Origin of the sequence: Clostridium senegalense, assembly GCF_018916625.1 — a bacterium.
In the GTDB taxonomy this organism is placed as follows: Bacteria; Bacillota; Clostridia; order Clostridiales; family Clostridiaceae; genus Clostridium_J; species Clostridium_J senegalense.
This window is the reverse complement of record NZ_JAHLNC010000006.1, coordinates 115,344-173,014: the sequence shown is the minus strand read 5'-3', so window position 1 is coordinate 173,014 and position 57,671 is coordinate 115,344. Positions and strand designations below refer to the sequence as shown.

The following is a 57,671-nucleotide window of genomic DNA, read 5'->3' as shown; positions in this document are numbered from 1 at the left end:
CATTTTAGGAAATTTATCTCTTACTAATAATTTCATATAAACTTGAGTTTATAAATAAACTCATCCCCCTTTTCTCTAAATTTTCTGATTTTATTATATCACACATATACTTTTTTCAAAAATGTTCAATTATAGTTATATTTTTCTTTATATCTGCACCTTATCTGTTTATAAATTTTGTTGAAATATGAAAAATATCTCAAGATAAATTCTATCTTGAGATATAGGCTCGTATTACCTGTGTTTATAGTATTTGCTTATATATGGTGATGTCATAGCTTGAAGTAAACATCCATACTTAACATCAAAATCCACTATGTCCCCAACCCTATAATCTTTCATATTTTCAGTCAAATCTAATATCAAATGATCACTGCTTGCTCCTAAAATCTTTATTTTTTCATCCCTAGGACTCATAGCATCTACCTTTATATCTTGTCTTCCTATAGCTAATATTGCTCTTTTCATAATACCTACATCTTCAAAATGCGGTTCTTCACCAAAAGCATTTAATCCTATAGTCCCCTTAGGAACAGAAGGCTTATTTTTTATTTCTACTATCTCTCCTTTTAATGTAAACACATCTTGGAAAGTATTATCAATCTTATTTGCAAAAGATGATTCTGTCCCTAATATAATTCCTTCGCCTATTCTAAGTTGATTTATTCCCTTAGGTATTTGTCCATTTATAACCATATATAAGCTACTAGAATTTCCACCTGATATTATTGGAAGTTTTATATCTAATATTTTCTCTAGCTTGTCCCTTAACTCAACTAACTTTCCAAGATTATTTTCATCTGGCAATACACCACCATAGCAAGTTAAATTAGTTCCAACACCTATTAGTTTTATATTAGGAAGCTTTAATATTTCTTTAACTGTATCTAATAAATCTAGTTCTAATACCCCTTCTCTTAAATCTCCTAAATCTATCATAAGTATAATATTGTGTGTTTTTTTTGCTCTTTTTGCTGCTTTTGATAATTTCTCTATAACTTTTAACTCAGAATTTAAACTTACATCAGAATATTTAACAACATTGGATGCATCACTTTCCATGGGTATTCTTACTAAATACTTTTCACAATTTAGTTCAGCTACGCCCCTCAAGTTCTGAATTCTTGCATCTCCTATTGTTTTAATTCCAGCTTCAACCATAGCATTAACTATAGGCTTTTTAGCACAAAACCCTTTTGTTATAGCAACTACTTCTATTCCTTGATCATTGCATAATTTCAAAATTGTCTTGCAATTATGTGCTAACTTATTCAAATCTACTTCTATACAAGGATAACTTCTTCGCATATTCCCACAACCCCCTATTTAAAGCCCTGTTAAAACATATTATGTATTTTAATAATATGTCTTACGTATAACTATATAATTTTTTTAGATAATTTAAATTCTTTTATTATTTTAATCAAAATATTTAGAATTTATAATTTATTATTAGTATAATAATACCATTAAATCACATTATTTCATAGCTGCTACACTATCATTCTACATATTTTTTGAAGGATATCTTGCCAATAACATAATTCCATTCACATATACATTAAAGAAAAATTTAAATATTACATGTAATTAATAGATAGTGAAGAGTTTTTTTAGGCTTAGGTTACAACCATAAAGTTATAATATAATTTCAAATAAAATATTTGTTCAATTTTATTATCCTCTCCACTATCTACTTTTTAATTATGCTATTTTATTATTATTTTCATCTTTTTCATTATATTTCAAATCAACATCTTCTAATTTTACTACTTTAGTCTTATTTTTAATTTTATATCCACCATATAAAATTATAAATAATGGTAATCCAATATAAGATGCTATCAATCCTTGCCAATCTATTGTATCCCCACTTAAATAACTATATCCTTGTCCTATTATTATTATTACACACATTACCAATGCAATAATTGGTCCTAATGGGTATAACTTAGCTTTATATTTTAAATCAGATAATTTTTTATTTTGTGCTATATAAGCTCTTCTAAATCTATAGTGACAAAGTGCAATACCTACCCAAGCTATAAATCCTGCTAATCCTGATGCCGCTACTAACCACACATAAACTGTATTTTCTGCAAAAATTCCTGTTAAAAAACATATTGATGCAATACAAGTAGTTAATATTATAGCATTAACAGGAACTCCTTTTGAATTGGTTTTTGCAAAAGTTTTTGGTGCCATTCCTTCTTTAGCCATAGCATGTAACATTCTACTTGATGCATACATTCCAGAATTTCCTGCTGATAATATAGATGTTAAAATTACAGCATTCATTATTGATGCAGCCATAGATATTCCTGCCCTTTCAAAAACAACCGTAAAGGCACTCTGTTCTACTCCTAACTCTGTATAAGGTATTATAGCCCCAATAATAACAATCGTTCCTAAATAGAATATTAATATTCTCCAAAATATAGTACTTACTGCTTTAGGTATAGTTTTCTCTGGATTTTCACTTTCAGCTGCTGCAACACCAACAAGTTCTGTTCCCTGAAAAGCAAATCCAGCTAATAAAAAAATCATAAATATTGAATTCTTCCCTCCAACAAAAGGTCCTCCATTTGCAGTAAAGTTTTTAAATCCTATTTTTTCTCCGCCTATTATTCCTAAAATAGTTAAAACTCCAATTAATAAAAATATTATTACTGTTATAATTTTTATACTAGCAAACCAATATTCTGATTCACCAAAAGCTTTAGAAGATAATAAATTCAACCCTACTATTATAGTTAAAAATACAATACTCCAGATAACCGGCTTTACATCTGGAAACCAATATTTCATTATCAAACCACCAGCTACCATCTCTGCAGCTATTGTTATTGCCCAGTTATACCAGTAATTCCAACCAAGTGCAAATCCCAATGATGGATCTATAAATTTTGTTGCATAAGCACTAAAAGAACCAGATATAGGCATATATGTAGCCATTTCACCTAAACTAGTAATTAAAAAATATACCATAACACCAATTAACCCATATGCTATTAGTGCGCCTCCTGGCCCTGCCTTATGTATGGTATCCCCCATTGCAAGAAATATGCCTGTCCCTATTGCACCTCCCATTGCAATCATGTTTAGGTGTCGTGATTTTAAACCTCTTTGTAACTCTTCATTGTTTTTCATTACGCTTCCTCCTTATGGGCATTTTATTAGGTAATCCATAATAACTGCTCAATTATTAATTCCCATAAGTAATTAACCAAGATACATACACATTGAATAAACTGAATAATTATTCACATTTTAAAAAAGAAAAAGCCATAAGCATATACTTATGGCTTCGAATTCCTTTTAAAAATAATCTTCAAAGTTTATAAAGTAATAGCCCTCCACAAAATATTTTGTGACAGTTTTATATATATTCTATATAAAACCAGCCAATAGCCTTAAAGCATACACTATTAACTTCGGCAAAATTCCCTTTCTTATTACTTCATCGTGCTTATCTCCATAATAATACTCTTTAATTTTGCTCCTCTATCTTAATTATTTACTTTTAATATATGTATTATTATGCATCCTTTAAACTTTTAAGTCAATAGATATTATCTTTTTCAGAATTAAATATATATTCTTTTTTTTCATTCATTAAACATTATTGATAAAGTGGCAAAGTTATTATAAACTCACTTCCTTTACCTAATTCACTTTTCAACTCAATAGTTCCTTTATGAAGTTTTATCAATTGCATTGTAAGTGTTAATCCAAGCCCACTTCCTCCATGCTCTTCTGACGATTTATCATAAGCTTGTGAAAATCTATTAAATATACTTTCATGATTCTGTTTGTCTATACCAACACCAGTGTCTCTTACAGATATTGAAACAGTATCACCGTTATCAAATATCTTTATTTCTATAAGTCCACCTCTATTAGTAAATTTAACTGAATTTCCTATTAAATTAATAATACATCTTTCAATATCACTTGGATCACACTCTATAATCTTTTCCTCAATCTCAGGATCAATTATAAGCTCTATGCCTTTATCCTCTATAAATTCTTTCATAGATAACGCTAATTCCTCAACTAAATAAACTATATCTACCTTTTGTATATGAATTTTATAGCTTCCTGAATCAATCTTAGATGTATCAATTATATTATTTATAAGCCTTAGCAATCTATTAGAATTCTTTGTCATGACATCTAAATAGTATATCATTTTTTCATTTTGTATTGCTATTCTATCTATAGTAAACCTATTTAAAAGTTGAAGTGTAGACATAACAACATTTAATGGAGTTCTTAATTCGTGCGATAAATTAATAAAATAGTTATTTTTATATCTCTCTGTCTCTATTAATTTGTCATATAATTTTTTATTTTCCTTTAATTTTGTATTAAGTTCCAAAGTTCTTTGATGAACCATCTTTTCTAATATATTTACATAATTCCATATTATATATATAAGTAAAGTTAATATTAAAATATAAATAAAATATGCAATAGGAGTTTTCCAAGGCGGATTCATTATATTTATCGATAACTTAGTTTCCTCACTCCAAACCCCTGCAGTATTTCTTGCTTTAACTGTAAATACATATTTTCCTGGTGGTATATTAGTGTAATTACCGTAATTTCTATTTTTACAATATACCCATTCTTTATCAAATCCATTTAATTTATAGCAATATTCAGTTTTAGATGTATTATTGTATTCTGGAAGAAAAAATTCTACATTAAAGTGATTTTCATTATATTTAAGTGTAATGTTTTTATTATACTTTAGTATATTTCCATTAAATAAAACCTCTTTAATAACTACCTTTGGAATATAATTATCTTGATTCAGATTTTTAGGATAAAATGTATTAAATCCATTAATTCCACCAAAAAACATTTCTCCTGATTTACTTTTAAACATAGAATAAGAATTAAATTCATTACTTTGCAATCCATCTGTTACATTAAATTTTAAAAATTTATTTTGTTTTATATCTAACTTTGACATACCATTGTTAGTACTCATCCATGGATTTTGTTCTTCATCTATAAGAAGACCATAAACAAAATTATTAGATAATCCTTCACTTTCTGTATATACTGTAAACTCCTCTGTTTTAGGATTAAATTTATTTAATCCATAATTAGTGGCTATCCATAAATTTCCTACATCATCTCCCCTTATACATTTAACACTATTCATACTTAAACAATTATCATCCACTATATGACTTGTATAATTTTTCACTGTTCCTTTTTCTCTATTATATTTTATAATTCCACCATTTAAGGCAGCTCCAATCCATAAATTTCCTTTATCATCTTCATATATAGATGTTATGAATTCATCTGTCAATCCACCCTTTTTAAAAATTTCTTTTTCTTCTTTAAATACTCCATTCTTATCCCTGCAAGTTAGTCCATTTCTTGACCCAATCCACATATTATCTTTACTATCAAAATAAATATATCTGGTCTCGTTAGATGATAATCCATCTTCTATGTAATATCTTGTGAACGTTTCCGTTCTTTTATCAAATTTATTTAATCCATCGGATGTTGATATCCATATCTCATCATTATTATTTGCATTAACATGCCAAATTTCATTACTACTTATACTATTCTCATTATTAGGATTATGTTTATAAATTTTAACCTCTCCAGTTTTTCTATTTAAACAATTTAATCCACCACTTATAGTTCCAAACCAAACTAAACCATCATCATCTTCATATATACCCATTATGGATTTATCGCTAAAGGTTTTTTCAATAGTTGGATTAAATTTGTAACTGGTAAAGAAAGTATTAGGATTAAACATATTTATACCATCATATGTACCTATCCAAATAATACCTGACTTATCTTTAAATATACTTAGAATATTATTATTTATTATACTTTGATTATCATAAATATTATGATTAAAAGTTATAAATTCATTGGTTTTATGATTATATCTACAAAGACCTTTATCCGTACCAATTAATATTTCATTATCACTCATAGATTTTATGCATCTAACGTAATTACTTGGTATTTGCCTTTTATTATCTTCATTTCCATCATTAACATAGTACTCTATCTGTTCTTTTTTTAAGTCTAATTTATTCAAACCACCAAATTTTGTTGCAATCCAAATAATATTATTTTTATCACAGTATATGTTAAATATATAATCATCACTTAATGGCATAATTTCACTATTTTTTGAATACCTTGTGATTTTTTTATCACTTACATTTAAACTATTTAATCCTTTTTTAGTCCCTATCCAAATCAAACCATTTTCATCTTCATCTAATGACAAGATAAAATTATCAGATAAGCTATTTTCATTTTCTTTATTGTTACAAAATTTTATAAATATATCCTTTTGTTCATCATATAAGTTTAAACCGTTTTCAGTGCCTATCCATAGGTTACCCTTACTATCTATAAGTAAATTCCATATATTATAATGAGATATTCCTGATAAATTATTTTCATCATAAAAATAATTTTTTATTACTTGATTTTTTTTATCTATTTTACTTAATCCCTTACTAGTTGCTATCCATATGTTTCCTTTTAAATCTTCTGCTATATCTGCAATATAACTTCCAGCTATGCCATTTTTACTTCTTTTATCAAATTTATAACTTTCAAAACTATACCCATCATACTTATTTAAACCATCTGCTGTACCAAACCACATATATCCTTCACTATCTTGAAATATAGCAGAAACGGAATTTTGTGATAATCCATTTTCTATGGTTATACTTTTAAAATTTATATTTTTTTCTTTTGCTTCTACATTAAATATAAATAATATAGAAAATATTATAACACTTAATATAAATAAACTGCTTTTTTTTCTCATACTTCCCCTCATCTTAGATTAGTATATAACTTTATTTTTTAATAAATTTCTTCAAATTAAATTATATCAATTATTTTACAAAATTTCTATTATTATTTATTAACTTATATTTTATACATAATATCCAATTTATTTTACACATAAACTTAAATGTTAGTTGAACTCTTATATATGCTTTAAGTTAACTTTTAAATTACTCATTCTAAAATTTGAATACTTAAAATAGTAAAATGTATTACTACATTTTAAGTATCTAAATCTTAAAGGAATTAGCTTTAAATTTAATTAATTCCTAATATAAAATAAAGTTAATTTAAAAATTTATTTTAAATTAACTTTATTTTAGTTTACTTCCCTAATTTTTTAAATTTTAAATCAAAAATTCTAATATATCTTCTATTATTTCTCTCTCTTCTAACTTATTATAATATTTTATTAGATTTAAAATGATTGTGTGATTTTTATCTATTTTTCCTTTAGAAACCAATTCCATTATTAAATTTTTTATGTTATTTACTTCTTCATAATTTCCCTCATTAATATACATATCTAATAAAATTAAAATACTCTTTTCTAAAATTATTTTTTCATTTAATTCTATAGCAATTTCTTTTGCTTTTTTTAAATATACTACTGATTCTTCTTTCAAATTTAAGGCTTTAGTTGCTATAGCTATATTGATATATACTTTAGATTTTAATTCTTCTGGAATTTGAAATTCTCTATCTAACTTTATTAATTTATTAGAATATTTTTGTAAATTCCTTCTGTCTTTTAATGAGTTATATATTTCAAGTATATTGGTATTGCATTCAAATTGTCGTTGTAAATCATTAATAGATATTATTTTTAATATATTTTTTTCTATATCTAATGATTCTAAAAATGAATTTTTTTCTCTTAAACAAGATGATTTTAATTTTAACAAGTTTATATACTCATCTGGATAATTTTTTAAATATTTTTCAAAAGTTTTTTCTAATTTTTTTATGCATTCCAATGAATAATCTATCTTCTTAATTTCTCTATAACAAATAATTTCTTTTATTATTATATTATATTTTTGTGAATCTTTTAGCTCTTTAAACTCATGCAATGTAAAATTTATTAAACTTAATGCTTGATCATACTTTTCAGTGATTATACAACAAGAAACTAGTTTATATATTAAATTAAAAAATTCTTCTTTATCATCATTTAACATATAATTTTCATATGCTTTATTATAAAAATAATACGCTTTGTGGTATTTTTCGATGATTTTAAACTTATCTCCTATTTTTGAAAATATAATTATTTTCTTTTCTCTACAATTATATTTTTTTAAAAACACTTCAACCTCATCAAAAGAGTATTCTATTGTATCCATTTTACTTATATCAGTCTTTTCTATAAATTCAATATAATTATCACAAATTTTATTTACTTGTGAAGTAACATTTTCTAAAAGATAATCTGCAGTTATATAGAAATCTATTGAATTTCTATTACAATAAATATTTATATTATCCGCTAATATTTTAGCCACATTCTCTGTTAAATTTGCCTTATTATTTTCTATTATGCTAATAAGATTACGTGTAATTTCACCACCAGTTATATCTTGTTGTTTAATTTTAAACCTTTTTCTAATATTTTTTATTTTTTCCCCCGGACTTAAAACTTCTATTGATTTCATAAACCCCACCTCACATTTTTAAATTTATAAGAGGATATACCCTAGACCTAATTTTTTAAATATTTACACATTTGATTCGATTTTATATTTTAATATTGATACTGCATTTTATCATTTACATGTAAGCTCCTCAAAAAATTCTTTTAATTTATATATCTTTTACTATTAATTTAAATTATAATTAAGAAATAGTAAACCTATTTTATTATAATTTAAAAAATTAACATGAAATAGTACAAAAAATTAACTATTATTTAATATATTATACATTAAATAAGTCATTATAATAATGTTTTTAATAAAAAAATTAATATTAATTATTTAATACAAAAAAGCATGAATGAAATAACAATCATACTTTTTTATTATATTACAAAATATTTTAAATTTTTTATTCACTTAAAAGCACCGCTCCACCAATTACAATTTTTTCATTTTTTTTATTTTTAGGTGTTGTAAATCCTCTTACTTTTATTATATCTCCAATTTTGAGGTTTGAAATATTTACCCCTTTTTGAAATCCTATAGCTATATCCTCTTCTCCCTCACTTGATATAATTATCCTCTTATTTTTTGTACTTTTAACTTTTAATTTAACTTCAATAACCTTTTTATAAAACTTTTTATTGTTTTTAATTGACATTTCTTCACTTAATTCTTTTGGTGTTATACATACTATATCACTACTCTTAGCTTCTTTCACTTTTTCATTAGCATACTCTATAATTTTATTTATTCCAAATATCCCTCCTATAATTATAACTAATATAATAAAACTTGATATTATCACAGTTCGTTTCATATTTTATACCTCCACAAATACCTAAAATTCAATTTTAATTCATATATTTATTCTAATAATTCTCTATAACATATATTGTAATTAACATTATATTGTATAAACCTTTACTATATCTTTAATAAACCTTAAAATAACATTAATTTTTAATAAATATTAGTTTAAAACATGTCTTTTTTCATTACATTTTTAATCTTTTTACCTTAACACTATTTTCATTCTTTTATGTTATAATGTATAAATAAGTACTTAGAATGTTATAAACTTTAAGTCGATTTTTAATTGAATAAACTCTAACATGTATCAAAATATAATTTTGTTTATTTAATTTAATGTTTTATAAGTAGGTGACAATATGAACGGCGATAAATATATAAATTTTCTATACAATATAGGTGCAAGTAAGCCTAATAACATAAATAAATCGAATATATCTTGCCCTTTTTGTGATAAATCTAAATTAAGCAATATATTAGATGAGGATGAAGATATTATTCTTTTAAAGAATAAATACCCTACCCTTGAAAACTCATTACAATTAGTAATAATTGAAAGTGATAAATGTGATTTAAATATGTCCTTTTATTCTAAAGAACATATAAGAAAGTTGTTTGATTTTGCAATTAAGCATTGGTTTAAATTAAGAGAAAGTAACAAATTTAAATCTGTAATTTTATATAAAAATCATGGACCTTTATCTGGTGGAAGCTTAAAACACCCTCATATGCAAATAATAGGTCTTAATGATATAGATTATGAAGATACTTTAAAAGACATATATTTTCGTGGAGATATAATCCATAAAGATAAACATTGTGAAATTAATTTATCAGATAAGCCATTAACTTGCTTTACTGAATTTAATGTTATTATAAAAGATATTGAAGATATAGATTACCTTGCAGATAACGTACAAAAGGTTGTTCACTATATTTTAAATAATTATAGATCGAACTGTGATAGTTTTAATCTATTCTTTTACTGTTGGCATGAGGAAATAATTTGTAAAATTACACCACGTTTTGTTACATCTCCTCTGTTACTAGGATACTCATTAAAACAAGTTCCAAATAATAATGATGAAACCATTGATTCTATAAAAAAATTATACTTTTAGTATAATTTCCTTATATTTGCAAACACTAGTTATTGAATTTAATTTTAAAGGAGAGCGTTAAAATGACAATGTATAATGGTGTTATTAAATGGTTTGATAATTCAAAAGGATATGGATTTATTTCTGCAAATAATGGAAATGATATATTTGTTCATCATTCACAAGTAAAAGAAAAAGGAAACGATAAAGATTTACATGAAGGTGAACAGGTTGAATTTGATATAACAGAAGGTTCTAAAGGGCCTATGGCAATTAATGTTCAAAAACTTTAATTTTATTATTTAAAATTAAAATAAAAGACCAAAATTAATTAATTTTGGTCTTTTATCGTTAATAAATTTAATTTATCTCCACAGTATATTTTCCGTTGTCCTTTGAAAAATTATATACATATAAATAATATTTACCCTTAGTTGCTTTATATGAATTTTTATAAATATTATTGTCTATTTGAGCAAATGAAACATAGTTATCTAAATCTTCTTCCTTATAAAGTAACCAATTTAAGCCTATATTGTTCATATTATTTAAAACTATATTTATATCTTTATCCTCATCTAATTGAAATTTAAAAATATCTACATTATCATCATCACTTAGATTTCCATTTATAATTTTATTTAATTCCACTATATTGGCTTTTTGAAAATCATTATTAGGTTCACTTTCCATAATTATATTTTTACTAAATTCACTAGATATTTTAAACTCATACTTGCCATCTTCATAATCATACTTATAAATATTTATATAATACATTCCTGGCTTAGTTACTTCATATTCTCCATTTAACTTATCATCCATTGGATAAGCTACAAATTCATTTAGATTTTCTTCATTAAATAATGTCCAATTCATACCTATATTATCTAAATTATTAACTTCAATTTTTAATTTATCTGGATTTTCAACTTTAAAGCAATATACATCAACATTATCATCACCTAATAAGGACCCTTTATAACTTTTATTTAAGTTTGGTACCAAATTTGCTTCTTCAAAATTATTATTAGGTTCTAAATCGATATTATCCTCTTCATCTATATTTTTTTTCTCAACTTTTATTGTTAGAACTTTTTCTCCTAATGCACCTTTATCATCTTTAACTTTTAAAACTATATTAAATGTGCCTTCTTTTTTATATACATGGGTTGGATTTACTTCATTAGATGTATTTCCATCTCCAAAATCCCAAAGGTATTCTACTATTTTTCCATCACTATCTGTAGAATTTTTTGAAGAAAGTGTAATAGTCTCCCCTACTTTACAAACATTAGGACCATCTATATTAGCTGTTGGTGGATTGTTACTAATGTTTCCATCTCCTAATATGCCGGTAAATATAACATCATATTCATATTGACCTTGGCTATTAACTCTATGATTTACAAAATAACAATTTATAGTTTTATAACCTGACCATTCTAAACTACCTAATTTTTTCACAAAATCATTAGACTTTTCATTCATTTTTTTCCAATCTTCAAGTTCACCATAAGATTTCTCACCTATATAAGTTCCTCTTAAAGTAAAAGTATTGAAAAATTGTCCTTTTTCTTCATTAACTGTAGTATTTTTAATATTAGAGATTTTTTCTATATTAGAATATATTAATTTTGAATTTATAGAACTATGATTTTTTAGATAATCGTCTGAAACTAAAGGTGTTGTAAGATTCTCATAATTTTTCACTAAATTCTCCATATGCGACTGATATTGATTATTTATATCATTATCTAAACTTAAAGTTGCTATATAATCATCATAACCCTTTACATCATTTGATTTAATAGTTTTTATAAACTTATTAAAAACATCCATTCTATTGTTATACATATAATCTGAAAATGCAAACCCATAATAATAGAACTCCCAAGACCCATACTTAGAATTAAATAGTTTTTCTGCAGTGAATCTATTTGATGGATTACTATCTAAACCTGAAACTTGAGATTTTCTAGCAAGTATATTATTTTCTCTAGTTGAACCTGCAAAGAATTCCGCTGTTCCTTCTTCAAACCATGTTAGTCTTGAATCTTTTTCTTTGTAAAAATCTCCTGTGCCCCATAATCCAGGAACTAAATATCTACCTTGAAGATAATGTGTATACTCATGACGGAAAAGTTCTTCTAAACTAAATATACTATCATCAACAGTTCTTTCATATGTGAAAAATGTTCCTATTCCTTCTATATAAATCCCACCATTATCAGTACTATATCCATATAAAGATGAATTCATCTTATACTCTTTAGGGCTATTATAAATAACCATAGTTAATATATCATCAGCATTACCTTGTTCAAGTTCTTTATCATTTCCAACTACTCTATGAAATTGAGATCTAACTTCTTTAGACGCCCAATAAAGCCTTTCAACCTTTTCTTTTGTTACTTTATCTCCTGTCTTTATTATCATTTTACCATCTTCAAATGTATAGGTATCAGGAAGATAATATTTCTTTCCATCTTCTTTTATTTTTTCTAAATCAATTGTTTTGCCTGTACTTAAAATTCCATTAAAATCATATTGAATTGATTCTATAGCTTTAAAGTACTGTTCTCCTAAATATGGATAAACATTTAAAACATTTTCTACTTCCTTTTGTTTTTCTATTGGATTACTGTAAAATTTAGCAAGTTTTCCCGTTAAATATATTCCACAATTAATTAACCAACTATTTTCTTCTGTTACATTTTCATCCTTTATAAATTTTGATACTTCATCTATGAATTTATCTATTCTATTTTTCCAAGGAGCATTACTTAAGTCCCCATTATTATTATACAAATATGAAGATAATTCATATTCTACTCCTTTTACCACTTCAAATACTGCATTTGATTTTGAAATATCTTTTATATATACATTTCTATTTTCATTATATTGCTTAATTATCTTAGTAAAATTATTTACAATTTCTTCATTACAAGTGGTATTTCCTATTAACATTCCAAGTGATTTAATTGTTTCATTTTGACCACTTTCTCCTAGTTTAAAATTGCTATTTTTTTGTATTTCTAACATTGAAGGAATACATTTTTGTCTATAACTTAATTCATAAAGTTCATTTAAAGGCTTATTATAATAACCTAAATAAAACCCTGATCTTAAAACTTCTACTATTGTAGGTATACCTTTGTCATCTGTTGCAGTGTATATCTTTCCTTTTTCGCCTAATGCATTTATTAATGCTTCCATACGATTTTTATCTTTATAAAACTCATAAGAATCATCAGTAAATTGAAATAATCCTTCTATTTCATACCAATTACAATTTGATATTGTTTCTACTAGCCTTTTATAGTCTAGTGTATTTAAATATTTCATTGTATAATTGCTGTTGGCTTTTAAATTATATTTTTTTAAATTTTCATTTTCATCATAAGTTGAATCTAATTTTCCTTTTATTTGATCTTTATAATCACTTTCTGCTTCCGCTGTATTTTTAAAATGTTCGAATCCATAACACTCATTACTATCCATGTTTTTTTCTGATACAGCCTCGTTTTGTATTTGCGGTTCTTTGTACTTTTGTTCATTATTTTCTTTTGCTAAAACTATAAAATTTGAATTTACGGTAATTACTGCTGTAACTACTATGAAACAAATACTTTTTAAATGTTTTCCTTTCATTTAAGCCCCTCCATCTTTATCTAGAGTTTCTTAACATTTATCCATTAAGATGTTTAATTTAAATAAATTATTATGGAAACTCATATTAAACTAAAAAATAAATTCTAACCTCCCATTTTGAAAATTTCGATAATTTTGATTTTATATTATCATTTTAACTATCGATTCCTAATATAAAAATATTAGCTTTAATTTTTCTTTATTAAGAATTTTCCTTTTATATTATGCTAAATATTTTTTATTTGTTAAAATAAAAAGCTGTTTTAAAATAAGTTTCAACCCTATTTTAAAACAGCTAATATTTACTTATCTTCTATTAATTCATTTATTTCTACAACCATAAAATTTTCTACATTTTTATTTTTAAACTTTAAAGCATTCTCTCTACTTCATCCCTTATATCTCTATTTTCTAATGCATTATCAATTTCTCTTATTAATTGCTCCCTATCTTTTGGTAAATCCCCTCTTAATAGTAAGTAATTTGATGCATGGTTACATCTAAATACAATTTTCTTTTTTGAGTTTATGTTTTCAAGAATATTTCTGATTTCTTTTAATACCTCTATATCAGATAAGACTAAAAACTTCCCACATTTAATATCTTTATATAGTTCTGTGTTCTCCTCTATCATAAGACTAAGAACACCTAAGAAATCAGGACTAATATCACTAATAAGCTTTCCTGTATTTATACTATGTTCTATTGTTCTACCTTTGCCTCCAATACCTGCAATCACAGTTACAGATAAAAGTATTCCACTTTCTTTTACTTTTAACCCCGCATTTAATAACTCACTAGAAGCAACACCTTTATTTATATAGTTTAGTACCAAATCATCTCCACTTTCAATTCCCATATAAATCATAGATAATCCTAATTCTTTTAATTCTTTAAGTTCATCTATAGTTTTATATAATATAGATTTAGGAGAACCATATAACGTAATTCTCTTACATTCTGGAAAAACCTTTTTTATATATTTAAGTATTTCCTTTAAAGTATCTATAGGAATTATTAGTGCATCTCCATCTGCTAAAAATATTTTTTCAGCCTTTCCATATATATTTCTAAATGTATCTATTTCTTTTTTTATTTCCTCCAAGGATTTTATAGTAAATTTTTTAGATTTATACATACTACAAAAATTACACTTGTTATGAGAACAGCCTAAAGTCACCTGAATAATTAAGCTATATGCTTCACTTGGCGGTCTATATAATGGCATATCATACATCATAAATTATTTCCTCCCTAGTTTTCACATTGTTATAATCTATCCATGTAATAATACAATATTTCACACTAAAATTCAAAACATTTGAAATTTTTTCTATCTTCTATGTTATAATACTTTTAATTGTAAATATTTTGAATGTACTTAGAGGTGATATAATGAAACTTAAAAAAATTTTTATTACTTTCTTCTTTATTTTTTCTATAACACTTCTTTATGGATGTGAAAATAAAAATTTCAACTTTGAAAATGCCTTTGACTTTAAAGATGATGTAGCTCGTGTAGAAACAAATAAAAAGTTTGGTTACATAAATAAAGAAGGTAACTTTATAATTAATCCCAAATATGAGGATGCTCTTGATTTTTCAAATAAATTTGCTTGGGTTAAAAAAGATAATTTATGGGGATGCATAGATAAAAATGATAATACTATACTAAATTTTGAGTATGAAGATGTAATACCAACATATGAAGATAATTCACTTATTGTAAAACAAGATAATAAGTTGGGCTTATTTTATGATGGTGAAATTGCAATTTTTCCCATGTTTGATGAAATAACTCCTAATATAAATCCAGATGTATTAATTGTTAATGATGGAAGTAAATTAGGCTTGTTTACTTATGCTGGAAATACCATATTAGATCCAATCTATTCTGACATTTCATTCAAATCTAATTTAGTATGTTTTATGGTTGATAATAAATATGGAATTTTAAATTTAAATACTAAGGAAAAACTAGAATCACTTTCTGACACACCACTAACTTTTATTGATAATATATCTACTTTTTCATCTAATGGTAAATATGGGTATATTAATGCAGATGGCAATGTTTTAATAGAACCTAAGTTTGAAAATGCTCTTTATTTTAATTCCTGTAATTTAGCTAGTGTTAAACTCAATAATAAATGGGGAGTTATCAATAAGAGTGGAGATTTTATAGTAGAACCTAAATATGAAGAAATTGTTTATAATGAATCTTCTGATTATGATTTTAAAGATAAATCTAATTCTTCTACATTTCTGATTAAGCTCAATAATAAATGGGGATTACTAGACTCCTATGGAAAAGAACTTTTAGAACCAACTTTTAATTATGCTACTCCCTTAAATAATGAAACTTTTGCTATAAGTGAAAATTCTTCTATGTGGGCATTAGCTGATACTAAAGGAACTATTCTTAGTGATTTTAAATATAATAGTTTACATTCTATATCAGATAAATTTACATGTGCACAAATAAAAGAAAAAAATACAATAGTTAATTTAAATGGTTTAGAAGTGCTAAAACCTGAATATAATAGTGTATATTTTTTTAATAACAATTTTATTATAGAAAAAGATGGTAAGACAGGCTATATTTCAAATGATGGTAAAGAAATTCTTCCAATCAAATATGATGAATTAAATTCTTCTCCTGAATTTTTATTACCTGAAAATTATGATACAACTATAGAAGAATTTTACTCTTCTTATATAGAACTTTATAATCAACAGCTTAATAATTATATATATATTAAACTAGATAATAAATTTGGTGTCTGTAATAAGGACGGAAAAATAATAATAGAGCCTAAATATTCTAGAATTAAATATTTAAACAAAAATTATTTAGCAGTATTAGAAGATAACCTATGGGGCATCCTTGACATAAATGGAAATGTTATAATTACTCCTAAATTTAATGACATAGGGAAATTTAACGCAGATTTAGTTCCTGTTAAAGTAGATAACCATTGGAGATATGTGGATTTAAAGGACAACTTTGTTATATAAATTTAATTTCTTATAAAATAAATAAAGTATTAACTGAATTTTAAATTTAGTTAATACTTTATTTTTATTTTATCTGTTTTCAGTTTTAAATTTTTTCAACTTAACATTTAAATCTTCCGTCAATTCAAACAAATTACTAGCTGAATTGGCTATTTCTTCACTGGAACTGTTAAACTCCTCTGTTGATGCTGATATTTCCTCTGTAGTTGCCGATATCTCTTGTGATATTGAAGTTGAATTTTCTATTTTTATAATTATATCATCTTTATCCTTTTTTATATTATTAGAATTATTATAAGTATCTTTTATAATAGGGTTTATTTCTCCTAAAGATTTAGATATTTCCTCAAAAGAAAAAATTGCCTTCTCAATAGCTTGTTTTTGTAACTGAACTTCATTATCTAAAATATTAGTTTCACTTATAATGTTTTTACTTTCATCCAAAACACCATCTATAACATTACTTATTTCAACTGCAGAATCTTTACTTTGCTCTGCAAGTTTTCTTATCTCATCAGCCACTACAGAAAAGCCTTTACCTGCCTCTCCTGCTCTAGCTGCTTCTATAGCTGCATTTAATGCTAGTAAGTTAGTTTGTTCTGCTATACTATTTATAACATATGTTATTTTATTTACCGAATCTATTTTACTATTCATACCTTCAATAGTAACTAAAAATTTCTTAAATATATCATCAAAATCATTTATAGAGTCAAATAAATTTTTCATGTCTTTATTACTAATATTAGCTTTATTTACAACTTCTGTAGAAACTGTATTTATATTTTTTATATTTTCAATCATTATATTTATTTTATCACTAAAATTATTCATTATATTATCTATATAGTTCAACCCTGAACATTGATTATCATTACCTTTTACCGATTCTTGTATCGCACTAGCTATATTTTCTGATGACAATACCATCTCCTCTGATACTGCTGATAATTCTTTTGAATGTTCTGTTATTATATTGGAACTATCTTTTATAGAAATTAAAATTTCACCTACAGACTCTTTAGTTTTATTTATAGCTTTATATATATCTCCAATTTCATCCCCTTGATTAATATCCTTTTCATCTATAGTTAAAGTAAAGTCTCCTTGTGATAAAAGTGATAATTTATTTTTTGCCTTAACTAATTTCTTAGAAAACTTATTTGAAATTCCCAAACTTAATATTATAGATAATAATAAACTTATTAATACACTTATTGCTAGGGCAAGTTTTAATTTATTTAAACTTTTTAAAACTATAGATTCTTCTACTAAAATACCAACTGACCATCCATTTGTATTTTCAATAGGTGCATAAGCTAAATATTTATCAATGCCATATTTATATTTAGATATACCTGTTTCTCCTTTTATCATCTTTTTATGTATCTCTGCTACATTTTTTGAAAGTTCATCTTTTTCTGAATTTTTTATTTCATTATGCTTATTTATTACATCATCAAAATTGGCACTGGCAACTGAATTTCCTTCCTTGTCCAATATAAATGCTGTTCCTTCCCCCTTTAATGTTACCTTTGCAATATTATTTGACATATCCTTGGCGTTTACATTAAACAATAGACAGCCAACAATTTTTTCTTTGCATTTGATTGGAACTGAATATATTACCACATATTCATTTACTTCTTTTATAAACCTTGGTTCTACTAAAGTTTCTTCTCCCTTTAATGCATTTTTAAAAAATTCTTCATTACTTATATCAGAATTTCGTTGACCATCTGTTGATTGATAAATACCATTTAAATCTGCAATTCCTATTGTTAATGCTTTTGTTTTTTCTGTAAAATCATTTAAAGTTTCAAGTTTTTTTTCAAAAGGAATATTCATGTCATTGATTAAATTATTATTACTTAATAATTTTGCTGTTTGAAAATTTTCATTAACATCCCTAGAAACAAGTCCAGCATTCTGTATTATTATATTGCTCATATTGTCTAAATCGCTCTTTAATATTATTTTATTTGACATATAATTTACCATAAATAAAATAAACATAAGTATTAAAAAGAATGCCATAGATATAACAAATGTCATTTGAAATTTTATGTTTGCGTTTTTCAGTTTAATGTTTTTTAATCCCATATTACTTCTCCCCTTTTTTTAATTAAATTTACCATAATATAAAAATACCCCTTTAACCTAAAAACTTAACACTTAAATAAATTGAAAATTCAACTTTATTCTACCATATAACTTACATATATTTAAATATTTATTTAATTTTATATTTTTTTACATTAAATCCTATATTTATACTTGTTTTGAATGTAAAAAAGAAGTTGAAAATAACTTATTCAACTTCTCTTTTATCATCATATTTTATATAGTCTAACTAAAAAAATTATATAATAGTTCTTTATTTAGCTTTTTACCTATAATACAAATAACTCCCTCTTCCTTAAATTTATATGGTATCACATTAAAATTTTTTAATACATAGTCAAATTTTAATTGTTTACAATTATTACTTTTAACAATTCCTTTTGCTCTTATTATATTTCCAAATTCATTTTCTTTTAATTTTTTCATAATATCTTCTAATTGCTTTTCTGTAAAAAATTTATTAGTTTTAAAAGATATGTTCTCAAATTTTTCTTCTACATTCACCCTATACTGTTTTTTTATTTTTATTGGTGTATTATTTTTAGGTTTTTTTATGTGTTTTATAGTTGAAAAATCATTTTTATCTTCTCCCCAAAATATGATTTCTTCTCCTTTTACACTATCTGAATTACATATTATATTAGCATTTGAATTTATATTTTTTAAATCATCTTTAATCTTTCTTATCTTATCCTCAGATATATTTTCGCACTTAGTTATAATAATAGATTTGCAATTAATAATTTGATTTTTATAAAATGCTCCAAAATTTTCAACATATTCATTAAAATTTTCTCCATCAATTACAGTAATAATCATATTTACATTAACTATGCTTTTTATTTTTTCATCATTAAATATTTTTAATATATCTGATAACTGAGCAACTCCTGAAGGTTCAATAATTATTCTATCCGGTGTAAATGATTTTACTGCATTTACTATACAATCTTTAAAATTTTCTGTTAAAGTACAGCATATACATCCATCAGTTATTTCTTTTATATCTATTTTATCTTTTTTTAAAAATTCACCGTCTATATTTACTTCACCAAATTCATTTTCTATAATTACTATTTTTTCATTTAGAAAATTATTTTTAATAATCTTTTTTATAAGGTTAGTCTTACCAGCACCTAAAAATCCTGAAATTATATCTAACTTAACACCCATAATTTCTCACTCCCATCTTAACAAAATTTCATATTATTTACTAATAAGTTACAATTTATAATATATCAAGTTTTAATCATTTAATGAAGCTAAATTTAAAATAATATATATTTTTAAAATTATTATTTAAATTAATATTATATTATTACTTTACTTTTAATTATAAAAAACTACTTTAATAATAATTTTTATTATTAAAGTAGTTTTATTTTAATCTTGAAAAATAATTTTAAATTTTACATAATTATTTTCACTTGTTAAAAAATATTGTATTTTTCTATGCATATCAAAAATTGTTTTTACAATATATAAACCTAATCCACTTCCACCAGTTTTTCTGTTTCTAGACTTTTCTATCCTATAAAATGCTTTAAAAACCTGTTCTATTTCTTCTATTTCAATATGTGCTCCTGTATTCTTAATTATCAATTCTACACAATTTGAATTTCTTTTTAAATTTAATATTAATTTTTCTTTTGGTTTAGAATACTTAATTCCATTATTAATAATGTTAGTTAAGGCTTTTTCTATAAGTTTTTTATCTCCATATACAAATATTTCATTTTCTAAATTTATTATAGTAGAAATATCTTTTTCATCTATAAAAAATTTTTGATTTTTAACTATATCTTTTATAAGTAAAGTTAAGTTTATTCTTTCAATATTTAACTTAAAATCATAATTTTCATATTTGCTTAAAAGTAAAATTTCACCTACTAATTCTTTTAATTGATCTAATGTACTTAAACATTGTTTTAGATATTTATCTCTATCTTTAAACGGTCCAATATTATATATCATTCCTTCAACTTGCCCTCTTATAATAGTTATAGGCGATTTTAATTCATGTGATATTGTAGTTAAAAATTCTCTTCTTCTTTTCTCTAATTGTCTTTCTTTTTCTATATCGTTTTTTAATTGAATATTAGTATTTGCTAACTCTTCAATAGATTTTTGCAAATTATAGCTCATTTCATTTATGCTAGTAGATAATTGTGCAATTTCATCATTTCCTTTATAATCTAATTTATCAGTAAAATCTAATTTAGCTATTTTTTTTGAAATATTATTTATTCGTATAAGGGGAGAAGCCATTATTTTTGAATAAATTACAGAAGCTAAAATTCCTATAATTAATGTTATTATTACCATAAATGGTAAGAATAACAGAATCATTTTAGACATTTCTCGAACACTTGTCATTGGCGAGTAAATTATTATTAATACACATTCCATATTTAACTTTTTTAAATTAAAGTTTTTTTCCACTTGTAACATAGAATGTGATTTTTTTTTCGGTCTCTCTTCTCTTTTATCTAGTTTATCACTTTCTTCACTTATCTCATCTTCAAATTCTGATATTTCATGCATAGGTTCCTTTTTGCTTAAACCTTTATTAGATGAATAAATTATCTCACCATCAATAGTCTTTAGTAAAACCATAGCATTGTTTTTATATGTAAAATTATCCAATAAATTATCAATGTCTATATCTTTATTATTTTCTAAAGTTTTTACAGTATTTAAAATTTCACTGTTTACTTTATAAGTTCTATATATATTGTAAAACTGCGGTAATAGAAAGTATAATAATATATATGCCAATAATGATGTTATTGTAATTATAGCTATTGTTATAAAGAACACCTTTTTCTTTATATTCACATTGTTCCATTTATTTTTCCAATACATATCCAATTCCCTTTATAGTTTTTATATACTTTGCATCTATTTTTTTTCTAATATTTTTTATATGAGCGTCTATTACCCTCATATCCCCATAATAATCATATCCCCATACTTTATCCATTAATAGTTCTCTTGTTACTACTCTAGGATAATATTCTATAAGCATTTTTAAAATATTGAATTCTTTAAGTGTTAACTCTATCTCCTTTTCTTTAAAATAGCCTTTATAACTATCACATTCTAATTTTAAATTTTCAAAAGTAATATTATTTTCTATGTGTAACTTATTATATCTCTTTAACACAGCTTCAACTCTTCTTATTAGTATATTAAAAGAAAATGGCTTAGTTATAAAATCATCACACTGAAAATCAAATGCTTTTATTTCATCGAACTCACTTTCAAGGGCAGTAAGAAATATTATTGGAATGTTTGAAAACTCTCTTATCATTTTACACAAAGTATACCCATCCATGTTAGGCATCATCACATCCAGTATAATCAGATTATAACTGCTATTTTTCACTTTTTTATATGCTTCTAATCCATCATTAGCAGCATCTACTATATAGCCTTCGCTTTTTAAAAATTCTATGATTAATTCTTGTATCTGCAGATCATCTTCTACAACTAAAATATACTTTTCCACACTGTCCTCCATAGTTAAATTTATTAAACCTAATTATATTTTATATTAAATATAATTAGGTTATTTTTAAATCATTTTATTTATTCTAATTTTTATTAATTCAATTTTAGTTAATTTAAAAATTATTCATAACTTAAAGCTTTACTTCCAATACTTTGCCAACTATTAATAAATACTTGTTTATCTACAGCTCTATTTTTTTCATTAGTTAATGGATCGTTATAATATATATAATCTTTATCATATCCTGTTAACAATACTGTATGTTGATTAAAACTACAAGTTATTTCTTCTCCATCAACAATCCAACTAGCATCTAATGTAGGATTTCCAAAATCCGATGTTATCCAAACTACCACTGATTTTCCATCACTTAAATATTTTTCTAACTTAAAATATGGTTCATCAGTTAAATCAACTGGATTTATATATTTTTCTAAAGATCCTATCATTGCAGTAGGATAAATGGCGAATCCTGCTTCTTCACCTGTAACATCTCCTACAAATCCTACATTTGGATTTCCCCATGCTACTATTGTCCCATCAACATCTCTAACAATTTCTGTAGTGTCTATTTTCATTTCATTTGCTAATGTTAGTTTATCTACGTTAATCCCATTATAGTTAAGCATCATAGTTGTAGAAGTTATTTCGCAACCATAAAGCAACTCTGGTAATTGACTCACTAATGGCACATCAAGTTTAACACTTTGTTTTGATGAAACCTTATATTGGTTCAAAGCATTTTCTACTGAAAATATAGGATTTTCAGATAATTTTTTTTCTGCAGCTAAATATGTACTATTTATAACAATAAATTTAAATAATATTATTAGCGATGAAGTTAATAATATTATGAAATTTATTTTTCCTTTTAACTTATATGAACGCATTTTAAACCTTCACCAAATTTTTATTAAAAAGCTTATAAGTAATATCCGATTTACGCGCTATTTCATTATTATGTGTAACCATAATAAGACATTTCTTTTCTTTTTTAACTATTTCTATAAACAAATTTACTATTTCATTAGATGTAACTTCATCTAAATTTCCTGTTGGCTCATCTGCTATAATTAAATCTGTTTTTGAAACTAATGCTCTTGCTATTGCTACTCTTTGTTGTTGACCTCCACTTAAGGTTAAAACTTTTTGATTTGCTTCTTTTTCACTTATCCCCACTTTTTCTAACATTGAAAGGCATTCTTGCCTTTTATTTTTCAACTTTAATCCTCTTATAGACATTGCCATTTCTACATTTTGTAATGCCGTCATATAATTGAGCAAATTATATCCTTGGAAAACTATAGATACATATTTATTTCTAAAATTATCCAAACCTATTTTTCTTGTATCACTTTCTTTATAAAAAATTTTTCCTTCATCCTGTTTATCTAATCCTGAAACTAAGGATAAAAATGTTGTTTTTCCCGATCCTGAAGGTCCTATTATAGTATAAAATTTTCCTTTTTCAAAAGAAATATTTAAATTTTTTATAATTTCCTTTTCTTTATCATAATTATAACTAACCTTTTCAAGTCTTAATAATGCTTCCATGTAGTTTCCTCCTAAGTTTATAGTTATCTACTGATGTTTACTTAATATATTTTTAGGGTTAAGTCTCATAATAGATATAGACGGTAATAAGATAGATACTATCGCTATTAAGATTGTAACTACTGACATTTTCCCAAAATCTATTATAGTAATTTTAATATCCATACTATCAATAGTTTTTACACTACTCTCTTCCCTCATCATACCAGCTTTATCTCTCATCTCACTATCCATTCCTGTTATACTCTTATTTGTACTACTACTTGTCTCAATTTGATTAGATAAAAGGTTTTTTGCCATTACATTACTTATTTTATTACCTACAATTCCTGAAATTCCTATTGCTAATACTAGTATAATTAATATTTCACTAATAAATTGACTTATTATTTTAAATTTTTTCTCACCTAAAGACATTAATATACCAATTTCCATAATTCTTTCTTTTATAGAAAGCATTATTATAAGTGTTAATATCACAGCACCTGAAATAACTCCAATACATAATGTTATTCTAGCAAATGATGCAACCGATTCTATAGAACTCACCATTTTATCATAAGTCTTACTATTAGCATCTAAAGTATATGTTTCAAAGTCTATATCTAATTGATTTCCTTCATTTACAAAACTCTCAACATTTAATGGATCATCTATTTGAAATTCTGCTTTATCTGCTTTTCCAGTATATTCTTCACCTTTAAATATATTTACGAATGTATATGGAACATATATTTTATTATATGGACTCATTGATGGACTCATAAATCCTTCTGTTGTGACTTCTTCATTAGATTTAAATACTCCAATAATCTCCAACTCATTGGTAATAGTTGAATCATTACTTTTAGAAACCGTTATTTTATCACCAACTTTAAGGTTATTTTCACTAGCTAAAGTTTCCTCTATCATAGCAACCTTAGTATCTATATCTGTAGTTGTAATCATTCTACCATCAACTAAAGTAATTTCATTATTTTCATATTCTTCTACAAGTGAGGCATCAGATACACCTTGTAAATTTATATCTCCAAAACTCATCCCTTTTCCTTGACTATGACCTTCATTAAATTTAATATCATTATTATTAGTTTCATTGTTAGTATTTTCATTTTCACTTTCTTCACTAACTATCGGTTCAAAACTATTTGCATTTACATAAGTTGTACTTATTAAATTATATGACTTAACATGCTGAAGCTGAGCCAATTGTTCTACATCTGATATATTTATTGGTGTACTTTTCATTCTTACTTTTTTATCTTCATTACTACTTTCATTTGACATTTTGTTTCTCATATTTTCTGAATCAACTTTTAATGATACTGTAGCGCCTAAACTCTCCCTTGCTAATTTTTGTGAAACTTTTGCTGCACTTTGTATAGCTATACCTGATAATACAACTACACAAACTGTTAATGTAATAATAAATAAAATTAAAGATTTTACTTTCTTTTCTTTTAAATTTAAAAATGCTCTAAACAAAAAATTCATTTCTTCGCTCCTTTTTATTTTGTCCCATATTTGCTTACAAATACATATTAGAAAGTCTATCTATAAGTGAAATGAATTCAATGTGAATTTAATATGAATTTTAAAATTTAAAAATTCAACTAAAAATAGGTCATCTTATTAAGACAACCTATTTTTATATTAGTTTTCTTTTTCATTCATAATTTCTTTTAATGCATCATATGCATATTCTATTATTTCATCACATGATACACCTTTTCTTTTAAGTTCTACACAATCAAAAGTTCCATATTCTTCTTTTATTTTATTCATTAAAAGTCTTCCGTATTTTCTAGCTTCATTAGGATCCTTAGCATTTTCTCTTCCTTTAGTTGCCCCTAAAACCATCATTGCGCCAGTAATTGCACCACAAGTTGTTCCAACTGACATACCACCACCAAAAGGAGTTGCTATTGATACTGGAATATCTAAATTATTTTCTTCATTTATTGCTTTGATTATAGATTCAGAACAGTTATATCCTTCTTTATGAAAATCTAATACTTTTTTCATTATTACATACCTCTTCTCAAATATATCGTTTTATTTTAATATATAGTTTTAATATTTCAAGTTAATTTTAAATCATTGTGAAAAATTTTTCAAGTGAAATTTTTTATTTATTAATGCTATTTTTATAAACAAAACACATTTAGATATTTTTATAACTCTAAATGTGTTTTCACTATTAATCTATTTTAATTCCATTTTTAAAAGTGCACTGTTTTACATTACCATTTATATCTATTATAGTAAAATCACCGTCAACCTGATCATTAGACCATTTACCTATGTATTTTTCTCCCTCTACTGTTTCTAATATTCCTTCTCCATGTTGCTTATCATTTTTCCAAGCTCCTGTATATTTATCTCCATTTTCCCATAAATATATTCCACTACCATCTTTATCATCATTGTTCCATTGACCTATATAACTTTCACCATCAGACCAATAATATATACCGTACCCATCTTTTAAATCTTCCTTCCAACTCCCTATATATTTTTCTCCATTATTCCAAATCATAGTGCCTTCTCCGTGCATTTTACTTTCATGCCAATAACCAATATATTTTGTCCCATTTGCATATGTAAAAATACCAAACCCATGTCTTCTTCCATTTTTTCTTTCCCCTTGATAAACTCCACTTGTGCTATGATCATGACTATGATTTATTTCAATATTTTCATTTTCATTAACTTTCGAATTTTTTTCCATTTTGTTTCTCCTCAATACATCTATTTTTTATATTTTACAATGGATTTACACCATAAATAAAAGTTTTGTTATATTTTTTTATAAAAATTGTATATTATTAATATCCAGATTATATGTTACATCCTTACGTTCAACTATAACCTTTATTTTTTCTCTAACTTCATCGTTTTCCATAACTTTTGCTAAAAGTTCTTTTGTTGGATTTATTGCATAAGGAATACCTACTGATTTAAACATAGTAAAATCCCCTGATGTATCTCCATATGCAAAGCTTTTATCAAGCTCTATATTATATTTTTCTGTTAGTTCTTTTATAGCATTTTGTTTACTTTCCGAATCCCACATCGGTATTATTTCTCCAGTATAATTGTCATCATCATCCCTTAAGTATATAGACCCTTTATAATCATCCATATTATATTTATTTGACATTTCTTTTACAAGTTCAATTGGTGAACCTGATATTGCAATTACTTTATGTCCTTGCTCCTTATGCCACTTTATTCTCTCTCTAGTAAAAGTATAAACCCTATCACCTTTTTGTTCTATAACTTTTTTAGCTATATATTCTATATGATGCCTGTCCACACCTTTTATTGCTTCTATATATATATCAACCATTTTTATAAGGTATTCATCATAATCGCCTTGTCTTTTATCCCATTTAATAAATGCCGGACGAACTTCTCTATACCATTTTTTCTCATCTACAAGCTCATACTTAATTATTTTTTTAAAAACTTCTGTTATTAGTCCTTCTCTATAAATAGTTCCATCTATATCAAAAAATGCTGCTATGTTTCCCATATAATCATCTCCTCCACTCAATTTTTGTATTTAATAGATTTTATCATATTTAAAATAAATTGCAATTATTTTAATAATTTTTTATAACAATATTCCTATTACTAATCTACTCAAGATTATGTGAATACTTTAGGTAAACTATTACATTTAAATTAACTAAAAAGTTTTTTCATATACAAAGATATATTTTTCAACTTATTATACCATTAAAACTAATATAAAATATACCTCTTAATGTTGTGTTTTTTTACAATTTTCAACTTTTTAGCCAATGATTTTTACATATATTAATGGTAATATAAATATATGGTATAAAATTTTAATTAATATCTAAAGTAAATTAATAATTGCTTGATAATTAACTAAGAAGGATTTATTTTAAAATCTTTTATTTTTATTGAAATCATTATCACATGTTAATTTATTTTAATTATTTTTATTAAATGCTTCCCTACTCTTTGGGAAGATTAAAGCTTTATAATAAATATTTTTAATGTTACTTAATACATTATTTATTATTATGTTATGGCTTTACAAAAGATAAATCTAGCTCATTGAGCATAGTTGATTTTTTAAATATAATAATTTGAAAGTAAGGGGTTATTTATGGGGAAAAATTTCAAAAAAGAAAAAATGTATAACAAAAAAATTAGTTTAATATCAGCTATATTAATATTAATGATTTTTACTTCTATTATTCCTATAGTAATACTAGGATTTAGTAATTTAAAAAATAATTATAATAACATATCTAATGTTTATTTAGCTAAAAGCTCTAACAGTATTAATTCTATTTCTAATAATATTTCTACACTTGTAAACATAAATATTAATTTAATAAATTCACTTTCTAATGATGAATATGTTTTAGAAAATATAAACAGTAAGAGTTATGATAAATTGCTCAAATATTTCAAAAATATAAAAGATAATAATGAGACAGTATCCTTTGTATATTTCAGTGACACAGAAGGTAGATTTACCTCCTATCCTTTAGAAGATACTTCAAATTTTAAACCTTTAGAGACAACTTGGTATAAAAATGCTATGGACTCTGATACATTGGTAATATCTCCTCCATATATTGACGGCGTAAATGGATTAAAAAACATTACTATTTCAAAAAAAATCAAAAATAAAAAAGGTGATATTTTAGGATGCTTAGGTATAGATATTTTATTAGATAAAGTTTGTGAAAATATATCCGAAACACCAATAGGAACCGATGGATTTTCTTTAGTTACATATAAAGATTCATCTGTACTTGGTAGTAGTAATAAAAATTTAATGGAAGTAAATTTGCCGGAAACTGATTGGGGTAAAAAACTGCCTAACATAAAAGATAGCTCAATTTTAACTATAGAAAATAAAAGATATGTAGTAGAAAAACATGTAGATCAATCTTTAGGTTATACAACTTATGGTTTTATATCAAAAGAGGAGATAAATAGTGTAGTTTTCAAATCAATATTAAATGTTATTATAACAGTATGTTTAACATTGATATGCTCTATTATAATAATAATTTTAACCTCCATAGTATTTAAAAAATCTATATCTAATTTAACATCAATTGTATTAAAATGTAAAGATGGAGATTTCACTGAAAAAATTGATACAGACAATATTAAAATCAATGACTTCTTTCATATTGGTCACTCTATAAATTTAATGATAGATGATATTACTGTAGTTTTAAAAGAAACTCATAAAATATCTAATTATCTTCTTAATGCATCATTAAATTTTAAAGACATTATAAGTGAAGTAAATTCTTCTAATAATGATATTGCTAGTGCTATTGGCCAAATAACTGAAGGTGCTACTTGTCAAAGTTCTATGTTAGAAAATAGCGTAAATGCCTCTGAAAATTTTGGATGTGAAATTGATAATATATCAAGCTATGCAAAAGATATATCTTTAAAATGTAATGAAGCAGAAGATGCAATACTAAATGGAAAAACCATTATGAATGAATTAAAGGATATGTATGGTAAAAATACTATTTCAATAAATACTGTAGTTGATAAAGCATCTTTACTTGAAGAAAACTCTAAAAAAATCAATATAATTTTAGATACTATAAAAGATATAACAAATAAAACAAACCTTTTATCTTTAAATGCCAGTATAGAAGCTGCTAGAGCTGGGGAGGCAGGAAAAGGTTTTGCAGTTGTTGCTAATGAAGTAAGACTTTTAGCAGAACAATCTAGTAATTCTGCTAAAGAAATTGAAGAAGTTATTATAGAAAACTTAAGCAACATAAAATCTGTAAATAATGAAATTTCATCTTCTCAAAAGATAATTGAACTTAGCTCTGGAAAAACTTTAGATACCGTTAAGAGTTTTGAAAAAATCACAAATTCTATAGATGCTTTAAAAGAAAAAATTAATTTCACATCAGAAGCTATACTAAAAGTTAACGATTCTAAAGAAGTTTTTATACAAAATCTTCAAGATATATCTGCTGTTTCACAAGAAGCTGCCGCTTCAACTGAAGAAGTTAATGCATCTAGTGAAGAACAACAGGGTAAATTTAAAGAAGTAACAATACAAGCAGAAGATTTAAATACTATCTCTAACACTTTAAATGATTTAATATCAAATTTTAAAATTAATGAATAAATATTAGGAGGGCTTAATAAGCCCTTTTAAATTTATTCCAAATTCTTAATTTTAGCCTATATTTTTATTAATATATACTTTTTAGTTTAATCAAAACACATATTAATAAATAATTGTGCTATTATAATATATTTTTTAAACCATTTAATAAACTTTCATACACAATACAGTTACCTTTATAACTTAGATGTACTCCATCTGTATATAATTCTTCATCACAATCATTGAATTTTTTTGTCAAATTTACAAATTCTATAGAGTTTTCCTTACAAATACTTTTTAATTTTTTTTCATAATCATCAATAAGATAATTTATATCTTTATAATTGCAATAACAATCCCATCTTTCAATTGCCATATTTTCTGACATTTTAGGTGGAGAAAGTACTATTGGTATTATTCCTTTTTCTAAAGATTCTTTAATAATTATTTTTATATTATCTAAAGTATCACTAATTTTTCTATTACATAAAAAATCATTGCTTCCACCTAATATAATAATGATATTAGGATTATGTAAATTTATTTCTGATGTTAATCTATTCATCATTCCCACCGTTGTATCTCCATTAATTCCGGAATTTATAAATTTACATTCTTTACATTTATTTTTTATTAAATAAAACCAACTTTCTTTAAAATTTACTCCATATCCATATGTTATGCTATCGCCTATGCATAATATAGTCTTCAAATCTTTCACCCCTTAAATCTAATTAATACTTACTATTTTAACCTATATTTATATTATTTTAAATTTTAAAGTATAAATTTAAAATATATTAATATTAACCAATATATGATTTAAAATTTTATATATTTTTTATTTTTTAAATCAAATAAATATTTTGTATAGTTGAATAATTCATAAAATATTATTATAATCTTAATTAGTATCATTTGTAAATTTTTAATAAATTTAACATTAATATTTTATTAAGAAATCTCATTTTATTCAATAAATACTAAATTTATGGAGGTCATTATGTTATTTAAAAAAAATAAAAAATCTAATAGTGAGGACTGTAATATTATTACTATTGATAATGAAAAATTTGATTTTTCCTCCTATAATCAAAATATTTCTTTAATGAAGTTAAATAAAAGAGTAGATGAAACCTATTATTCAATAGATAATCTTATTAAATCTATTTCTGAAATAAATTATGCTGTTAACAAACAATCATCATCAATTCTTAAAGTTATTGATGAATTTGAAAATTATGCATCATTGGCAGAAGAAGTATCTGCTAGTATAAATTCTTCAAGTGAACAATCAAAAGTAACAATTGAAACTGTAGAAAATGGCATGTCTTCTATATCTAAAACTATAACCTCTATGTTTGAAATAATAAAATCTGTTGATTCAATAAAATCAGAGGTAAGTAACTTAAACGTGAAAATTACTAATATAAATGATATTCTTATTCAAATGAAACAAATTTCTCATCAAATAAATTTACTTTCATTAAATGCCTCAATAGAAGCTGCTAGAGCAGGTGAACATGGTCGAAGTTTTAGTGTAGTTGCAACTGAAGTAAAAAAATTAGCAAATAAAAGCAAAGATTTTGTTGAAATAATTGAAAATATAATATTAGATATAAATTCTAGTGTATCTAATACTATGAAAACTATAAAAAATAGCGATAATTCAATTAATATTGGTATAGAATTAGCACAAAAAACAACATCATCATTTAATAATATTTCTACCGCAACTAATAATACTGAATCTATAATTAAAGAAATAAATAATGCTATTGAAGAACAGTTAAAATCAATAGATTACATATCATCTTGTACAAATGATATGAGAGAAGTTTCTGATAAGACTTTTTCTCTTGTGGAAAATGCCATAGTAAATTCTCAATTTGCTAAAACTTCAGTAGATGGATTTATAAACTTATGTGAAAACATAGAAAATAAAGATATTTGTATATTAAATAAGCCTAAAACCTCTATTAAAACTATACTTAATTTTAATGATGAACCTTTAGATGCAGCTAAAGCTTATAGTGTAGATCAAGCTACTCTTGGATTTAATATTTGTTCTCAATTATTAGTTCAAAGACAACATTGTGACATTACCGCAGGTATAGCTAAAACATGGTATTTAAATGAAGATAACCTAACTTGGACTTTTAAACTTAGAGATAATGTTAAATTTCATGATGGCAACATTTTAACATCAGAAGATGTTAAATTTTCATTAGAACGTTTATATAATTCAAAAACTAACTCATCTAATTATTGGTTACTTAGTCCAATAGAAGGTGCAGATGACTTTAGAAATGGTAAAGCACAGGATATCAGTGGAATTAAAATTTTAGATAAATATACCATTATGATAACATTGCACAATCCATACTCTGGGTTTCTTAAAAATTTAACTCAGCCTTCTTGTTCTATCTATGAGAAAAAACCATATATAGCTAATAAAACTTTAGTAAGTTGTGGACCTTTTAAAATCACTGAAAAAACTTCAAATATGATTATTCTTGAAGCTTTTAATGATTATTATAATGGTAGAGCTTATGTAGATGAAATTATAGTGACTAATGAAAAAGAGCCTTTATCATTGCTAAAAACTGAAGGTAATTTAGATTTTTATAAAATTTCTTCTGTATCTAAAGAGGTTTTATCCCTTTGTGATAATTATAAATATAATAATTTAATATTGTACCCATCTTTGTTAACTAATATGTATTTTTTTAATTTTAATAAAAATAGTATTTTTTCAAAAAATAATCTTGCTCGTCAAGCTCTTAATTATGCAGTAAATAAAGAAGAACTTATTAAACTTTTAGCTTGTAATAATGCAGAAGCTTTTAAATCTATTTTTCCTAGAGCAATATTAGATTTTAATAATGATGATATTTTTAAATATAATCCTAATAAAGCAAAGGAACTTTTAAGTAAGTGTAATTACTGTAACTCTAAAGACACTTTAAAAATAGTACATAGTAAAAATGATGATTATATTAATCTTCTTATAAACTATTTTGAAGCTGTTGGCATAAGGTGTGAGAAAATTCTCGCCAATGAAAAAGGGGTATATCATCCTGATAATTATCTTAAATCTGATATTTTTCCAGCTTTTTGGATTGCTGATACTGGTGATGCTGACAATTACTTAAGACCATTATTTAATATAAATTCTGCTTTTTTTAAAAACAATTATAATAATGAAAAAGTAAATTCATTAATGGACAAAGCCTCTGAATGTATTGTACCTGATAAAAGATATAATCTATATAAAGAGTTGAATAGTGTTATGTTAAATGATTGCCCTGCCATATTTTTATTTAATCCTAAATGTGGTATTATATACAATAAAAATAAAGTGAAAAATGTAATTGTGAACCCAATTAATAATATTCTTTTTGATGAAATTATAGTGGAATAACAAAAAGAGCTTTCAAAATACAAATTTGAAGGCTCTTTTTATAAATTATAAAATTAAATCATTCTAACTAAAATTCATAACTTTATTCTAATGTCTATTTGTAAAGTCTTCCTATTGCATCTGCTGAAAGTATTGCAGCATAAACCATATCTTCATTAATTTCAAATGGCATATTATAAATTGTTTCACCTTCTAAGCAAGTTGCCTTAGCTACACTTTTAATTTCTTCTTCTTTTATCTCAATTATACCCATATCCTCTAATGTAATAGGTAACTGTAAGTTTAGACATAATGTTATAACTTCTTCTATTTCTTCCATAGTTCTATTTTCTAAAACCAATTGAACAATAGTTCCAAATGCAACCTTTTCTCCATGATACAAATGATGACATTGCTCTAAAACAGTAAATCCATTATGGATTGCATGAGCTGCTGCAAGTCCACCACTTTCGAATCCAATACCACTTAAATAAGTATTAGCTTCAATAATATTTTCTACTGCAGTAGTACAAACTCCTGATTCTACTGCAAGTTTTGCCTTTAATCCATCCTCTAACAATGTTTCATAGCATAAACTTGCTAAAGCCATCGCCGCCTTTGTAATTTTTCCACCTGCCATATTACAAGCATTAGATTTCAAACATGCTTCAGCTTCAAAATAAGTAGCTAATGCATCTCCTATTCCAGCCACTAATAATCTTGCTGGTGCCTTTGCAACTATTTCAGTATCTACTATTACAACTTCAGGATTTTTAGGTAGCATTAAATATTCACTAAATACACCTTCATCTGTATATATAACAGATAATGCACTACATGGTGCATCAGTAGATGCAATTGTTGGTACTATTACTACAGGAATATTTTCATAATAAGCCACTGCTTTAGCAGTATCAAAAATTTTTCCTCCACCTATACCTATAACAACATCACAGTCATTTTCTTTTAAAATTTTTCTTAATCTATTAATTTCATTTTTAGAACATTCTCCATTAAAACTTTCAAATGTTAAGTTGTATTTTTTTTCATTAAAACTCTCTTCTATAATAGGCTTTGTTCTTTTTATTCCATTATCACTAGCAATTACAAAAAATGATTTTCCCAAATCTGATATATGATTTCTTATATCTTTTAACACAGCGCTTCCTTGTATATATTTACCTGGTGATATTATACTCTTAAACATATTACTTCCTCCTACCTTGAAATAAAGAATTTTCTTATAAATTGATTAAAGTTAATTTTTAAAGCTAATTAAAAATGATTAAAATATCATTTGATATATTTTTAACATACCTTTTTTTCGATTAATTGTCAATACAATTAAAAAAATTTTAAATTATTTCTTTACTTTTTATATTTTCACCATTTTCTTTACTTTTTTTGTAATTTTATATTGAATTATACATTCTTTTGAACCATAATATGATATATAATTTAATTTTTTAAATATATAAGGAGGTATAACTGTGAAATATAACTATTCTTTAATAAAAGCGGAGTCCTTATATGGAGATTTAACCGCAACTGGAATAATTCAATATTTTGATAATAACAAGTTGATTATGTCTGTCAATAATGACCCTATGTTAAATAATAAAGAAAACTTTTTTTTAAGTATATTTTCTAAAAAAGAGGGTGTATTAGTTTATGAAGCTAACATTTCTAAAGTAGACGTAAAAAATATAGAATTTACTAATATACGTTTTTTATATTCTAAAAATCGGCGGCTACATAGTCGTGTGAATATAAATATAACCTTACCAGTAAACATATTAAAAAAGTCTTATAAAGAAGTAATTAATCTTTCAAAACCTATATTAATGATAGCTAAGAATATAAGTATTTCAGGCATATTATTAGAGAGTCCTCTTAACTTACCAATTGATTTAAACTTTATTCTTTTACTACCTATAGGTACTACCACTATTACTATAATAACTGAGACTAAAAGAAAATTCAAAACAGATCATATGTATAATTATGGTTGTAAATTTAAATTTATTAATAAAGCGGATGAACAGCTTTTAAGAAAATTTATATTAGATAACAAATTAGATCAATTAAAATATAGAAATGTAAATACCAAATAATCTATTTTTAATGTTTAATATAAAAAATTCCTGCTTTCCAAACCAGCAGGAATTTTCCACTAAAAATGTGGGTTTATTTCATCCTTTTGAATTCTTTTTAAATCCTTAAGTCTTAAACCAGTTTCTTGCATTATATCATTCCAATCCTTACCATCTATAATCATTTTTTTAGCACTATTATGCTTTTCATTTTTTTGTTCTCTGTTCATAATATCCTCCTAAATATAATATTTGTTCAATATTATATTGTGAATATAAGAAACTTTTATTCCTTTTATCAAAAATTTTTATATTTCAGTTTGCTTATATATAGGGATACAATCTCCAGCTTAAATTTATACATCAAATTTTTGTTATCAGTTGAGAAAAAATATAAATAAAATCTAAAGCAATAAAAACTAATCCTAAAAAAGTACGTTTAATATTATTAGGAACATAGTGAGTAATAATCACAATAACTCTTAACTTTTAACTAAAATAATCTGTTAGTTATTGATAAAACATTAATTTGAGTTTTCTCATTTGATAAATAAATAAGTTTAAAATTTAATTTGGAACCCTATATTCATTCTTCACTTATCTTATATATAAAGATAAATCCTAAAACTAATAATATTACAGATACTATTGAAGATATACCTGTAGGTATTCCTGGAAATATAGATACCACTGAACCTAAAACAAATCCAAATATAAGCATATATATTTGCTGCGGATATTTATTTAACAATCTTTCTATTGTTCTGGCAGTTGCAATGGTACCTATTATTACGCCTAATCCAATTGGCGCAAGTATTAAAAAATTTAAATCTGATACAGCAGTTAAAACTGTGTTATACAAACCTAAAATTAAAAGCATAAAAGATCCACTTATTCCTGGCAGTATTAAAGCTATTGCAACTATTATTCCTCCTATAAACAACCAAATAAAATTTAAAATATTTAAATTAGTTATCACATTTGAATTGTCGATATACTCCCCTGACATAATAACTACAATTAGAATACCTAATCCTAAATAAACTAAATTTTTTTTCAACAATCCCTTCTTAGTGGCTTTTTTATACATTAAAGGTGCTCCACCTAAAATTATACCGATAAAAAAGAATCCTGCTTCTATAGGATATTTTGTAATTATATTTTTTACTATATTACTAAATAAAAATATACCTATAATAGCTCCTAATCCTACTTGCACTAATAATTTATATTGATTTTTAAAGTCATTTAAAATATTGTTTATAGCATGTATTAAATCATCATAAATTCCAAGAATTATAGCTATAGTCCCTCCACTAACACCTGGAACTATCTGTGATATACTGATTGCTATTCCTTTAAAAAAATTAGATAAAAATTTCATCTCTCACCTCTTAGTTATGTATTTCATAAATTGGTCTTATAAAGCTATTTATAATATAACTAACTTTATTTATTAAAACTACTGGAATTCAAACCATTTAACATAGATTTAACAGATACTTTTCTAATTATGTTAAAAAATATTCAATCTTGCTATATCTATATTTATAATTTATTCTACTCTTTTTTTATTTTTTTTAATCTTTTTCTTGACATAATATTTTTTCTTTGATACTATTTATAAAAATATTATTATTTTCATAGCGATGATAAGAAGAGTAAATTAAATTCCTCTTTTACAGAGAACTCCAGTAGCTGAGAAGGAGTAAAGATGTTTTAATTGAAGCAAGTCTTTGAGCTTCATATCGGAACTTTTAGGGATGGTATGACAGGCGCTCCTGTTATAGAGCTAGAGTATCACTTAACATTTTAAATTTAAGTCGTACTTGAAGAGGTTAACATGGTAACATGTTAATGAACTGGGGTGGCACCACGAATGTATCTCTCGTCCCCAAGGCTAAAAATTAGTCTTGGGGGTGAGAGTTTTTTTATTTTATATAAATTTTATCTAAATAGAAATTTTATCCAAATATAAATTATCCAAATATAAATTATCCAAATATAAATTTGAACTATGTAAATAAATTTAGGTAAACAAACTTGTAAATAAAAATAGGTAAATACTTAAAATCTCATAAATGGAGGGAATTAAATGTGTAATTCAATTAATGAAAATATAAATTCAAATTTTTTGCATAAAATTATAAATGATGACTTAGATAATAATGCTTACTCAAGAAATATAGCTACTAGATTTCCACCAGAACCTAATGGATATCTTCATATAGGTAGTGCTTATGCTATTAATATTAACTATTCTATATCTCAAAAATACAATGGTACTTTTAATTTAAGATTTGATGATACAAATCCGTTAAAAGAAGATATTGAATATGTTAATTCAATCATTGATGATATAAATTGGTTAGGTTTTTCACCTAAAGAAAGAATATTTTATGGCTCTGATTATTCTGATACATTTTATGAATGTGCTGTAAAACTTATAAAAAAAGGGAAAGCCTATGTTTGTGATTTAACGCCAGATGAGACAAGAGAATATAGAGGAACCCTAACTGAACCTGGAAAAGATAGTCCTTATAGAAATAGGTCTATAGAAGAAAATTTAGATTTATTTGAAAGAATGAAAAATGGAGAATTTGAAAACTCAGCTAAAACATTAAGAGCTAAAATAGATATGTCTTCTCCTAACATAAACTTTAGAGACCCTGTAATATATAGAATACTTCATGCATCCCACTATAGAACTGAAGATAAATGGTGCATCTATCCAATGTATGATTTTGCACATCCATTACAAGATGCCATTGAAGGCATTACACATTCTTTGTGTTCCATGGAATTTAAAGATCACAGACCTTTATATGAATGGTTCTTAAATGAGTTAGATTTTTGTGAACCACCAAAACAAAGAGAGTTTGGTAGATTGAACTTAACTGGTGTTGTAACAAGTAAAAGATATTTAAAAGAATTAGTATTTGGTAACTATGTAGATGGATGGGATGACCCTAGGCTACCTACTATTCAAGGATTAAGACGTAGAGGATTTACTCCTGAAAGCATTAAAGCTTTTGTTAATGAAATAGGAGTATCTAAAAATCAAAGTACTGTTGATATCTCAATGCTTGAACATTGTTTAAGAGAAGATTTAAAACCTAAGGTAGATTCAAAAATGGTTGTTCTTGATCCACTTAAAGTTATTATAACTAATTATCCAGATAATGAAGTAGAAATGTTAGAAATTGAAAATAATAATCAAAATCCTAATTCAGGTACTAGAAAAGTTCCTTTCTCCAAAGTTATATATATAGAGAAAGAAGATTTTATGGAAACTCCTATTAAAGGATTCCATCGTTTATATCCTGGTAATGAGGTTAGATTAAAAGGTGCTTATTTTGTAAAATGTAATGATGTTATAAAAGATGATAATGATAATATTCTAGAACTTCATTGTACTTACGACGCTGAAACAAAAAGTGGTTCTGGTTTTACTGGAAGAAAGGTTAAAGGTACTATTCACTGGGTATCTGCATCTCACGGTATAAAAGCACAAGTTAATTTATATGATAAGCTTTTATCAGATGAAGGTTTATTAAAAGATTCTTCTAAAGGTTGGGATGAAAAATTAAATCCAAAATCATTATTAATATTTAAAAACTCTATATTAGAGCCATCCTTAAAAGGAGCTCCTAAAGAAAGTAAGTTTCAATTTATACGTCATGGATATTTTTGTGTAGACAAAAAACATTCTACTAATGAAAATTTAGTATTTAATAGAATAGTATCTCTAAAAGATTCTTGGAAAAAGAAAAAATAAATTTTAAATACAATATATAATAAAAAACTATGAAATCACATCTTTAAATATGTAATTTCATAGTTTTTATTATATAAGATTAAAACTCACTACATTTTTTATCTTTAAATTATAATTTAAGATTCTTAAAGCTTTCAGTTTGATTTTTAATTCCTCTTTCTGTTGCTAATCTTTCTATACTAGATGCTCCGAAGAACCCAACTATTCCTTTAGTTTTAGAAAGTACATACTCAACATCAGATGATTCTGCTATTGGACCACCATGACATATAACAAGTATATTTGGATTAACTTTTTTTGCTTCATCATGAATAGTTTGTATTAACTCTACACATTCATCTAATGATTTAGATGTTTTAGCACCTATACTTCCTTTTGTTGTTAACCCCATATGTGCAACAAGTATGTCTGCACCAGCTTCAGCCATTTTTATAGCTTGATCTTTATCAAATACATAAGGAGTTGTAAATAATCCAATTTCATGAGCTTTTCTTATCATTTCAACTTCTAAATCATATCCCATTCCAGTTTCTTCTAAATTTTCTCTAAATGTCCCATCAATCAAACCTACTGTAGGAAAATTTTGTACTCCTGCAAATCCTGAATCTTTTAATTCTTTTAAGAATACTTCCATAATTCTGAAAGGATCTGTTCCACAAACTCCTGCTAATACTGGTGTGTTTTTTACTACTGGTAAAACTTCTTTTCCCATATCCATAACGATTTGATTTGCATCTCCATAGGATAATAAACCTGCAAGAGAACCTCTTCCAGCCATTCTATATCTTCCTGAGTTGTATATTATAATCATATCAACTCCACCAGCTTCAGCACTTTTAGCTGATATACCTGTTCCAGCTCCAGCACCTAATATTATATTTTCATTTTTTATCTCCTTATTAAGTCTTTCTAAAATAACTTCTCTTGTAAATTTCATTTTATTTTCCTCCTATTTATTCTCCATTAAATTTATTAATTTTTTAGCCATTAATATAGCTATTCTTTCATCATTAATATCCTGTTGAACCTCTATTATTTCTATATTTTTATTGTCTATATTATTTTTTATAGTATCAAACAATACTTGATCTTCTTCTTGTCCATAAAAAGGTTGACCTTCTACATCTATCATAGATATTCCTTTCAATGGCAAAACTATAGCAGTTTTACTATTAGTTTTATTAAGTTTTTTACATATTAGTTTCCCCAACTCTCTACATTCTTCTTTTGTAGTTCTCATTAGTGTTACTGTTGGATTATGTTTATAAAATTTTCTATCTTTAAATTTTTCTGGTACAGTTTCATATGGCCCGAAATTTACCATATCTAACGCTCCTGTAGACACAATTTGAGGAATGCCTCTTTTAACAGATGCTTCTAGTCTATTTGGACCAGCAGATAAAACTCCGCCTACTAGTTCATCACATAACTCTGTTGTTGTTATATCTAATACTCCGTCAATAAATCCTCCATCAATAAGATTTTCCATAGCCTGTCCACCAGTTCCTGTAGCATGAAATACTATAACTTCATAACCTTTACTTTCTAAATATTCTCTGGCTTTAGTAACACAAGGAGTTGTTACTCCAAACATTGTTGCTGCTATAAGTTTTTTTTCTTCACTTTTTTTATTTTCTACAACTTCATTATTTACCATTCCAACTATGGCGTTAGCTGCATTTTGTATTATTTTTTTTGATATTGAGTTTAAACCTGATATATCTACCACAGAATGCATCATTATTAAGTCTGAAACTCCTACATAAGGTCTAGTATCTCCTGATGCCAATGTAGACACCATAATTTTAGGTACACCTATTGGCAACGTTCTCATACATGGTGTTGCAAGCGCCGTTCCCCCAGAACCTCCAAGACTTATTATTCCACTAATTTCACCTTTATCATAAAGTTCCTTAACTACTTTAACTGCACCTTTCGACATAATTTCTACAGCATATCCTCTATCTTTTTTTTCTTGTAACATTTTAATGCTTTCATTAACAGATTTTGCTATATCTTCATTCTTAATGTCTGCTTCAATGCTTGGCTCAAAAATTCCTACGTCTATAACTAATGTTTCTAACCCTTGTCTTTCTATAATATTCTTTAAATATGAATATTCTTCCCCCTTTGAGTCTAAGGTACCTATAATTGCTATTTTTTTCAATTTCAATTCCCCCATTTTAAATTTATCTATTATGTTGCTTATTTTTTTTAATATAATATATAAGTAATAAATATATATTTTTAATTTTTGTAATATTTAATGTAGTTTTTGTAATTTTCCAATTGTTCGTTTTGTATATTTTAACATATTCATTCAAAATATAAAACATTATTATTTAAATAAATTAATATATGCTATTTTCCCATGTAAAATTTAACATATTTTGAAATAAATTTTATCAAAGTAAATAAAAAATTAAAACTGCATCAAAATATACAAACAAATTCTTTTATTTTTAACTAATCTAATTTTATAGGAAAACAAGCTCCCATTTAATTTTTTTCAATAACTTTAAAATACTTTTATGCAAAATGTAGTGTTAAATTTTAAGAAATTAGGAACATGGCTCACTATTTTGGGTATCTAAGTTTTTGTATGGGTATTTTAAAAAGTAACCTTGGAACTCTATAGAATTTATTTTAAAATAAAAGAGACTGTTTTAAAATAGAATTTTAAATCTACTTTAAAACAGTCTCTCTAAATTGTCAAAATAATATTTTAATTTATATATTATAATAAATAATCTAAACCACTTTGTTTTAAAATCCCCTCTATTGCTAAATTTAATTTTAATGGTGTTTCGCAACGTATTTCCTTATTTATTGAAATATTTTCATTAACATATCCTAAAAAGTATTTATTGTAATCTCTAACATTAGATATATATTTTAATCTTACTTCTGTTACAAGCATATCCATGTCACCTAGTAATTGAATACGTTTAATATCAGATGCCTGTCTAACATTTGTAACTGTATGCCTTTTTCCATCTGTATCAATTATTGATATATATAAAATATTATCTCCCATTATATTTACAACTTTATTTTCCATAATAATACCCCCTAAATAATTTCTTTTAAATCATTAATATTAATTCTATAATTAAAATTTATTATAAATTTATATTTTAATGCCTATACAATTTTAAATTGTCATAATTATCACAATCATCTTTATATTTATAATATTATTTCACAGCTATATTGTCAATATGTTTTCCTATGAAATTTATAGATTTAATAAATTTTTTTTATATAAATACCTTTTTAAAAACAAATTTCAACAGAATTTTATCAATAAAATTTTGTAAAATTTGTTTTAAGTTTAACAATATTATAATAAAATAATCTTTAATTATTTATGCTTACACATAAAAAAGCTATCGCTCTGTTAACTTTTATTTGTTAACATTGCAACAGCTTTCTTATAATATTTATTGTTTTTCTACACTATTATTTTTTATAAATACTGATATGCACAAACATACTATCATAATAAATATAATCATAAAATATATGCTATGTATTCCACTATAAAAAGCATTTCTAATTTGATCATTAGTAGCCTCAGAATTATATATATTCTCAGAATTAATTCCATTCATACCTAAGCCAGCAAAATATTTTGCTATACTAGAATTTATTATCCCTCCAAAAATACTTACACCTATTGTCTGTCCTAATGTTCTTATAAGTGCATTAACAGAAGTAGCTGCTCCTCTTTTTTCATACCCTACTGCTGATTGTACTGTAATTGTAAGTGTTGTAAATACACCACCAAATCCAAAACCCATTATTACAATTGCTCCTATAAGTAGTACTATTGGAGTTGAAACACCTACTAATTTAAGTATAACTGATCCTATAGTTAATAACATTATAGCTACAATTACTACTATTTTTTCTCCATATTTGGATAGAGTTTTAGAAAGTATAAATGAACTTAAAAGCCATGCTATAGACATTGGTGCCATTGTTACTCCTGCAATTGTTGGTGTATAGCCTAATACATTTTGCGTATATAATGGAGTGTATGCCTCAATAGCCATAAGAGCACCAGATCCTAGAAAGCAAATCAAGTTTGCAATAATTGTATTTCGTGTAAAAATATCAAATGGTACTATTGGTTCTAAAGATTTCTTTTCTGTAAAATAGAATAAAACTAAAGATATAATAGCTATTACAAAAAGTACAATTCTAAATTTAATAATACCAATGAATACACCTAGTAATACTGATATTATAGACGTTGTTAAAAAAACAATGCCTATGTAATCTATTTTAGCATCAGTTTTCACTACTTTTTCTTCAAAATTTCTATGTAACAAAATTATAGATGCTATTCCAAAAGGAACATTTATAAAGAATATCCAATGCCAAGATAAATAGTCTATAAGGAATCCACCTAAAAACGGACCTATTAAACTTGCAATTCCCCAAACAGTACTTAACCAACCTTGTATTTTTGCTCTTTCTGAAATATCAAATATATCTCCAATTATTGTATAAGTTATTGTTAATATTGATCCTGCACCGATTCCTTGAATTGCACGAAACATTATTAACTGAGTCATAGATTGTGATATACCACAAAATGAACTCCCAATTATAAAAATTATAGTACCTAATGTCAGCATTTTCTTTCTTCCATATAAATCTGAAAGCTTACCATATATAGGTGTAGAAACTGCTGAAGTTAAAAGATAAGCTGAAAATACCCAACTTATAAGATTATAACCTTGAAGATCCTTTGCTATGGTTGACATTGCTGTACTAACAACCGTTCCTTCAAATGCAGCTAAAAACATAACCATCATTATGGCTATTACAACATTTCTCTTATTGTTTCTCATATACTCTGGTAATTTATATACCATTCTCACCTCTCTTATTTTAAAGTTAATTTTCTAACTACTATATAATACTAGTATTTTTTCTTAAGTTCAAACTTTTTAATAATTAAAATTTTCTAATTTTAATCTTTTAAATTGTCTTTTTAGTTTTATATTTTCAAATTACTAAAAATACTTTATGAATTAGTTTAAAACTTTTAGTATTATAGTTTTCAATTTTAGTATGGGTTACATTGAACAAATAAATTAGCTAAACTATAATTTATAAAATCAGGCGTTACATAAGCATTATTACCATATAGTAATGCTTTATCATTGGCAAATCTATTCAGCATAAGTACAATATAAAAGTTAATTGGACTTATTTGTATAGTTCCAGTATACAATGATAAAATAGCATTAGAATTTGAAATTACATATGTTAATGATGGTATAAACTGATCAAATATATTCTCATAATTATTCTCTATTATTGCTTTAATAAATTTATCTATTTCATTATTATCATGTATTTTAATATCTTTATCATAATTTCTTTTACCCGATTGTATTTCATTTATAAATATACCTATAAAAAAATCATATATAGATATCTGAATATTAGCATTTTCTTGAAATGAATATGTTGATACATCTTTAGGGACATAATTTGAGTTTTGAATTGATAAAGAATTGTACGTTAGAAAAAAAAATAATCTATTATAGTTTATATAAAGTAATTTTCCATCTTTTATCAAAGGGTCATAACTACCTAAAAAGCTTGCACAGGGTGGCAATTTAGCATCTGCAAAAATATTGCAATCAAATCCACATCCATTCATATAAATACCTCCTTTGAATATAATTTTTAAAATCATATATTTATTGCTATAGGGTTCCAAATTAAATTTTAAATTTATTTATTAAGTAAGAAAACTCAAATTAATATTTTATCAATAACTAACAGATTATTTTAGTTTAAAGTTAATAGTGAACATTTAATAGTTGTGGTGATTATTACTCACTATGTTCCTAATAATACTAAACGTACTTTTTTAGGACTAGCTTTGATTACTTTAGGTTTTATTTATATTTTTTCTTAACTGATAATAAAAATTTCATGTATAAATTTAAGTTGGAGATTGTTTTCCTATAATAATGTATAATATTATTAGTATATGATAAATAGGAGGCAATAAATGAATAGCTATTTTATTTTAGGTTTAATTATTGAATTAATAAATATTGCCTGTGCTCTTTCATTAGTTTTTATTGAACGAAGAGAACCTGAAACTACTTGGGCATGGTTATTAATTTTAATTGTACTTCCTGGTTTAGGATTTTTAATATATTTAGCTTTAGGCCAAAATTTAAGTAGAGAAAAAATATTTAAAGAAAAGACTGCTATTGATGTACATAAATCCAAAAACTTAACAGAAGAATTTAATGTATTACTCCATAGAAACACTTCAGCTAAAAACTATACTGATTTAGTAAAAATGAATTATAATAATTCTGGTTCTGAGTTTACAAGATATAACTGTGTGAAAACATTTATTAGTGGAGAAGATAAATTTTCAAATCTACTTGAAGACATTGAAAAAGCAGAAAGATTTATTCACATTGAATATTATATATTTAGAATGGATGGATTAGGACGTGAATTAATCTCCCTTCTAAATAAAAAAGTTGATGACGGAGTAGAAGTTAGACTCTTAGTTGACGGAATGGGTTCTAGAGGTCTTCGTGGTAAAAATGAAGAATATATAAAAAGTCTTGGTATAAAATTTGCTATTTTCTTTCCAGGTTTAACGAAGCTAGTAAACCTACGTATAAATTATAGAAACCATAGAAAAATAGTAGTAATAGATGGAACTATAGGTTATGTCGGTGGTTTTAATGTTGGTGATGAATATATAAATAAAGGAAAACAATTTAATTTTTGGCGTGATACCCACCTAAGAATTGAAGGTGATGCTGTAAAAGAATTAAATAAACGTTTTGCTTTAGATTGGGACTATGCTGCTAATGATAGCATATCTCAAAGTGAAAAATATTTCCCTCAAACAGTAAATAATGGTAATGTAGGTATCCAAATTGTATCTTCTGGACCAGACCACATCGATGAGTATATAAAATATAATTATCTTAAAATAATAACTAATGCTAAAAAATATATATATATTCAAACTCCTTATTTAGTTTTAGATAGACCTATGATAGAAGCCTTAAAAATCTCTGCTTTATCTGGAGTTGATATAAGAATTATTGTTCCTGGAAGCCCAGATCACTTCTTTATGGAATGGGCATTAAGTGCTAATATTGGTAATCTCATTGAATGTGGAATTAAATTTTACAGGTATCAAAATGGTTTTATTCATTCTAAAACTATTGTTGCTGATGATTCTGTTTGCAGTGTAGGTACTGCTAACCTTGATATTAGAAGTTTTAAACTTAATTTTGAGATTAATGCTATAATATATGATGATATAATATCTATGCAACATAAAGATATATTTATATCTGACCAAAAAAAATGTAAACTTTTAACTTTAGAAAAATATAATAATAGAAGTACTTGGTATAAAATATGTGAATCAATAATTCGATTAATTTCACCTATTTTATAACTTTAAATGGATTTTTTATATAAAAAGTCCATTTTTTTATATTTATTTACTAATAAATATATTATTTTTTACAATATCCTAGTTTTTTTTATATATTTTACTTATAATAGAATAAAAAGTATTTTATTGTTTGTAAATATCAATAGAAAAAGAAAAGTAAGTTTTTCCCATATATTTTGTAAAAATATTTTTAATATATGAGATAAAATAGAAATTTAATTTATCATTTTTGTAATTTAAACCTAAAGTAGTGTTTTTAGGTTAAATATAAATTTATTTTTATAAAAGCATTTTCACTATAAAGTTGCGATAATATATTTAAAACTTATAAATATGTAAGGCATAAGTTTTAAACATACATAAGAGTGACTATATGCTCAACAATTAAGACAAGCTTATAAATTCTTACTTTTACTTTTTTAATATATTTATTTGGAGGGAAATTCTTATGAAAAAAAAATTTTTAATAATTTTACTTATTCTTCTTATAATATCAGCAAGTACTGTTGGCTTTTATTTATTAAAGAAGAATATGACTTCAAAGGGTAATGATAAAAAAATAGAGTTATATACAATACCCGCATCAGAAAAAGTATATGTTAATGGTGTTATAACTCCTAGTGAAAGCGAAGATATATTTTTAGATCCTACTAAAGGCACTGTAAATGAAGTAGCAGTAGAAAATAATCAAGCAGTAACAAAAGATGAACTTCTATTCACTTATAAAAATGATGCTGTATCAGATCAGATTTATGAATTAAATAGTCAAATATCATCTACAAAAAAACAAATTGAACAATTAGAAAAAGAAAAAAGTAATTTGAAGACACAACTAGGTGGAACAGCTCCATTAGATGGAGTTACTTCTCAACTTGAACCATTAAAGGCTCAACTATCTTCTCTACAAGATCAAGTTAGTCATTTAAAGAATAAAGAATATACTAATATAAATTCTCCTATTGATGGAAATGTAATATTACATGATTCAAAAGAAGCAACTTCACCATATATGACTATAGAAACTACTGATCTTTATGTAAAAGGTAATATAAGTGAGAAGGAACTACCTAAATTAAAAGAAAAACAAACTGCTAATATATTAGTTCTTCCAACAAACCAAAGTTTAAAAGGAAAGGTATCTTCTGTTGGAAATAGACCACTTTCATCTCAAGCAGTTTCATTAAATGGAGCAGGTGCAGCTGGCGGTTCTTCCGATATTTCTCATTATGGAGTAAATATTTCACTAGATTCTCAGACTGGATTAACTAATGGATTTCACGTTCAAGCTACTATTAACTTGACTGATCCTACTATAAAAATACCTAAAACTGCTGTTTTAGGACAAAAAGATAATTATTATGTATTTAAATCTGTAAATAATAAAACTGTTAAACAAAAAATAAAATATTCTAAAGAAAGTGAAGGAAATGTTATAGTAACTGAAGGTCTTAAGGAAAATGATGTTATTATAAAGAAACCATCTCCAGAAATGAAAGAGGGTATTGTAGTTGAATAATATTATTGAGTTAAAAAATATTAATAAATACTACAAAATGAAAACTTTAAATCTTCATGCTCTAAAATCTATAAATATTGGTATTAAGCAAGGAGATTTTTTAATGATAATGGGTAAATCTGGTAGCGGTAAAACTACCCTTATGAATATTTTAGGTTTTTTAGACAGTTTTGATAATGGAAAATATATTTTTAATGGAAAAGATGTTACAGGTTTAAATGAAAATGAAAAATCTGAGTTAAGAAATGAATATATTGGTTTCATATTTCAACAATTTCATCTTATAGATTCATTGACTATTGGACAAAATGTTGAATTGCCATTACTTTACAAAGGAGATGTTCCTGTTAAAGAGAGAAACTTATTAGTTGATAAATACTTAAATTTAGTTGGATTATTAGATAAGAAAAATAGAAAACCATCAGAATTATCTGGTGGACAGCAACAACGTATTGCTATTGCTAGAGCTTTAATTAATAACCCTTATGTAATTTTTGCCGATGAACCAACTGGTGCATTAGATAGTTCTACAGGGACAGACATTATGGAACTTTTAACAGCCCTTAACAAGGAAAATAAAACAATAATTATGGTTACTCATGATGAAGACCTAAAAAAATATGCCAATAAAGTAATTCATATAAAAGATGGAGTAATCGAAAAGGTGGAATAGATATGTCTATAATTAACTTAATAAAAACTTCTATTTACAGTTTAAAATCTCATAAATTAAGAGTATTCCTAACAATGATTGGCATAATTATTGGTATAAGTTCAGTAGTAACTATTTTATCTATTGGTGATGGATTAAAAGCCCATGTTAATAAATCAGTAGAAAGTAGTAATGCTAATAAAATAAATGTATATTTTCACTCTAATAACACTGATGTAGATATAAACTTAATTGAACCTTTTACTAGTTCTGATATAACTTCTCTTCAAAAAATTGAAGGTGTTCAAAAAGTTGAAGTAAGTAAAGGCATTGCCGTTGGATTTGATTTTACAGCTTCTCAAGCAAAGTATTTTGATAAAAATGTAATGATTTTTCTAGATAGTTATCAAGATAAAACTTTAGATATTGAATACGGCCGTAAATTCAATTATGGAGAGGATAATAAAAGACAAATAGTTCTTGATAGTGACATTGCTAAGGAACTATTTAAAGACCCTAAGGATTCAATTGGTAAAGGATTAACTATTAATGATTTAACCTATGAAATTATAGGTGTTTTAAAACCTGCAGGTAGTTTTTCTTTTACTAATGGTATAAGTTATATATCCAAAAATTTTAAAGATAGTGTTAATACCAGTGAAAATATAAATACTCTTGATGTTTATGTTAAACCTAACTATGATAAAACAGAAGTTTTCTCAGAAGTACAAAGCAATTTAGCTCAAAGCCATGCTACACTGGATGGAGAATACAAAATGGAAGACCCAGAAGCTATAACTAAAACCTTTGAAGAAATCATTGGCGGATTAACAACATTTGTAGCTTTAGTCTCTGGTATATCTTTATTTGTTGGTGGTATAGGAGTTATGAATATAATGTATGTTTCTGTATCTGAAAGAAAACGAGAGATTGGAATAAGAAGAGCTATTGGTGCAAAGCCAAAGTCTATACTACTTCAATTTCTTTTTGAATCAATCTTAGTTACATGTACTGGTGGTTTACTTGGTATTTTCTTTGGATTTTTATTTTCAAAAATTGTAGGAGCATTTCTACCATTCCCACCAGTATTAACATTAAAAAGCTTTATAGGTTCTACAATTACTTCTGTTCTTGTAGGTATAATTTTTGGTATAATACCAGCATATAATGCTTCAAAATTAGATCCTATTAAAGCAATTTATAAATAACAAAAAAGCTATAAGTTTTTAAAACTTATAGCTTTTTTTATTATGCTTCTATATTGCTATTTTTATTTTTGAATCCAAAAATAGCTCTTTTCTTATATATGAAAAATCCCATTAAAAGTGGAAATATTAATCCTACTAACGTCCATATAATATTTTCAGGATTCATTATCAAACTATAAATTGTTGAAATAATCTCCATTGTTCCATACATATATACTCCTAATGACTTTTTCCTTAGAATTAAAATAATTGATACTACGACTATTAAGGACATTGCTAAAGATATTGCTATCGTCACAGGATCTAATACTGCTCCTTCAATACCTGTTGAAAATTGTTGTATTTTGTCTTTAAATAAAATTTGAAATACACATACTAAAACAGCAAGTGCACTTCCTATTAATGTAAGAACAGACATTGTTATTATACCTGCCCCAAGTTTCATATCATTTACATTATTATTTTCCATGGTTTTCCCCCTCAATTCTAATTGTAATTTAATAACCTATATACATTATAATTACATTTGGTTAATAATATGTCAATAAAAACAAGCAAATTTATTAAAAAAATTCAAAATAGACTACCTCTTACTATATAAGTACTCTATTTTTTATAAATAATTTTAATTATATTAAACTTAAATAGCTTTTATATATTTACATTTTTTATGAAAAGTCCTATTTATAACATCTAATTGCTGTTCCCTAGTTAATTTTATAAAGTTTACAGCATAGCCAGATACACTTATTGTAATTGAGGATACAATTTTGGATGATCAATAGCATCTAATAATGTTTCCCTATTAAATACATTGACATTTAAATGATGTACATTTTGAGAGAAGTATCCGTCCATCATAGCACTTAAAGTAGTTATTTTTTCACTTTCTGATTTACCAAGTGAATCTGGAATTATAGAAAATGTATTAGATATACCATCTTGAGAATCATCATATGGTAATTTGCTAATAATCCACCATTATCTCTTCCATGCATTGACCTAGCTCTCTTTTTTGATTTGTTAACTACCCTATCATTACTACTTAATATAAACATTCCTATTCTATTATTGCAATAAAAATTTCATAAAAATATTTCTATTTTTCTCTTATATTTTTAAATAATTTATACTAACAGATAAAGAACTACAAAATTAAATGTAAAATTTAATTTTTCAGTTCTTTGCTTATTTCAAAATTCAATAATAATATAAGTTTATAATTATAGTTTTTACCAACAATATTATATTTATCTGTAATCTTCTATTATATGTTTTATTCTATAAGAACATCTTCCCCCTTTACATATTCCACTTCTTGCTCCAGTTCTAGTTTTAACATCTTCTAAATTTGAAGCTCCATTTTTAACAGCTTCTATAATATCTTCTTCTGTTATGTGATTACACAAACAAACTATATTTTCTTTACTCATAAAAAATACCCCTTTTAAATTTTTTTATATTTATTCACTATATACTTAACACTGTATTTTATATTATTACTATTAATCCATATTTAAATACATATTATATATAATAAAAATTTTAATTTAACTCTAATTATTTTTATAATATTCTTTATTTTCTTATTATTTTAAAAATTGAATCTTTTTTTGCAATTTCTTACTTTAATAATGTAGACAGTTCTACCTATAACATTTAAAATAAATATATGGACAAAAACCAAATCTATAAAATATATTATGTTGAGGTGAATTATGAATAAAATAAATATAAAGCCAGTAAAAAATAAAAAAGCATATTTTCAAATAATTGAAACATTTATTAATTTAATAATTAGTAACCAACTTGAATATGGAGAAAGATTATATAATGAATCGGAACTAATGGAAATTTTAAATGTAAGTCGTCCAACTTTGCGTGAAGCATTAAGAGTCATGGAATTCTTAGGAATTGTAGTTGTATCTCCTAGAAAAGGAATTGCAATTAGCGATCCTAAAAATAATAATTATTACTTACCATTAACATATATTTTAGCTTTTGAAAAAACAAGTAATACAGATTTATTTGAACTTAGAATGGCTATTGAATTAGAAATGGTTGGACTAGCTAGTCAAAGGGCCACAGAAGAAGATTTTACTAAACTAAAAAAAATTTCTGATGATTTAATTAATCTTGATAGAGGAGATATAAAAAACTTTACTAGACTAGACCAACTATTTCATATAACAATTTTAAACTGTGCTAAAAATGAACTATGTTCTAAACTAATGAATACACTTAATACACTTATATATGAGCAATTAGAACAAATACATATGGCTTTAACTAATAATGATAGAAATAATACTATAGAAAAGCATCGTGCTATATATGAAGCTCTTATAATTAGAGATGAGGATTTAGCTAGAAAAGCTATGCGTGATCATCTTAATCATGCATATGGTGTAACTAAAGAGCTTCCAAGTGTTTTTCATACTACCCTTTTAGGAAATTAATACTTAAATAAATTTATTAATAACCTTATAGATCCTTCTTTAATATAGGGAAATAAAGTGAAGTAGAAATACTTCACTTTATTTCCCTATATTATATTTAATACTTAAAATTTTTTATAGGCTTCCCAAATACTACATTAGTTTATGTATTTTAATATTTAGATACCTATAGAATGGAATTCATGCTTGAAAATATTTTTTTATTTATATTTATTGAAGAAGTATTTTATATATAGGAATTATAAATAAACTCAATACAGTAGATATAGTAATCATAATTGCAGCATATTGATAATCTGCATCATATGATTTTGATACTATTGCCGTATTAGTCATTACCGGCATTGCTGCTTGTATAATAAATACCTTTGCCATAAGACTTTGTAAAGGGAAAAATTTACATAAACCTACTACTAATAAAGGTGAAATTATAAATCTTCCTAATAAAACTCCCCATACATCTTTATCAAAATGTATTCCTTTTAAATTTATATAAAACATTGTGTTACCTATAAATAACATTGATAAAGGTGTAGTTAAATTACCTAGATACTTACAAGTATCCATTACAAATTTAGGCACAGGAACTGCTAACATAATTAATATTATAGCCACTATAAATCCCATTAAAGGTGGTGAAAATATTCTTTTTAGAGTATTCATTGATAAAAATCCTTGTGCATCTCCACCACCATCTTTACTTATTTCAAAAACCCCTATAGTCCAAAAGAAAGTTGTGTTAGCTATATAATATAATAAAACATAAGGGACACTTTCTGAGCCAAATAAAGCTAGATTAACTGGCAATCCTATAAATATAGTATTAGATACAAAGAACATAGATAAAAATGTTCCTCTTCTTTTAGGCGTAATATTAAATACTTTTATAAATATCTTACCTATCAGATAAGTAAGAGCTATAGAAAGAAATGGTACTACTAAACCTTTTCCTAAACTTAAAAGCTTTGCTCTATCAAAGTCCGACATAAGATTATTAATCATCAAAGCTGGTAACGATACATTTATAACAACTTTTGAAAATAATTTTGCTCCTGCTTTATCTATCCACTCTTTTTTTGTCAAAATATATCCAATAGCTATCATTATAATAATGCTAAATATACTGCCAAAAGCAGTTAAAAGTTCCATAACAATCCCCCTTAGTAACTTACTTGGAATTATGCCGCAATTAAAATTTTATTTTTTTTAAATTATAAAATACAATTTTTATTACTTATGTCCCTAACAATTAAAAATATTTCTATAATACGGCTTCCTTATATAAGTGCTTCTTATGTCTAAATAATATAGTTTTAAGTTATATTTTTACTTTTATTCCCCATTTAATTTAGACATAAGAATCACCTAATTTAGTCATAATTAATTATTTCCCGTCTACAACTTTTGTAGCAATAATATCTGAGTCAAGACCTAATATATTTTTAATAAGTACCTGATTAATTTTCACAGGTGCCTCAACTTCTTTATTTTTGATTTCTGTCATAACATCAAATATTTTATCTTTTGGAATTGCTTTTGTTGTTCTTACACTAACAAGTGGTGCATCACCATTATTTACTTTAATTAATGATGCAATTGTTCTTTTTGGATTTTTTATTTCTTGTGCAACATAAGCCTCTCCTCTTTTACATAAAGCTCCACTTACATTTTTTATATCTTTTTCTTCTAACTCTACACACAATTCACATCCATTAGGGCAAATTATGCAGGTCATTTCTTTTTTCATTATACTGCCACCACCTTAATATCTTCTTTACCAATAATTTCTTCTTTTTTTAGTGTTATGTGTATCATCTCAGCTGGATTTAATTTTTTAAGTTTTTTAACTTTAATAACGTTTTCACCTTGTTTAATTTCTATTACTCCATCTCTTGAAGGTCTGCTTACTCTTAGAGAAATTTCTACATCCTTCTCACCACTTATTCTTTGAGGAACTACGTTATTAATAGTTATATCACCTTTTATTGAAATCTTACTTTCTTTTTCTTTTTCATCTCTTATATATTTTGATGCTGATTCTGCTAATTTTTCGCCTTCGTTAGATACGAAGTCAACTAGGTCATGTACATGAAGTACATTTCCAGCAGCATAAATTCCTTCAACATTAGTTTGTAAATTTTCATCTACAATTGGTCCTTTTGTTCTTTCATCAAGTTCTACTCCAGCTTTAAGAGATAACTCATTTTCCGGAATAAGACCAACTGATAATATTAATGTATCACATTCATATTCCTTTTCTGAACCTTTTATAATTTGTCCTTTTTCATCTACTTGGCTTACAGTTACTGCTTTTAATCTCTCTTTTCCTTTTATATTCGTTACTGTATGACTTAAATATAATGGAATGTCATAATCATTTAAGCATTGTTGTATATTTCTTGGAAGTCCACTTGGATATGGTAATTTTTCTATTACTGCAAGTACATTTGCACCTTCCAACGTAAGTCTTCTTGCCATTATAAGTCCTATATCTCCAGAACCTAATATTACTACTTTCTTTCCTACCATAATATTTTTTAAATTCATGTAACTTTGTGCTACCCCTGCTGTAAATACACCTGCTGGTCTTGTTCCTGGTATACTGATTGCCCCTCTTGTTCTTTCTCTGCAACCCATTGATAGAATAACTACTTTAGCTTTATATTTTTTTAAACCATTTCTTGTCGCCGCTACAACTTCCTTATTATTAGTAAGGTTTATTACAGTAGCTTCTGTTTCTATTTCTATATTTGCTTTTTCTACTAATTCTACAAATCTATTTGCATATTCTGGTCCACTAAGTGCTTCATTAAATCTTACAAGACCAAAACCATCATGAATACATTGTCTTAATATTCCACCAGGTTTTTTTTCCCTTTCTAATATTAAGATATCTTCTACCCCTTTTTCTTTTAGTTTTAAAGCTGCTGCAAGTCCTGCTGGTCCTGCTCCAATGATAATTGCATCTTTTAATATTGCTTCCATTATCTCACCTTCCTTAAAAACATTTGTCCATTATCTCTTGAATAAGTTACTTCATCTACGTTTTTGTTTTTTTCTCTCATAATAATTTCTGCAATTCTAGTTTGACAATAACCGCCTTGGCATCTTCCCATCATAGCTCTTGTTCTATACTTAATTCCAGTTACTGTTTCTACTCCTAGTGGATTTTTAACAGCTTGCATTATTTCTGCTTTAGTAACTGTTTCACATCTACAAATAATTTCACCATAATCTGGATTTTCCTTTATAAGCTCAGCTTGTTTTTCTTCACATTGCTCTGAAAATCTTACTATTCCTTTTCTTATAGGATTGAAATCTTTATTTTCCTTTAAAGCCTCTTTATTTTTTATTTTTTCAACTACACATCTTGCAATAGGTACCGCAGAAGTTAAACCTGGAGATTCAATTCCTACTAAATTAATTACATTTGGTATTTCTTCTCTCTCTTCAATTACAAAATCTGCATATCCACCTTTTTCTTTACTAACTAATTTTGGTCTAATACCTGAGAAATTTCTAATAAAATGTTCTCTTTTTATTTGTGGTAATATCTTTTTCCCTTCTCTTACAAGCATGTCCATAACTTCTTCAGTTGCCGAATAGTTATCGTTTTCATCAATGTACTGAGCACTTGGTCCAATAAATACATTACCATGAATTGAAGGAGTAAGATGTATTCCAAGTCCACCTTCCTTCTTATTTGGAACTGGATACGCTGGTATTTCTAAATACTTTCCAGCTTTTTGATCTAAAATAAAGTATTCTCCTCTACATGGATATATTGTATAATCTGTAACACCAACCATTCTAGCTACTTTATCTGAATTTAATCCAGCACTATTAATTACCCATTTACTATAGTATGTTTCTTTACTTGTTGTAATTTCATAACATTCTTCTTTTCTTTCTATATTAGTTACTTCTCTTCCTAGATAAAAATCCACACCATTTTCACATGCATTTTCCGCTAATGCAATAGTATATATAAATGGATCTAAGATTCCTGTCATTGGAGAATATAACGCTGCTTTCCCCTCTACATTTGGTGCTAATTCTTTAATTCTTTTTTCAGAGACAATCTCTAATCCTGGCACACCATTTTTGTCTCCTTTTTCTTTTAATTCTTTTAATACCTCTATATCTTCGTCTGTAAAACCAGTTACTAATTTACCAGTTCTTTTAAAAGGTATGTTAAGTTCTTTTGCTACTTTATCAAATCCTAAATTACCTTCTACACAAAATTTTGCCATAAGTGATCCCGGTCTATTGTTAAAACCAGCATGAAGAACTCCACTGTTTCTACCACTTGTTTCACATACAACATCTAATTCTTTTTCTAATACTCCTACCTTTAATTCATACCTTGAAAGTTCTCTTGCAATTGCACTGCCAACTACTCCTGATCCAATAACCATCACATCATATTGTTTTTTTGTCACTTTCATCACCTCTTCCTATAGTCTTGAAACTTTATCATGCTATATATCTTAAAATTTATATAGCTTAAACCTAGAAAACTAGATTCAAATTTGTTTCACTATATGTTCCCTCAAAATTAAAAATTAAGTTTAATTAGTATACTGAATTAACTTAATTTAATTTTAATCATTTCCGAATATTTTGTCAATTAAAATTCAAAATATTTAATCAATTTTCTTTTTT

45 protein-coding genes, 1 pseudogene, 1 riboswitch and 1 other annotated feature (1 of these 48 only partly in view) are annotated in these 57,671 nt (G+C 25.3%); of the genes and pseudogenes, 12 read left to right on the top strand and 34 right to left on the bottom strand.

The window, feature by feature from the left end:
* From KQI36_RS11830 to KQI36_RS11805, 6 genes are all read right to left on the bottom strand, one after another.
* Nucleotides 1–36, bottom strand: the beginning of a protein-coding gene (locus tag KQI36_RS11830) for a peroxiredoxin (RefSeq protein ID WP_216451050.1). It extends 606 nt beyond the left edge of the window; only the first 36 of its 642 coding nucleotides appear in the window; its start codon is at nt 34–36; its stop codon lies off the left edge, out of view.
* 198 nt (nt 37–234) lie between these two features.
* Entirely contained in the window at nt 235–1,308 is a 1,074-nt protein-coding gene (orr, locus tag KQI36_RS11825; protein ID WP_216451049.1) for an ornithine racemase Orr, read from the bottom strand.
* A 396-nt stretch (nt 1,309–1,704) separates the two neighbouring features.
* Entirely contained in the window at nt 1,705–3,150 is a 1,446-nt protein-coding gene (locus KQI36_RS11820; protein WP_216451048.1) for an amino acid permease, read from the bottom strand.
* Between the two features lie 191 nt (nt 3,151–3,341).
* Nucleotides 3,342–3,515, bottom strand: a riboswitch (Lysine riboswitch).
* 107 nt (nt 3,516–3,622) lie between these two features.
* The gene (locus KQI36_RS11815; RefSeq protein WP_216451047.1) at nt 3,623–6,841 is read right to left on the bottom strand and encodes a ligand-binding sensor domain-containing protein; all 3,219 of its coding nucleotides are present in this window, start codon (nt 6,839–6,841) and stop codon (nt 3,623–3,625) included.
* 370 nt (nt 6,842–7,211) lie between these two features.
* Nucleotides 7,212–8,519 carry a helix-turn-helix domain-containing protein gene (locus KQI36_RS11810; protein ID WP_216451046.1) on the bottom strand — a complete coding sequence of 436 codons (1,308 nt, stop codon included), beginning with the start codon at nt 8,517–8,519 and terminating at the stop codon, nt 7,212–7,214.
* A gap of 391 nt (nt 8,520–8,910) precedes the next feature.
* Entirely contained in the window at nt 8,911–9,321 is a 411-nt protein-coding gene (locus tag KQI36_RS11805; RefSeq protein WP_216451045.1) for a hypothetical protein, read from the bottom strand.
* 352 nt (nt 9,322–9,673) lie between these two features.
* Here KQI36_RS11805 and KQI36_RS11800 point away from each other — a divergent pair, with 352 nt between their 5' ends.
* Together KQI36_RS11800 and KQI36_RS11795 are read left to right on the top strand one after the other, a co-directional pair.
* Complete coding sequence (locus KQI36_RS11800) at nt 9,674–10,435, top strand: DUF4931 domain-containing protein (protein ID WP_216451044.1); 762 nt, start codon at nt 9,674–9,676, stop codon at nt 10,433–10,435.
* A 62-nt stretch (nt 10,436–10,497) separates the two neighbouring features.
* Nucleotides 10,498–10,707, top strand: a complete 210-nt coding sequence (locus tag KQI36_RS11795; RefSeq protein ID WP_010299124.1) for a cold-shock protein — start codon at nt 10,498–10,500, stop codon at nt 10,705–10,707.
* A 67-nt stretch (nt 10,708–10,774) separates the two neighbouring features.
* Here the strand turns inward: KQI36_RS11795 and KQI36_RS11790 are convergent, their stop codons facing one another.
* Together KQI36_RS11790 and KQI36_RS11785 are read right to left on the bottom strand one after the other, a co-directional pair.
* A complete protein-coding gene (locus KQI36_RS11790) occupies nt 10,775–14,071 on the bottom strand; it encodes a collagenase (protein ID WP_216451043.1) in 3,297 nt (1,098 codons plus the stop codon).
* 370 nt (nt 14,072–14,441) lie between these two features.
* Nucleotides 14,442–15,308: a radical SAM protein gene (locus tag KQI36_RS11785; RefSeq protein WP_216451106.1), complete on the bottom strand. Its 867-nt coding sequence runs from the start codon at nt 15,306–15,308 to the stop codon at nt 14,442–14,444.
* A gap of 158 nt (nt 15,309–15,466) precedes the next feature.
* Here KQI36_RS11785 and KQI36_RS11780 point away from each other — a divergent pair, with 158 nt between their 5' ends.
* On the top strand, nt 15,467–17,089 hold the full coding sequence (locus tag KQI36_RS11780; RefSeq protein WP_216451042.1) for a WG repeat-containing protein: 1,623 nt from the start codon (nt 15,467–15,469) through the stop codon (nt 17,087–17,089).
* A 69-nt stretch (nt 17,090–17,158) separates the two neighbouring features.
* Here the strand turns inward: KQI36_RS11780 and KQI36_RS11775 are convergent, their stop codons facing one another.
* From KQI36_RS11775 to KQI36_RS11730, 10 genes are all read right to left on the bottom strand, one after another.
* The gene (locus tag KQI36_RS11775; RefSeq protein ID WP_216451041.1) at nt 17,159–19,192 is read right to left on the bottom strand and encodes a methyl-accepting chemotaxis protein; all 2,034 of its coding nucleotides are present in this window, start codon (nt 19,190–19,192) and stop codon (nt 17,159–17,161) included.
* Nucleotides 19,193–19,438: 246 nt separating this feature from the next.
* Nucleotides 19,439–20,386: a GTP-binding protein gene (locus KQI36_RS11770; protein WP_216451040.1), complete on the bottom strand. Its 948-nt coding sequence runs from the start codon at nt 20,384–20,386 to the stop codon at nt 19,439–19,441.
* A gap of 210 nt (nt 20,387–20,596) precedes the next feature.
* Complete coding sequence (locus tag KQI36_RS11765; RefSeq protein ID WP_216451039.1) at nt 20,597–22,078, bottom strand: sensor histidine kinase; 1,482 nt, start codon at nt 22,076–22,078, stop codon at nt 20,597–20,599.
* A complete protein-coding gene (locus KQI36_RS11760) occupies nt 22,062–22,724 on the bottom strand; it encodes a response regulator transcription factor (protein ID WP_216451038.1) in 663 nt (220 codons plus the stop codon). Before KQI36_RS11760 ends, KQI36_RS11765 begins: the two co-directional genes overlap by 17 nt.
* Nucleotides 22,725–22,846: 122 nt before the next feature.
* Nucleotides 22,847–23,617, bottom strand: a complete 771-nt coding sequence (locus tag KQI36_RS11755) for a C39 family peptidase (RefSeq protein ID WP_216451037.1) — start codon at nt 23,615–23,617, stop codon at nt 22,847–22,849.
* A 1-nt stretch (nt 23,618) separates the two neighbouring features.
* Nucleotides 23,619–24,281, bottom strand: coding sequence for an ABC transporter ATP-binding protein (locus KQI36_RS11750; RefSeq protein WP_216451036.1), 663 nt, complete (start codon nt 24,279–24,281; stop codon nt 23,619–23,621).
* Nucleotides 24,282–24,308: 27 nt separating this feature from the next.
* On the bottom strand, nt 24,309–25,775 hold the full coding sequence (locus KQI36_RS11745; RefSeq protein ID WP_216451035.1) for an ABC transporter permease: 1,467 nt from the start codon (nt 25,773–25,775) through the stop codon (nt 24,309–24,311).
* Nucleotides 25,776–25,934: 159 nt separating this feature from the next.
* Nucleotides 25,935–26,306, bottom strand: coding sequence for a C-GCAxxG-C-C family (seleno)protein (locus KQI36_RS11740; protein ID WP_216451034.1), 372 nt, complete (start codon nt 26,304–26,306; stop codon nt 25,935–25,937).
* 175 nt (nt 26,307–26,481) lie between these two features.
* Entirely contained in the window at nt 26,482–27,012 is a 531-nt protein-coding gene (locus tag KQI36_RS11735) for an MORN repeat-containing protein (protein ID WP_216451033.1), read from the bottom strand.
* Between the two features lie 78 nt (nt 27,013–27,090).
* On the bottom strand, nt 27,091–27,819 hold the full coding sequence (locus KQI36_RS11730; RefSeq protein WP_216451032.1) for an HAD-IB family hydrolase: 729 nt from the start codon (nt 27,817–27,819) through the stop codon (nt 27,091–27,093).
* 606 nt (nt 27,820–28,425) lie between these two features.
* On the opposite strand from KQI36_RS11730, the gene KQI36_RS11725 reads away from it, so the two are divergent.
* A complete protein-coding gene (locus tag KQI36_RS11725) occupies nt 28,426–30,444 on the top strand; it encodes a methyl-accepting chemotaxis protein (protein WP_216451031.1) in 2,019 nt (672 codons plus the stop codon).
* A 121-nt stretch (nt 30,445–30,565) separates the two neighbouring features.
* On the opposite strand, the gene KQI36_RS11720 is transcribed toward KQI36_RS11725, so the two are convergent.
* Nucleotides 30,566–31,138 (bottom strand): GDSL-type esterase/lipase family protein, encoded by a 573-nt coding sequence (locus tag KQI36_RS11720; RefSeq protein ID WP_216451030.1) that lies wholly within the window; start codon nt 31,136–31,138, stop codon nt 30,566–30,568.
* Between the two features lie 291 nt (nt 31,139–31,429).
* Between KQI36_RS11720 and KQI36_RS11715 the strand changes: the two genes are divergently transcribed.
* The gene (locus tag KQI36_RS11715) at nt 31,430–33,850 is read left to right on the top strand and encodes an ABC transporter substrate-binding protein (protein ID WP_216451029.1); all 2,421 of its coding nucleotides are present in this window, start codon (nt 31,430–31,432) and stop codon (nt 33,848–33,850) included.
* 94 nt (nt 33,851–33,944) lie between these two features.
* On the opposite strand, the gene KQI36_RS11710 is transcribed toward KQI36_RS11715, so the two are convergent.
* Entirely contained in the window at nt 33,945–35,036 is a 1,092-nt protein-coding gene (locus tag KQI36_RS11710; RefSeq protein ID WP_216451028.1) for a glycerol dehydrogenase, read from the bottom strand.
* 283 nt (nt 35,037–35,319) lie between these two features.
* Here KQI36_RS11710 and KQI36_RS11705 point away from each other — a divergent pair, with 283 nt between their 5' ends.
* On the top strand, nt 35,320–35,943 hold the full coding sequence (locus KQI36_RS11705) for a PilZ domain-containing protein (protein ID WP_216451027.1): 624 nt from the start codon (nt 35,320–35,322) through the stop codon (nt 35,941–35,943).
* 59 nt (nt 35,944–36,002) lie between these two features.
* On the opposite strand, the gene KQI36_RS11700 is transcribed toward KQI36_RS11705, so the two are convergent.
* Nucleotides 36,003–36,152, bottom strand: coding sequence for a hypothetical protein (locus KQI36_RS11700; protein WP_010299183.1), 150 nt, complete (start codon nt 36,150–36,152; stop codon nt 36,003–36,005).
* A gap of 356 nt (nt 36,153–36,508) precedes the next feature.
* Nucleotides 36,509–37,306, bottom strand: coding sequence for a DUF368 domain-containing protein (locus tag KQI36_RS11695; protein WP_216451026.1), 798 nt, complete (start codon nt 37,304–37,306; stop codon nt 36,509–36,511).
* Nucleotides 37,307–37,562: 256 nt separating this feature from the next.
* Nucleotides 37,563–37,821: a binding site (T-box leader), on the top strand.
* A 196-nt stretch (nt 37,822–38,017) separates the two neighbouring features.
* On the opposite strand from KQI36_RS11695, the gene KQI36_RS11690 reads away from it, so the two are divergent.
* Nucleotides 38,018–39,700: a glutamine--tRNA ligase/YqeY domain fusion protein gene (locus KQI36_RS11690; protein WP_216451025.1), complete on the top strand. Its 1,683-nt coding sequence runs from the start codon at nt 38,018–38,020 to the stop codon at nt 39,698–39,700.
* Nucleotides 39,701–39,809: 109 nt separating this feature from the next.
* Here KQI36_RS11690 and KQI36_RS11685 read toward each other — a convergent pair whose 3' ends face one another.
* The 5 genes from KQI36_RS11685 to KQI36_RS11665 all read right to left on the bottom strand — a co-directional run bounded on the left by KQI36_RS11685 (nt 39,810) and on the right by KQI36_RS11665 (nt 45,383).
* Complete coding sequence (locus KQI36_RS11685; RefSeq protein ID WP_216451024.1) at nt 39,810–40,637, bottom strand: phosphoenolpyruvate hydrolase family protein; 828 nt, start codon at nt 40,635–40,637, stop codon at nt 39,810–39,812.
* 12 nt (nt 40,638–40,649) lie between these two features.
* On the bottom strand, nt 40,650–41,867 hold the full coding sequence (locus tag KQI36_RS11680) for a Tm-1-like ATP-binding domain-containing protein (protein WP_216451023.1): 1,218 nt from the start codon (nt 41,865–41,867) through the stop codon (nt 40,650–40,652).
* Nucleotides 41,868–42,437: 570 nt separating this feature from the next.
* Nucleotides 42,438–42,761, bottom strand: coding sequence for a hypothetical protein (locus tag KQI36_RS11675; protein WP_061996516.1), 324 nt, complete (start codon nt 42,759–42,761; stop codon nt 42,438–42,440).
* 382 nt (nt 42,762–43,143) lie between these two features.
* Nucleotides 43,144–44,586, bottom strand: a complete 1,443-nt coding sequence (locus tag KQI36_RS11670; protein WP_216451022.1) for an MDR family MFS transporter — start codon at nt 44,584–44,586, stop codon at nt 43,144–43,146.
* 194 nt (nt 44,587–44,780) lie between these two features.
* Nucleotides 44,781–45,383, bottom strand: coding sequence for a hypothetical protein (locus KQI36_RS11665; protein WP_216451021.1), 603 nt, complete (start codon nt 45,381–45,383; stop codon nt 44,781–44,783).
* Between the two features lie 357 nt (nt 45,384–45,740).
* On the opposite strand from KQI36_RS11665, the gene cls reads away from it, so the two are divergent.
* The 4 genes from cls to KQI36_RS11645 all read left to right on the top strand — a co-directional run bounded on the left by cls (nt 45,741) and on the right by KQI36_RS11645 (nt 50,547).
* Nucleotides 45,741–47,171, top strand: a complete 1,431-nt coding sequence (gene cls / locus KQI36_RS11660) for a cardiolipin synthase (protein WP_216451020.1) — start codon at nt 45,741–45,743, stop codon at nt 47,169–47,171.
* A 448-nt stretch (nt 47,172–47,619) separates the two neighbouring features.
* On the top strand, nt 47,620–48,687 hold the full coding sequence (locus KQI36_RS11655; protein ID WP_244991577.1) for an efflux RND transporter periplasmic adaptor subunit: 1,068 nt from the start codon (nt 47,620–47,622) through the stop codon (nt 48,685–48,687).
* Nucleotides 48,680–49,360: an ABC transporter ATP-binding protein gene (locus tag KQI36_RS11650; protein WP_244991576.1), complete on the top strand. Its 681-nt coding sequence runs from the start codon at nt 48,680–48,682 to the stop codon at nt 49,358–49,360. The genes KQI36_RS11655 and KQI36_RS11650 overlap by 8 nt, the downstream gene beginning before the upstream one ends.
* Nucleotides 49,361–49,362: 2 nt before the next feature.
* On the top strand, nt 49,363–50,547 hold the full coding sequence (locus KQI36_RS11645; RefSeq protein ID WP_216451019.1) for an ABC transporter permease: 1,185 nt from the start codon (nt 49,363–49,365) through the stop codon (nt 50,545–50,547).
* A 40-nt stretch (nt 50,548–50,587) separates the two neighbouring features.
* Here the strand turns inward: KQI36_RS11645 and KQI36_RS11640 are convergent, their stop codons facing one another.
* The 3 genes and pseudogenes from KQI36_RS11640 to KQI36_RS11630 form a co-directional block, all read right to left on the bottom strand.
* Nucleotides 50,588–51,016: a hypothetical protein gene (locus KQI36_RS11640; protein ID WP_216451018.1), complete on the bottom strand. Its 429-nt coding sequence runs from the start codon at nt 51,014–51,016 to the stop codon at nt 50,588–50,590.
* A 171-nt stretch (nt 51,017–51,187) separates the two neighbouring features.
* Nucleotides 51,188–51,554 (bottom strand): annotated as a pseudogene (locus KQI36_RS11635) (glycine radical domain-containing protein); the annotation flags it as partial.
* A gap of 243 nt (nt 51,555–51,797) precedes the next feature.
* Nucleotides 51,798–51,980, bottom strand: coding sequence for a (2Fe-2S)-binding protein (locus tag KQI36_RS11630; RefSeq protein WP_010299225.1), 183 nt, complete (start codon nt 51,978–51,980; stop codon nt 51,798–51,800).
* 285 nt (nt 51,981–52,265) lie between these two features.
* Between KQI36_RS11630 and KQI36_RS11625 the strand changes: the two genes are divergently transcribed.
* Nucleotides 52,266–53,006, top strand: coding sequence for a FadR/GntR family transcriptional regulator (locus KQI36_RS11625; protein WP_010299228.1), 741 nt, complete (start codon nt 52,266–52,268; stop codon nt 53,004–53,006).
* A gap of 210 nt (nt 53,007–53,216) precedes the next feature.
* Here the strand turns inward: KQI36_RS11625 and KQI36_RS11620 are convergent, their stop codons facing one another.
* From KQI36_RS11620 to KQI36_RS11605, 4 genes are all read right to left on the bottom strand, one after another.
* Entirely contained in the window at nt 53,217–54,155 is a 939-nt protein-coding gene (locus KQI36_RS11620; protein WP_216451017.1) for an AEC family transporter, read from the bottom strand.
* Between the two features lie 235 nt (nt 54,156–54,390).
* The gene (locus KQI36_RS11615) at nt 54,391–54,753 is read right to left on the bottom strand and encodes a DUF1667 domain-containing protein (protein ID WP_216451016.1); all 363 of its coding nucleotides are present in this window, start codon (nt 54,751–54,753) and stop codon (nt 54,391–54,393) included.
* Nucleotides 54,753–55,991 carry an NAD(P)/FAD-dependent oxidoreductase gene (locus KQI36_RS11610; RefSeq protein WP_216451015.1) on the bottom strand — a complete coding sequence of 413 codons (1,239 nt, stop codon included), beginning with the start codon at nt 55,989–55,991 and terminating at the stop codon, nt 54,753–54,755. Before KQI36_RS11610 ends, KQI36_RS11615 begins: the two co-directional genes overlap by 1 nt.
* Nucleotides 55,991–57,454 carry an NAD(P)/FAD-dependent oxidoreductase gene (locus tag KQI36_RS11605; RefSeq protein WP_010299238.1) on the bottom strand — a complete coding sequence of 488 codons (1,464 nt, stop codon included), beginning with the start codon at nt 57,452–57,454 and terminating at the stop codon, nt 55,991–55,993. The genes KQI36_RS11610 and KQI36_RS11605 overlap by 1 nt, the downstream gene beginning before the upstream one ends.
* Nucleotides 57,455–57,671: the final 217 nt, after the last annotated feature.

Excerpts from the sequence above, each read along its gene's own strand:
- KQI36_RS11815 (WP_216451047.1), bottom strand. The coding sequence starts at position 6,841 with ATGAGAAAAAAAAGCAGTTTATTTATATTAAGTGTTATAATATTTTCT.
- KQI36_RS11700 (WP_010299183.1), bottom strand. The coding sequence starts at position 36,152 with ATGAACAGAGAACAAAAAAATGAAAAGCATAATAGTGCTAAAAAAATG.
- KQI36_RS11725 (WP_216451031.1), top strand. The coding sequence starts at position 28,426 with ATGGGGAAAAATTTCAAAAAAGAAAAAATGTATAACAAAAAAATTAGT.
- KQI36_RS11670 (WP_216451022.1), bottom strand. The coding sequence starts at position 44,586 with ATGGTATATAAATTACCAGAGTATATGAGAAACAATAAGAGAAATGTT.
- KQI36_RS11750 (WP_216451036.1), bottom strand. The coding sequence starts at position 24,281 with ATGGAAGCATTATTAAGACTTGAAAAGGTTAGTTATAATTATGATAAA.
- KQI36_RS11675 (WP_061996516.1), bottom strand. The coding sequence starts at position 42,761 with ATGGAAAATAAAGTTGTAAATATAATGGGAGATAATATTTTATATATA.
- KQI36_RS11715 (WP_216451029.1), top strand. The coding sequence starts at position 31,430 with ATGTTATTTAAAAAAAATAAAAAATCTAATAGTGAGGACTGTAATATT.
- KQI36_RS11805 (WP_216451045.1), bottom strand. The coding sequence starts at position 9,321 with ATGAAACGAACTGTGATAATATCAAGTTTTATTATATTAGTTATAATT.
- orr (WP_216451049.1), bottom strand. The coding sequence starts at position 1,308 with ATGCGAAGAAGTTATCCTTGTATAGAAGTAGATTTGAATAAGTTAGCA.
- KQI36_RS11685 (WP_216451024.1), bottom strand. The coding sequence starts at position 40,637 with ATGAAATTTACAAGAGAAGTTATTTTAGAAAGACTTAATAAGGAGATA.
- KQI36_RS11655 (WP_244991577.1), top strand. The coding sequence starts at position 47,620 with ATGAAAAAAAAATTTTTAATAATTTTACTTATTCTTCTTATAATATCA.
- KQI36_RS11780 (WP_216451042.1), top strand. The coding sequence starts at position 15,467 with ATGAAACTTAAAAAAATTTTTATTACTTTCTTCTTTATTTTTTCTATA.
- KQI36_RS11665 (WP_216451021.1), bottom strand. The coding sequence starts at position 45,383 with ATGAATGGATGTGGATTTGATTGCAATATTTTTGCAGATGCTAAATTG.
- KQI36_RS11810 (WP_216451046.1), bottom strand. The coding sequence starts at position 8,519 with ATGAAATCAATAGAAGTTTTAAGTCCGGGGGAAAAAATAAAAAATATT.
- KQI36_RS11690 (WP_216451025.1), top strand. The coding sequence starts at position 38,018 with ATGTGTAATTCAATTAATGAAAATATAAATTCAAATTTTTTGCATAAA.
- KQI36_RS11740 (WP_216451034.1), bottom strand. The coding sequence starts at position 26,306 with ATGAAAAAAGTATTAGATTTTCATAAAGAAGGATATAACTGTTCTGAA.
- KQI36_RS11610 (WP_216451015.1), bottom strand. The coding sequence starts at position 55,991 with ATGGAAGCAATATTAAAAGATGCAATTATCATTGGAGCAGGACCAGCA.
- KQI36_RS11620 (WP_216451017.1), bottom strand. The coding sequence starts at position 54,155 with ATGGAACTTTTAACTGCTTTTGGCAGTATATTTAGCATTATTATAATG.
- KQI36_RS11710 (WP_216451028.1), bottom strand. The coding sequence starts at position 35,036 with ATGTTTAAGAGTATAATATCACCAGGTAAATATATACAAGGAAGCGCT.
- KQI36_RS11730 (WP_216451032.1), bottom strand. The coding sequence starts at position 27,819 with ATGGGAAACATAGCAGCATTTTTTGATATAGATGGAACTATTTATAGA.
- KQI36_RS11630 (WP_010299225.1), bottom strand. The coding sequence starts at position 51,980 with ATGAGTAAAGAAAATATAGTTTGTTTGTGTAATCACATAACAGAAGAA.
- KQI36_RS11800 (WP_216451044.1), top strand. The coding sequence starts at position 9,674 with ATGAACGGCGATAAATATATAAATTTTCTATACAATATAGGTGCAAGT.
- KQI36_RS11615 (WP_216451016.1), bottom strand. The coding sequence starts at position 54,753 with ATGAAAAAAGAAATGACCTGCATAATTTGCCCTAATGGATGTGAATTG.
- KQI36_RS11775 (WP_216451041.1), bottom strand. The coding sequence starts at position 19,192 with ATGGGATTAAAAAACATTAAACTGAAAAACGCAAACATAAAATTTCAA.
- KQI36_RS11785 (WP_216451106.1), bottom strand. The coding sequence starts at position 15,308 with ATGTATGATATGCCATTATATAGACCGCCAAGTGAAGCATATAGCTTA.
- KQI36_RS11795 (WP_010299124.1), top strand. The coding sequence starts at position 10,498 with ATGACAATGTATAATGGTGTTATTAAATGGTTTGATAATTCAAAAGGA.
- KQI36_RS11820 (WP_216451048.1), bottom strand. The coding sequence starts at position 3,150 with ATGAAAAACAATGAAGAGTTACAAAGAGGTTTAAAATCACGACACCTA.
- KQI36_RS11770 (WP_216451040.1), bottom strand. The coding sequence starts at position 20,386 with ATGGGTGTTAAGTTAGATATAATTTCAGGATTTTTAGGTGCTGGTAAG.
- KQI36_RS11755 (WP_216451037.1), bottom strand. The coding sequence starts at position 23,617 with ATGCGTTCATATAAGTTAAAAGGAAAAATAAATTTCATAATATTATTA.
- KQI36_RS11790 (WP_216451043.1), bottom strand. The coding sequence starts at position 14,071 with ATGAAAGGAAAACATTTAAAAAGTATTTGTTTCATAGTAGTTACAGCA.
- KQI36_RS11695 (WP_216451026.1), bottom strand. The coding sequence starts at position 37,306 with ATGAAATTTTTATCTAATTTTTTTAAAGGAATAGCAATCAGTATATCA.
- KQI36_RS11640 (WP_216451018.1), bottom strand. The coding sequence starts at position 51,016 with ATGGAAAATAATAATGTAAATGATATGAAACTTGGGGCAGGTATAATA.
- KQI36_RS11735 (WP_216451033.1), bottom strand. The coding sequence starts at position 27,012 with ATGGAAAAAAATTCGAAAGTTAATGAAAATGAAAATATTGAAATAAAT.
- KQI36_RS11625 (WP_010299228.1), top strand. The coding sequence starts at position 52,266 with ATGAATAAAATAAATATAAAGCCAGTAAAAAATAAAAAAGCATATTTT.
- KQI36_RS11745 (WP_216451035.1), bottom strand. The coding sequence starts at position 25,775 with ATGAATTTTTTGTTTAGAGCATTTTTAAATTTAAAAGAAAAGAAAGTA.
- KQI36_RS11765 (WP_216451039.1), bottom strand. The coding sequence starts at position 22,078 with ATGTATTGGAAAAATAAATGGAACAATGTGAATATAAAGAAAAAGGTG.
- cls (WP_216451020.1), top strand. The coding sequence starts at position 45,741 with ATGAATAGCTATTTTATTTTAGGTTTAATTATTGAATTAATAAATATT.
- KQI36_RS11605 (WP_010299238.1), bottom strand. The coding sequence starts at position 57,454 with ATGAAAGTGACAAAAAAACAATATGATGTGATGGTTATTGGATCAGGA.
- KQI36_RS11645 (WP_216451019.1), top strand. The coding sequence starts at position 49,363 with ATGTCTATAATTAACTTAATAAAAACTTCTATTTACAGTTTAAAATCT.